General features: G+C 69.9%; 55 protein-coding genes, 1 tRNA gene and 1 other RNA gene (1 of these 57 only partly in view). 32 read left to right on the plus strand and 25 right to left on the minus strand.

What is annotated here, in order from left to right:
• Positions 1 to 342 (plus strand): VOC family protein (locus VNS22_RS06485; protein ID WP_325730777.1); only part of this gene is annotated, 342 nt, incomplete at its 5' end.
• Between the two features lie 66 nt (positions 343 to 408).
• Entirely contained in the window at positions 409 to 831 is a 423-nt protein-coding gene (locus tag VNS22_RS06490; RefSeq protein WP_325730779.1) for a YciI family protein, read from the plus strand.
• Between the two features lie 39 nt (positions 832 to 870).
• Here the strand turns inward: VNS22_RS06490 and VNS22_RS06495 are convergent, their stop codons facing one another.
• Positions 871 to 1,959: a BMP family ABC transporter substrate-binding protein gene (locus tag VNS22_RS06495; RefSeq protein WP_325730781.1), complete on the minus strand. Its 1,089-nt coding sequence runs from the start codon at positions 1,957 to 1,959 to the stop codon at positions 871 to 873.
• A gap of 763 nt (positions 1,960 to 2,722) precedes the next feature.
• On the opposite strand from VNS22_RS06495, the gene VNS22_RS06500 reads away from it, so the two are divergent.
• Positions 2,723 to 3,520 carry an OBAP family protein gene (locus VNS22_RS06500; protein WP_325730783.1) on the plus strand — a complete coding sequence of 266 codons (798 nt, stop codon included), beginning with the start codon at positions 2,723 to 2,725 and terminating at the stop codon, positions 3,518 to 3,520.
• A 39-nt stretch (positions 3,521 to 3,559) separates the two neighbouring features.
• Here the strand turns inward: VNS22_RS06500 and VNS22_RS06505 are convergent, their stop codons facing one another.
• The 11 genes from VNS22_RS06505 to tatA all read right to left on the minus strand — a co-directional run bounded on the left by VNS22_RS06505 (position 3,560) and on the right by tatA (position 16,565).
• Positions 3,560 to 4,093, minus strand: coding sequence for a hypothetical protein (locus tag VNS22_RS06505; RefSeq protein ID WP_325730784.1), 534 nt, complete (start codon positions 4,091 to 4,093; stop codon positions 3,560 to 3,562).
• 264 nt (positions 4,094 to 4,357) lie between these two features.
• A complete protein-coding gene (locus VNS22_RS06510; protein WP_325730786.1) occupies positions 4,358 to 5,953 on the minus strand; it encodes an ABC transporter ATP-binding protein in 1,596 nt (531 codons plus the stop codon).
• A 4-nt stretch (positions 5,954 to 5,957) separates the two neighbouring features.
• The gene (locus VNS22_RS06515) at positions 5,958 to 6,791 is read right to left on the minus strand and encodes an ABC transporter permease (RefSeq protein WP_325730788.1); all 834 of its coding nucleotides are present in this window, start codon (positions 6,789 to 6,791) and stop codon (positions 5,958 to 5,960) included.
• Complete coding sequence (locus tag VNS22_RS06520; RefSeq protein ID WP_325730789.1) at positions 6,788 to 7,744, minus strand: ABC transporter permease; 957 nt, start codon at positions 7,742 to 7,744, stop codon at positions 6,788 to 6,790. Before VNS22_RS06520 ends, VNS22_RS06515 begins: the two co-directional genes overlap by 4 nt.
• Positions 7,737 to 9,320, minus strand: coding sequence for an ABC transporter substrate-binding protein (locus VNS22_RS06525; RefSeq protein ID WP_325730790.1), 1,584 nt, complete (start codon positions 9,318 to 9,320; stop codon positions 7,737 to 7,739). The genes VNS22_RS06520 and VNS22_RS06525 overlap by 8 nt, the downstream gene beginning before the upstream one ends.
• A 74-nt stretch (positions 9,321 to 9,394) precedes the next feature.
• Positions 9,395 to 10,978: an ABC transporter substrate-binding protein gene (locus VNS22_RS06530; RefSeq protein ID WP_325730792.1), complete on the minus strand. Its 1,584-nt coding sequence runs from the start codon at positions 10,976 to 10,978 to the stop codon at positions 9,395 to 9,397.
• A gap of 38 nt (positions 10,979 to 11,016) precedes the next feature.
• Positions 11,017 to 11,781 carry a class II aldolase/adducin family protein gene (locus tag VNS22_RS06535; RefSeq protein WP_325730794.1) on the minus strand — a complete coding sequence of 255 codons (765 nt, stop codon included), beginning with the start codon at positions 11,779 to 11,781 and terminating at the stop codon, positions 11,017 to 11,019.
• Between the two features lie 156 nt (positions 11,782 to 11,937).
• Positions 11,938 to 12,993: an ABC transporter ATP-binding protein gene (locus tag VNS22_RS06540; RefSeq protein WP_325730796.1), complete on the minus strand. Its 1,056-nt coding sequence runs from the start codon at positions 12,991 to 12,993 to the stop codon at positions 11,938 to 11,940.
• Positions 12,990 to 15,182, minus strand: coding sequence for an iron ABC transporter permease (locus VNS22_RS06545; protein ID WP_325730798.1), 2,193 nt, complete (start codon positions 15,180 to 15,182; stop codon positions 12,990 to 12,992). Before VNS22_RS06545 ends, VNS22_RS06540 begins: the two co-directional genes overlap by 4 nt.
• Positions 15,183 to 15,189: 7 nt before the next feature.
• Positions 15,190 to 16,218 carry an ABC transporter substrate-binding protein gene (locus VNS22_RS06550; RefSeq protein WP_325730800.1) on the minus strand — a complete coding sequence of 343 codons (1,029 nt, stop codon included), beginning with the start codon at positions 16,216 to 16,218 and terminating at the stop codon, positions 15,190 to 15,192.
• A 116-nt stretch (positions 16,219 to 16,334) separates the two neighbouring features.
• Positions 16,335 to 16,565 (minus strand): twin-arginine translocase TatA/TatE family subunit, encoded by a 231-nt coding sequence (gene tatA, locus VNS22_RS06555; protein WP_325730802.1) that lies wholly within the window; start codon positions 16,563 to 16,565, stop codon positions 16,335 to 16,337.
• A gap of 137 nt (positions 16,566 to 16,702) precedes the next feature.
• Here tatA and VNS22_RS06560 point away from each other — a divergent pair, with 137 nt between their 5' ends.
• On the plus strand, positions 16,703 to 18,241 hold the full coding sequence (locus VNS22_RS06560) for a trimethylamine methyltransferase family protein (RefSeq protein ID WP_325730804.1): 1,539 nt from the start codon (positions 16,703 to 16,705) through the stop codon (positions 18,239 to 18,241).
• Positions 18,242 to 18,308: 67 nt separating this feature from the next.
• Positions 18,309 to 20,321, plus strand: coding sequence for a CocE/NonD family hydrolase (locus VNS22_RS06565; protein ID WP_325730806.1), 2,013 nt, complete (start codon positions 18,309 to 18,311; stop codon positions 20,319 to 20,321).
• A 43-nt stretch (positions 20,322 to 20,364) separates the two neighbouring features.
• On the opposite strand, the gene VNS22_RS06570 is transcribed toward VNS22_RS06565, so the two are convergent.
• The 3 genes from VNS22_RS06570 to VNS22_RS06580 form a co-directional block, all read right to left on the minus strand.
• On the minus strand, positions 20,365 to 21,270 hold the full coding sequence (locus VNS22_RS06570; RefSeq protein ID WP_325730808.1) for an OmpA family protein: 906 nt from the start codon (positions 21,268 to 21,270) through the stop codon (positions 20,365 to 20,367).
• A 220-nt stretch (positions 21,271 to 21,490) separates the two neighbouring features.
• Positions 21,491 to 22,177: an Hpt domain-containing protein gene (locus tag VNS22_RS06575; protein WP_325730810.1), complete on the minus strand. Its 687-nt coding sequence runs from the start codon at positions 22,175 to 22,177 to the stop codon at positions 21,491 to 21,493.
• A 121-nt stretch (positions 22,178 to 22,298) separates the two neighbouring features.
• A complete protein-coding gene (locus tag VNS22_RS06580; protein WP_325730812.1) occupies positions 22,299 to 23,216 on the minus strand; it encodes a pseudouridine-5'-phosphate glycosidase in 918 nt (305 codons plus the stop codon).
• 86 nt (positions 23,217 to 23,302) lie between these two features.
• Here VNS22_RS06580 and VNS22_RS06585 point away from each other — a divergent pair, with 86 nt between their 5' ends.
• The 3 genes from VNS22_RS06585 to VNS22_RS06595 all read left to right on the plus strand — a co-directional run bounded on the left by VNS22_RS06585 (position 23,303) and on the right by VNS22_RS06595 (position 28,266).
• On the plus strand, positions 23,303 to 23,719 hold the full coding sequence (locus VNS22_RS06585) for a tellurite resistance TerB family protein (protein WP_325730814.1): 417 nt from the start codon (positions 23,303 to 23,305) through the stop codon (positions 23,717 to 23,719).
• A gap of 12 nt (positions 23,720 to 23,731) precedes the next feature.
• The gene (locus tag VNS22_RS06590; protein ID WP_325730816.1) at positions 23,732 to 25,240 is read left to right on the plus strand and encodes an NAD(P)H-hydrate dehydratase; all 1,509 of its coding nucleotides are present in this window, start codon (positions 23,732 to 23,734) and stop codon (positions 25,238 to 25,240) included.
• A gap of 209 nt (positions 25,241 to 25,449) precedes the next feature.
• Positions 25,450 to 28,266 (plus strand): putative bifunctional diguanylate cyclase/phosphodiesterase, encoded by a 2,817-nt coding sequence (locus VNS22_RS06595; RefSeq protein WP_325730818.1) that lies wholly within the window; start codon positions 25,450 to 25,452, stop codon positions 28,264 to 28,266.
• 12 nt (positions 28,267 to 28,278) lie between these two features.
• Here the strand turns inward: VNS22_RS06595 and VNS22_RS06600 are convergent, their stop codons facing one another.
• On the minus strand, positions 28,279 to 28,812 hold the full coding sequence (locus VNS22_RS06600) for a pentapeptide repeat-containing protein (protein ID WP_325730820.1): 534 nt from the start codon (positions 28,810 to 28,812) through the stop codon (positions 28,279 to 28,281).
• Positions 28,809 to 29,543: a lipoyl(octanoyl) transferase LipB gene (lipB, locus tag VNS22_RS06605; protein WP_325730905.1), complete on the minus strand. Its 735-nt coding sequence runs from the start codon at positions 29,541 to 29,543 to the stop codon at positions 28,809 to 28,811. Before lipB ends, VNS22_RS06600 begins: the two co-directional genes overlap by 4 nt.
• 91 nt (positions 29,544 to 29,634) lie before the next feature.
• Between lipB and VNS22_RS06610 the strand changes: the two genes are divergently transcribed.
• The 5 genes from VNS22_RS06610 to wrbA all read left to right on the plus strand — a co-directional run bounded on the left by VNS22_RS06610 (position 29,635) and on the right by wrbA (position 33,796).
• Positions 29,635 to 29,721: transfer RNA gene (locus VNS22_RS06610), tRNA-Leu, on the plus strand.
• 120 nt (positions 29,722 to 29,841) lie between these two features.
• Complete coding sequence (larA, locus tag VNS22_RS06615) at positions 29,842 to 31,140, plus strand: nickel-dependent lactate racemase (RefSeq protein WP_325730822.1); 1,299 nt, start codon at positions 29,842 to 29,844, stop codon at positions 31,138 to 31,140.
• Complete coding sequence (locus tag VNS22_RS06620; RefSeq protein ID WP_325730824.1) at positions 31,124 to 32,296, plus strand: LarC family nickel insertion protein; 1,173 nt, start codon at positions 31,124 to 31,126, stop codon at positions 32,294 to 32,296. The genes larA and VNS22_RS06620 overlap by 17 nt, the downstream gene beginning before the upstream one ends.
• Positions 32,293 to 33,078 (plus strand): hypothetical protein, encoded by a 786-nt coding sequence (locus tag VNS22_RS06625; protein ID WP_325730825.1) that lies wholly within the window; start codon positions 32,293 to 32,295, stop codon positions 33,076 to 33,078. The genes VNS22_RS06620 and VNS22_RS06625 overlap by 4 nt, the downstream gene beginning before the upstream one ends.
• Positions 33,079 to 33,193: 115 nt before the next feature.
• On the plus strand, positions 33,194 to 33,796 hold the full coding sequence (gene wrbA / locus VNS22_RS06630; protein ID WP_325730827.1) for an NAD(P)H:quinone oxidoreductase: 603 nt from the start codon (positions 33,194 to 33,196) through the stop codon (positions 33,794 to 33,796).
• A gap of 6 nt (positions 33,797 to 33,802) precedes the next feature.
• Here the strand turns inward: wrbA and VNS22_RS06635 are convergent, their stop codons facing one another.
• A complete protein-coding gene (locus VNS22_RS06635) occupies positions 33,803 to 34,027 on the minus strand; it encodes a hypothetical protein (RefSeq protein ID WP_325730829.1) in 225 nt (74 codons plus the stop codon).
• 97 nt (positions 34,028 to 34,124) lie between these two features.
• Here VNS22_RS06635 and VNS22_RS06640 point away from each other — a divergent pair, with 97 nt between their 5' ends.
• The 7 genes from VNS22_RS06640 (at position 34,125) to VNS22_RS06670 (ending at position 40,472) form a co-directional block, all read left to right on the plus strand.
• A complete protein-coding gene (locus VNS22_RS06640; protein ID WP_325730831.1) occupies positions 34,125 to 35,105 on the plus strand; it encodes an ABC transporter substrate-binding protein in 981 nt (326 codons plus the stop codon).
• 92 nt (positions 35,106 to 35,197) lie between these two features.
• Positions 35,198 to 36,226, plus strand: a complete 1,029-nt coding sequence (locus VNS22_RS06645) for an ABC transporter permease subunit (protein WP_325730833.1) — start codon at positions 35,198 to 35,200, stop codon at positions 36,224 to 36,226.
• On the plus strand, positions 36,219 to 36,965 hold the full coding sequence (locus tag VNS22_RS06650; protein WP_325730835.1) for an ATP-binding cassette domain-containing protein: 747 nt from the start codon (positions 36,219 to 36,221) through the stop codon (positions 36,963 to 36,965). Before VNS22_RS06645 ends, VNS22_RS06650 begins: the two co-directional genes overlap by 8 nt.
• On the plus strand, positions 36,962 to 37,834 hold the full coding sequence (locus VNS22_RS06655; RefSeq protein WP_325730837.1) for a DMT family transporter: 873 nt from the start codon (positions 36,962 to 36,964) through the stop codon (positions 37,832 to 37,834). Before VNS22_RS06650 ends, VNS22_RS06655 begins: the two co-directional genes overlap by 4 nt.
• Before the next feature lie 143 nt (positions 37,835 to 37,977).
• Positions 37,978 to 38,673: a histidine phosphatase family protein gene (locus VNS22_RS06660; protein ID WP_325730839.1), complete on the plus strand. Its 696-nt coding sequence runs from the start codon at positions 37,978 to 37,980 to the stop codon at positions 38,671 to 38,673.
• Complete coding sequence (cobA, locus tag VNS22_RS06665) at positions 38,670 to 39,473, plus strand: uroporphyrinogen-III C-methyltransferase (RefSeq protein WP_325730841.1); 804 nt, start codon at positions 38,670 to 38,672, stop codon at positions 39,471 to 39,473. The genes VNS22_RS06660 and cobA overlap by 4 nt, the downstream gene beginning before the upstream one ends.
• Positions 39,474 to 39,605: 132 nt before the next feature.
• Entirely contained in the window at positions 39,606 to 40,472 is an 867-nt protein-coding gene (locus VNS22_RS06670; protein ID WP_325730843.1) for a formate/nitrite transporter family protein, read from the plus strand.
• A 13-nt stretch (positions 40,473 to 40,485) separates the two neighbouring features.
• Here VNS22_RS06670 and VNS22_RS06675 read toward each other — a convergent pair whose 3' ends face one another.
• Genes VNS22_RS06675 through VNS22_RS06695 form a run of 5 tightly spaced genes read right to left on the minus strand, consistent with a single transcriptional unit; the run spans position 40,486 to position 44,833 of the window.
• The gene (locus VNS22_RS06675; protein WP_325730845.1) at positions 40,486 to 41,610 is read right to left on the minus strand and encodes an anhydro-N-acetylmuramic acid kinase; all 1,125 of its coding nucleotides are present in this window, start codon (positions 41,608 to 41,610) and stop codon (positions 40,486 to 40,488) included.
• A complete protein-coding gene (locus VNS22_RS06680) occupies positions 41,607 to 42,386 on the minus strand; it encodes an SDR family oxidoreductase (protein WP_325730847.1) in 780 nt (259 codons plus the stop codon). Before VNS22_RS06680 ends, VNS22_RS06675 begins: the two co-directional genes overlap by 4 nt.
• The gene (locus tag VNS22_RS06685; RefSeq protein ID WP_325730849.1) at positions 42,386 to 43,114 is read right to left on the minus strand and encodes an HdaA/DnaA family protein; all 729 of its coding nucleotides are present in this window, start codon (positions 43,112 to 43,114) and stop codon (positions 42,386 to 42,388) included. Before VNS22_RS06685 ends, VNS22_RS06680 begins: the two co-directional genes overlap by 1 nt.
• A gap of 13 nt (positions 43,115 to 43,127) precedes the next feature.
• Complete coding sequence (locus VNS22_RS06690; protein ID WP_325730851.1) at positions 43,128 to 43,775, minus strand: CDP-alcohol phosphatidyltransferase family protein; 648 nt, start codon at positions 43,773 to 43,775, stop codon at positions 43,128 to 43,130.
• Positions 43,724 to 44,833, minus strand: a complete 1,110-nt coding sequence (locus tag VNS22_RS06695) for a DUF2066 domain-containing protein (protein ID WP_325730853.1) — start codon at positions 44,831 to 44,833, stop codon at positions 43,724 to 43,726. Before VNS22_RS06695 ends, VNS22_RS06690 begins: the two co-directional genes overlap by 52 nt.
• Positions 44,834 to 44,980: 147 nt before the next feature.
• Here VNS22_RS06695 and purM point away from each other — a divergent pair, with 147 nt between their 5' ends.
• Both purM and purN read left to right on the plus strand, forming a co-directional pair.
• The gene (purM, locus tag VNS22_RS06700; RefSeq protein WP_325730855.1) at positions 44,981 to 46,117 is read left to right on the plus strand and encodes a phosphoribosylformylglycinamidine cyclo-ligase; all 1,137 of its coding nucleotides are present in this window, start codon (positions 44,981 to 44,983) and stop codon (positions 46,115 to 46,117) included.
• Complete coding sequence (gene purN / locus VNS22_RS06705) at positions 46,093 to 46,740, plus strand: phosphoribosylglycinamide formyltransferase (RefSeq protein WP_325730857.1); 648 nt, start codon at positions 46,093 to 46,095, stop codon at positions 46,738 to 46,740. Before purM ends, purN begins: the two co-directional genes overlap by 25 nt.
• 22 nt (positions 46,741 to 46,762) lie before the next feature.
• Here purN and VNS22_RS06710 read toward each other — a convergent pair whose 3' ends face one another.
• Positions 46,763 to 47,899 (minus strand): tetratricopeptide repeat protein, encoded by a 1,137-nt coding sequence (locus VNS22_RS06710; protein ID WP_325730859.1) that lies wholly within the window; start codon positions 47,897 to 47,899, stop codon positions 46,763 to 46,765.
• Positions 47,900 to 48,057: 158 nt separating this feature from the next.
• Positions 48,058 to 48,951, minus strand: coding sequence for an NAD(+) diphosphatase (nudC, locus tag VNS22_RS06715; protein WP_325730861.1), 894 nt, complete (start codon positions 48,949 to 48,951; stop codon positions 48,058 to 48,060).
• Between the two features lie 79 nt (positions 48,952 to 49,030).
• Between nudC and ffs the strand changes: the two genes are divergently transcribed.
• From ffs to VNS22_RS06765, 10 genes are all read left to right on the plus strand, one after another.
• An RNA gene (gene ffs / locus VNS22_RS06720) (signal recognition particle sRNA small type) lies at positions 49,031 to 49,127 on the plus strand.
• 2 nt (positions 49,128 to 49,129) lie between these two features.
• Positions 49,130 to 50,920: a DNA polymerase III subunit gamma/tau gene (locus VNS22_RS06725; RefSeq protein WP_325730906.1), complete on the plus strand. Its 1,791-nt coding sequence runs from the start codon at positions 49,130 to 49,132 to the stop codon at positions 50,918 to 50,920.
• Positions 50,917 to 51,240: a YbaB/EbfC family nucleoid-associated protein gene (locus VNS22_RS06730; RefSeq protein WP_191062209.1), complete on the plus strand. Its 324-nt coding sequence runs from the start codon at positions 50,917 to 50,919 to the stop codon at positions 51,238 to 51,240. Before VNS22_RS06725 ends, VNS22_RS06730 begins: the two co-directional genes overlap by 4 nt.
• 40 nt (positions 51,241 to 51,280) lie before the next feature.
• Complete coding sequence (gene recR, locus VNS22_RS06735) at positions 51,281 to 51,862, plus strand: recombination mediator RecR (protein WP_325730908.1); 582 nt, start codon at positions 51,281 to 51,283, stop codon at positions 51,860 to 51,862.
• A gap of 101 nt (positions 51,863 to 51,963) precedes the next feature.
• Positions 51,964 to 52,167, plus strand: coding sequence for a hypothetical protein (locus VNS22_RS06740; protein WP_325730865.1), 204 nt, complete (start codon positions 51,964 to 51,966; stop codon positions 52,165 to 52,167).
• Positions 52,168 to 52,298: 131 nt separating this feature from the next.
• Positions 52,299 to 52,814 carry a peptide deformylase gene (gene def, locus VNS22_RS06745; RefSeq protein WP_325730867.1) on the plus strand — a complete coding sequence of 172 codons (516 nt, stop codon included), beginning with the start codon at positions 52,299 to 52,301 and terminating at the stop codon, positions 52,812 to 52,814.
• Between the two features lie 13 nt (positions 52,815 to 52,827).
• Positions 52,828 to 53,778, plus strand: coding sequence for a methionyl-tRNA formyltransferase (gene fmt / locus VNS22_RS06750; protein ID WP_325730869.1), 951 nt, complete (start codon positions 52,828 to 52,830; stop codon positions 53,776 to 53,778).
• The gene (gene truA, locus VNS22_RS06755; protein ID WP_325730871.1) at positions 53,778 to 54,542 is read left to right on the plus strand and encodes a tRNA pseudouridine(38-40) synthase TruA; all 765 of its coding nucleotides are present in this window, start codon (positions 53,778 to 53,780) and stop codon (positions 54,540 to 54,542) included. Before fmt ends, truA begins: the two co-directional genes overlap by 1 nt.
• Positions 54,543 to 54,610: 68 nt before the next feature.
• Positions 54,611 to 55,075 carry a preQ(1) synthase gene (queF, locus tag VNS22_RS06760; protein WP_325730873.1) on the plus strand — a complete coding sequence of 155 codons (465 nt, stop codon included), beginning with the start codon at positions 54,611 to 54,613 and terminating at the stop codon, positions 55,073 to 55,075.
• 108 nt (positions 55,076 to 55,183) lie between these two features.
• Positions 55,184 to 55,509, plus strand: the beginning of a protein-coding gene (locus VNS22_RS06765; RefSeq protein WP_325730875.1) for a hypothetical protein. 436 nt of this gene lie beyond the right edge of the window; only the first 326 of its 762 coding nucleotides appear in the window; its start codon is at positions 55,184 to 55,186; its stop codon lies off the right edge, out of view.

Genomic DNA, 55,509 nt, shown 5'->3' on the forward strand with positions numbered 1-55,509 from the left:
AAGGTCGAGATGCTGATGCGTTTCAAGGAAAGCCCCGAACCGCCACCGCCCGGCGTCGACGCGGCCGAGCTCGCCGAGAAGGTCATGCATGCCAGCCTGATCGTGGGCGACACCCGGATCATGGCCTCCGATGGCTGCGGCACCGGCACTACCAGCTTCACGGGCGTGTCGCTCTCGCTCCAGATGCCGAACGTCGCCGAGGCCGAGCGTGTGTTCGCGGCACTCGGCGAAGGCGGGAGCGTGCAGATGCCGCTCACCCCGACCTTCTTCTCCGCCGGGTTCGGCATGGTCGCCGACCGGTTCGGGGTCAACTGGATGGTGGTCGCCGACCCGGTCGACTGACCGGGGCTCCCTTCACCTGCCAGCACATATCGGGCCTGCCGGGCTGGCCTTGCCTGGAGACATGCCATGCGCTTCATGATGCTGATGATCCCGAAGGGCTACGAGACCGCCCAGCCCGGTGAGATGCCGAGCGCGGACGCCGTGGCGGCGATGATGCGCTACAACGCCGAACTGCAGGAGGCCGGCATCCTGCGCGGCCTGGAGGGGCTGCACCCGCCGTCCGCCGGCGCACGCGTCACCTTCGCCGGCGGCAGCCCCGCGGTGATCGACGGGCCGGACATCGCCAGCAGCGAGACGCTGGGCGGCTACTGGATGATCGAGGTCCCGTCCAAGGACGAGGCGATCGCCTGGGCCAAGCGCTGTCCGGCCGGGGAGAACGAGGTGATCGAGATCCGCCAGATCCAGGAAATGGAAGACTTTCCCGCGGACGTGCAAGCGGCGGCAGCGGGCTTCACCGAGATGCAGGCAGCAGCCCAGGCCGGCCGATGAGCTGGGACGGGCGCCAGCTGGCGCCCGTCCGGTTCCGGATCAGCCGGGCAGCGTGCTGTCCACGCCCTGGACGAAATACATCATCTTCAGGAGGTCGGCGTCGCTGATCACGGTGCCTTCCGGGACCACCACCTCGCCGGCCTGGTTCTTGACCTCGCCCTGGAAGGGATGCGTGGTCTTGTTCTTGATCTCGCTGACCAGCTGGTCGAGTTCCGCCTGGACGTCGGCCGGCACCGCCTTGTTCCAAGGGGTCAGCACCACCGATTCCTCGGCGAGCCCGCCCCAGTAGTCTTCCGACTGCCAGGAGCCATCCATGACGCGCTGAGCGGTCTTGATGTAGTAGGACGCCCAGTCGTCGACCACCGAGGTCAGGCAGCGCTCCGGGCCGAACCGGCCCATGTCGGAGGCTTGGCCGATGCACCATACGCCACGCTTCTCGGCCGCCTGCACCGGTGCCGGGCTGTCCGTGTGCTGAACGATGAAGTCACAGCCCTGGTCCATCAGCGCGTTGGCGGCCTCGGCCTCCTTGCCCGGGTCGTACCAGCTGTTGACCCAGACCACCTTGGTGGTGACGTCCGGGATCACCCGCTGGGCGCCCAGCGTGAAGGCGTTGATGCCCATGATGTTCTCGGGGATCGGGAACGAGCCGATATAGCCGATGGTCTTCTTCTGACTCATCCGCCCGGCCAGATGGCCCGACACGTAGCGGCCCTCGTAGAAGCGGGCATTGTAGATGCCGACGTTCTTCGCGGTCTGGAAGCCGGTCGCGTGCTCGAAGATCGTGTCGGGGAACTGCTTGGCGACGTTGATCACCGCCTGCATGAAGCCGAAGCTGGTGGCGAAGATCAGCTTGTTGCCGGCCTGGGCCATCTGGCGCAGCACCCGCTCGGCATCGGCCCCTTCCGGCACGCTCTCCACATAGGAGGTCTGCACCTTGTCGCCGAACTCCCGCTCGACGGCGAGGCGGCCCTGGTCGTGCTGGTAGGACCAGCCGAGGTCGCCGATCGGACCCACATACATGAAGGCGATCTTGAGCGGCCCCCCGTCCTGGGCGCGGGCACCCTTCAGGCCACCGAGAAGAAACGGCGCGGCCAGCCCGCCGCCCACCAACGTTCGACGATCGATCATGCTGCACTCCATTGCGGCCCGGCGATACGCAGGCCCCATCCCACCCCTGCGGCGACGTCACAACGGAATTGGCAGGCGGTCAACCTCGTACGATGATGCTTCGTCCACGCCCCCGCCAGCCGCGATGGTGAAGCCTGGGGCATCGCCCGGACCTACAGCTAGTCTCCACCTCCGCCACTGTCGCCGCTGAAATCGTCCCAGCACCATTCGCCGGAGCCTGCCGAGCCATTCCTGGCGCAGGCCCGGGGTCGCTTGCCGAACCTCTTCCGGCCGCAGGTGGTGCACCTGACGGCAGGGATGAACTCGTTGTTGCGCCAGCGGGAAGCATCCCTCCAGGCATGCTTGCAGAAGTAGGGCCGCAGGAAGGAAGGCAAGGAGAAGGACATGAGGCCTCCTTGTCTGGACGAAACCATCCTACCAGCACCTAAAGGAACACCACCATCCAGACGCTCGAGAAGACGACCGCCCGGGTATCAGTGTCTCCAGAGAACGACAGGAGCCGCGCATGAGCACCGGCCCTGGACCCGCCAGACAGGCGGCCATGGATGCACTCGACGCTCCCCAGACCAACGTGGTGGCGGCCTGTTCCGACGCCTAGCCCGACTTCGAGGTCTGGGCGGTGGGCACGCTGCGGGCCGGGCTTTGCCATCGCCAACATCTGGGCAGCGGGCTGACGCGGCCCGAGCCGGTCCGACCGGAACGGCGCAACCTCCGGCCGGTGCGGCGGTTGCGGGGACATGGCCCAACTTCCTGGATGCCGCTCATGAACTGGTCGATGCCACGTTTCGGCCGCCGCCGCCTGGCCTCCGTGGCCGGAACCGCTGCCGCCTTCGTCGCCTGCGCCTGCGGCCGCTCCCACGCGATGCAGCCCGCAGCGGAGGGCCAGCCGGTGACCGGGGAGGAGGTGACGCCCGGCACCGGCATGCTAGCCACCGGCGCCGACCTCCTGCAGAGCAAGGGGCCGGTGAACGACATCGACATGTACCTGAACGGGTTCCATTTCTATGCCGACGACCTGGGCCGGCAGATCGAGGCGCATCACTACTGCACGCACGTCACGGAAGACTTCATTCAGTGCCTGATCTATGACGGCAACCGCTCCGGTGCCCGTCTGATCGGCATCGAGTACATCGTCAGCGAGCGCGTGTTCCTGACCCTGCCGGAGGAGGAGAAGCGCCTCTGGCACAGCCATCGCCACGAGACGCTCTCGGGCACGCTGGTGATGCCGAGCATCCCGGAAACGGTTGAGAACATGGCCATCGCCAAGCTGGTCACGACCTATGGCAAGACCTGGCACACCTGGCAGATCGATCGCGATTCCGAACTGCCGCTGGGCATTCCGCAGCTCATGATGGCCTTCACGGCGGACGGCCAGCTCCGCAGGGAGATGGTCGAGGCGCGCGACCGGGCACTGGAGATCAGCACGGCGGAAACCAGGGCCGGCCGTGAAGAGATGGCAAAGGACGCCCCGCCGGTCCGGCCCGGCGCCGATGCCTGGCAGGGCGGCCAGACCGTGCAGCTGGAGCTCGGCCAGAAGCCGGTCCAGAACCTGCCCGGCTGAGCGGCGGAGCGCGCGCCGGGCAGGTGCCAGATAGGCAGTCTAGCAGGCCTGAGCGGTCGGCTTGGTCTCGATCTTCACCCCGAGAAAGTCGAGGTTGAAGGTCACCGAGGTCACCAGGACATAGTAGAAGGAGTTGCTGTTGTTGATGGTCGCTTGGCTGATCGAGGTCGACGAGGCGATCCGCACGGCATCGACCACCCCGGACGCGCTGGTGACCTTGGCCATGACCACCGGAGCGCTGAACGGGTTGCTGCCGCTCGCATAGGTCTTGCGCACGAGCCGTGCCTCGATGGCGTCGCTGGCATTGACGTCACGATAGACCAGGCTCAGCCGGCACACCTTCACGCCGCTCGGAAACGATACGGGCGCGAAGAAGCGCGAGTTGGGCATGATCGTCTTGAGCGTACCGGCCTGCTCCTCCTCCAGATAGCCGCCGGGCGCCGGGCAGGGACAATGGGTGCCAAAGCCCATGGCCGAGATGGCGATGGTCTCCGCCTGTGCCGCGGGCGGTGCGGCTGCAGACAGTACCAGTCCGACCATCAGGGCGAGCAGACCAAGACCGAGGCGCTTCATGACGGGTTCCTTTCCTGTCGCGGGGGCCGTGCCGACCGTCGGTCGGCCGGGCTGCGCCGGTTCTGGCCGGCCGCCGGCCAAGGGCTGGCGGCGCGCGCGACGGCGGCCCGGAGCACGACCGTCGGCAACGGAGCGATTGCTCCGGCCGCCGGTCGCCGCCCTGGTCTCGCAGGCGCGATGGCATATCGGGGTGCAGCAGGATCTTCTTGCAGCGATTTGTGCCGGGCGTCTGTGCTCCAGATCACCCGGAAAACGCGGGTCGCCTCACACCCGGCCGGCCAGGACCTCGTCCAGCCAGTCGGTACGCATCTCCGGGACCGAGCGGATCAGCTTGCCGGTATAGTCGTGGAAGGGCGGCGCCATCACCTGGTCCTTCCCGCCGCTGTCGACCACCCTGCCCCGCTGCATCACCACGACCTCATGCGCGATCGCCCGCACCGTCGCCAGGTCATGGGTGATGAACAGATAGGAGAGGCCGCTTTCCTCCTGCAGGCGCAGGAGCAGGTTCAGGATCTCGTCCGCGACCAGCGGGTCCAGGGCGGAGGTGACCTCGTCGCAGATGATCAGCTCGGGCTCGGCCGCGAGTGCGCGGGCGATGCAGATGCGCTGCTTCTGCCCGCCCGACAGTTCACCTGGGAACCGGTCGGCAAAATGGGCGGGCAGCTCGATCCGGGCCAGCAGTTCCTTGACCCGGCGGCGCAGCGCATCGCCGTGCATGCCGAGATAGAAGGCGAGCGGCCGGCCGATGATCTCCCGCACGGTCTGGCGCGGATTCACCGCGACGTCCGGCATCTGGTAGATGAGCTGCAGCCGGCGGCGATGGTCCTTGCTCCGGCCGGCCAGATCGTTGCTCAGCACCTCGCCGCCGAAGCGGACCTGGCCGCTGCGTGGCGGCAGGAGGCCGGTGATCACCCGGGCGAGCGTGCTCTTGCCGCTGCCGCTCTCGCCGACCACCGCCACGGTCGCGGCGCGCTCGACCCGCAGCGACACGTCGAACAGGACCTGCTGCGCGCCATAGGCGGCATCGACCCGGTCCACCGCCAGCACCACCGACCGCTCATGGCCACCGTGGCGCTCGTGCGCGCCGCGGCGCACGCTCACCAGCGCCCTGGTATAGTCCTGTCGAGGCTGCTCCAGGATCTGCCGGGTCTCGCCCAGTTCCACCGCAGCACCATGGCGCAGCACGAGGATCCGGTCGGCCATCTGTGCCACCACGGCCAGGTCGTGGGTCACGTAGAGGGCGGCGGCGCCCTGCTCGCGGATCGCACGGCGCATCGCCGCCAGCACCTCGATCTGGGTGGTGACGTCCAGCGCGGTGGTCGGCTCGTCGAATACCACGAGGTCGGGCCGGGTGATCAGCGCCATCACGGTCATGGCGCGCTGGAGCTGACCACCCGAGACCTGGTGCGGGTAGCGCTGGCCGAAGCGCTCCGGGTCCGGCAGGCCCAGCTTGCCGAACAGCTCGACCGCGAACCGCTCCGCTTCGGCACGTGGGCCCAGGCCATGGCGGCGATGGACCTCGCAGATCTGGTCGAGCAGCCGGTGCGCGGGGTTGAAGGCGGCAGCCGCGCTCTGGGCGACATAGGCGACCCGGCGGCCACGGATGTCGAGCAGCTGCCCGACCGGCGCGCCCACCAGTTCCTGCCCGTCCAGCCGGACGCTGCCGCCGGCGAAGTGGCAGCCGGGGCGGACATAGCCCAGAGCCGCCAGACCGATGGTGGACTTGCCGGCACCGGATTCGCCGATCAGGCCCAGCACCTGGCCGCGGTCCACCTCCAGGGACACGCCCTTGACGATCTCGACGCTGTTGCCGTCGACATCGGTGCCATCGATCCGGAGATCCTCGATCTGCAGCAGCATGGCGTCAGCCCCGGCGAGAGCGGCGGGAGGCCTGGTCGAGCAGGAAGTCGACCACGAGGTTCACCGAGATGGTGAGCAGCGCGATGCAGCCGGCCGGCAGGAGCGGTGCCGGCAGGCCGAAGGCGATCGCCTGGGCGTTGTCCTTCACCATCCCGCCCCAGTCGGCGGCCGGCGGCTGGATGCCCAGGCCCAGGAAGGAGAGCGCGCTGATGAGCAGGAAGGAGAAGCAGAAGCGCACGCCGAACTCAGCGAGCAGCATGGGCAGGGCATTGGGCAGGATCTCCTTGCGTGCGATCCACCAGATCCCCTCGCCGCGCAGCTTGGCCGCCTCGACGAACTCCATGACGTTCAGGTCGACCGCCACCGCTCGGGCCAGGCGGAACACCCTGGTCCCGTCGATGAAGGCCAGGGTCAGCACCAGCACCGGCAGGGAACTGCCCATCACCGAGAGCACCAGTAGTGCGAGGATCAGGGCCGGGAACGACATGAACACGTCGACGACCCGCGAGGCCGCCTGGTCGGCCCAGCCGCCGGCGATGGCTGCCAGAAAGCCGCAGACGGAGCCCACGGTGAAGGACAGGACCGTGATCACCAGCGCCAGGCCGATCGAGCGCTGGGCGCCGTAGAGCAGCCGGCTCAGCATGTCGCGACCCAGCGTGTCGGTGCCGAGCGGAAAGCCCACAGTCCCGATCGGCTGCCAGACATCGGCCACCGGCTCGGCCTCCGGATAGGGCGCCAGCCAAGGGCCGAATGCCGCCAGGAAGGCGAACAGGAACACCAGCAGGAGACCCAGCCGGGTGATCCACGGCATCCGCCGCAGCAGCAGCGCGACGCTCATCGCGGATGCCGCAGGCGCGGGTTGGCCAGGATCGAGACGATGTCCGCCAGCATGTTCAGCCCGACATAGGTGATCGCGAACACGATGGCGCAGGCCTGGATCAGCGGGATGTCGCGCTTGGACACGGCATCCACCATGAGCTGGCCCATGCCGGGGTAGACGAACACCACCTCGACCAGGATCACGCCGACCACCAGGAAGGCCAGGTTCAGCACCACGACATTGGCGATCGGGCCGATCGCGTTGGGCAAAGCGTGGCGGAAGATGATCGCGCGGCGCGGCGTGCCCTTCAGCTCGGCCATCTCGATATACGGGGCAGAGAGTACCTGCACGACCGCCGCCCGGGTCATGCGCATCATGTGGCCGGTCGTCACCAGCGTGAGCGTGAGGGCCGGCAAGGCGATCGCCCAGAGCTTCTGGCCGAAGCCGGCGCTGGGCGAGATGCGCGAGATCGCCGGGAACCAGCCGAGCTGCACGGCGAAGACATAGACCAGCAGGTAGCCGATGAAGAATTCCGGCATGGAGATCGCGGCCAGCGTGGCGGCGGAGGTGGTCTTGTCGAAGGTCCGGTCGCGCCAAAGGGCCGAGAGCAGGCCCAGCCCGATCGCCAGCGGCACCGCGATCACCGCGGCGGTCGCGGCCAGGAACAGGGTGGCCTGCAGCCGCGGCAAGAGGACGGTGACGATCGGCCGGCCGGAGGCCAGTGAATTGCCGAAGTCGCCCACCAGCACGCCGCTGAACCAGCGCCAATAACGGACGATCGCCGGGTCGCCCAGGTTCAGCTTGGCGCGAATCGCCGCCACCGCTTCCGGGGTAGCGCTCTGTCCCAGGATCACCTCGGCCAGGTCGCCCGGCAGGAGCTCGGTGCCGATGAACACCAGCACCGAGACCGCGAACAGGGTGAGGAGGCCCAGGAGCAGCCGCTTGCCGATCAGGCGCCAGAGATCAGCCATCGAGCCAGACGCGCTCGGGTGCCCGCATGCCGCACAGGCCGAGCTGCGGGGTCAGCTCGAAATTCTGCACCCCGGCGGTGGTGGCATCGACGAAGTCGTTGAACATCGGGATGAGCTCGCCGCCATCCTCGTTGATCATCCGCTGGAGCTCGGCATACATCTGCGCACGCTTTGGCCGGTCGAGCTCGGCGCGGGCCTGGACCAGCAACTTGTCGAATTCCGGCCGGAACCAGTAGGACTCGTTCCATGCCGCCTTCGAATGGTAGGCGATGCTCATCATCATATCGGCGGTGGGCCGCCCGCCCCAGAAGGTGAAGCAGAACGGCTTCTTCATCCAGACATCGTTCCAGTAGCCATCGGCCGGCTCGCGGATGACGTCGATGTTGATGCCGGCCGCGGCCGCGTGCTGCTGGTAGAGGACGGCTGCATCCACCGCCCCGGCGAACGGCGCATCGGAGGTCGAGAACGGGATCTTCTCGCCGCCATAGCCGGCCTTCTTCATGTGGAACTTCGCCTTGTCCGGATCATAGGTCCGCTGCGGCAGGTCGGTGGCGAAGAAGGGATCGGTCACCGGGATCGGCTGGTCGTTGCCGACCCGGCCCAGGCCCCGCAGGATCTTGGCCAGGATGTCCTCGCGGTTGGCGGCGTATTTCAGCCCCAGCCGAAAGTCGTTGTTGTCGAACGGGGCCGTGTCGCAGCGCATCACCATGGAATAATGGCCGCCGCCGGCAGCGCGGTGGATGGTGACGCCGGGCATCTTGCTCAGCAGGTCGACCGTCTTCGGGTCGACCCGCTCCATGATCTGGATCTGCCCGGTCTGCAGGGCGGCCGTGCGCGCGGCCGGATCGGCGATGCCGACGATCTCCACGCTGTCGAGGTTGGCGCGGCCGGTCTTGAAATAGTTCTCGTTGCGCTCGCCGAAGATCCGCACGCCCGGGTCGAACTCGGTGATCTTGTAGCCACCGGTGCCGATGCCGGACGCCGGGTCGGAATCCTTCTGCATGATGACGAGGTGGTAGTCGGTCATGAGATAGGGCAGGTCCGCGTTGCCCTCCTCGAGTTCCACCACGACCACGTGCTTGCCGTCGGCCCGGAGGTCCTTCACCTGGGTCATGATGCCAGCGGCACCGGACTGGCTGTCCTCGCCGCGGCTCTGGTTCAGGGTCCAGATGACGTCCTCGGCATCCAGCTCCTTGCCGTCGTGGAAAGTGACGCCCTTGCGCAGGTTGAAGCGCCAGGTCTTCGCGTCCGGCGACGGCTCCCAGCTCTCGGCCAGCTCCGGCACGGCCGAGCCGTCCGTGCCGTACTCGACCAGGCAGTTGCCCCACATGAAGCTGGTGAGCTGGTGGATCGAGGCGGTCGCCAGCAGCGGGTTCAGCGTATCGGTGGTGGCCCCGCCGGTGGCACCGATCGCGACCGTGCCGCCCTTCTTCGGCTCGCCCTGCGCACGCGCCATGCCGGGCAGCATGGCACCGATGGCGGCACCGGCCCCCAGCATCGCCGTAAGCTTGCCGAAGCCGCGCCGGTCCAGCCCGCCCCGCCGCAAAGCCCGGTCATACCCGCTGAAGGCACTCATTCTCGTTTCCCCCTCATCCGAGCGCCCGGCGGCGCGATATTCATTCTCAGTAATGGACTGTCCCCGGCGGCAGGTCAGCCTTCCATCCAGACGCGCTCGGGTGCCCGCATGCCGGCAAGACCGTATTGCGGGCTCAGTTCGAAATTCTTCACCTGCTCCGTGGCGGCATCCACGAAGTCATTGAACATCGGGATGAGCGCGCCGCCATCGTCGCGGATCATCGACTGGAGCTCGGCATACATCTCGGTGCGCTTGGCCGGGTCGAGCTCGGCACGGGCCTCCAGCAGGATCTTGTCGAAGTCCGGGCGGCGCCAGAACGTGTCGTTCCAGGCCGCGTCCGACTTGTAGGCCACCGTCAGCATCAGGTCGGCGGTGGGCCGCCCGCCCCAGTAGGATACGGAAAACGGCTTCTTCATCCAGACATCGTTCCAGTAGCCGTCCGAGGGCTCGCGGATCACGTCGATGGTGATGCCGGCCTTGGCCGCGTGCTGCTGGTAGAGGACCGCCGTGTCGACCGCGCCGGAGAAGGCGGCGTCCGAGGTCGAGAGCGGGATCGCCTCGCCGCCATAGCCGGCCTTCTTCATGTGGAACTTCGCCTTGTCCGGGTCGTAGACCCGCTGCTCCAGGTTCTTGGCGAAGAAGGGATCGCCGGACGGGATCGGGTGGTCGTTGCCGACCTTGCCCAGGCCACGCAGCACCTTGTCGACGATGTCCGCACGGTCGGCCGCGTATTTCAGACCCAGGCGGAAATCGACATTGTCGAAGGGTGCCGTGTCGCAGCGCATCAGCAAGGGATAATGGCCGCCGCCGGCGGCGCGATGGATGGCGACGCCGGGAGCGCGGCTGAGCAGTTCCACCGTCTTCGGGTCGACCCGCTCCATCACGTTGATCTGGCCGGTCTGCAATGCTGCGGTGCGCGCTGCCGGATCGTTGATGGCCACCAGCTCCACGGTGGCGCAGTTGCCGCGCCCGGGCTTGAAATAGTTCTCGTTGAGCTCGCCGAAGACCCGCACCCCCGGATCATATTCCGTGATCTTGTAGGGGCCGGTGCCGATGCCTGCGGTCAGCTCCGAATCCTTGGGCATGATCAGCAGGTGATAGTCGGTCAGCAGATAAGGCAGGTCGGCATTGCCGGAATCGAGCGTGATGATCACTGCGTGGCTGCCGTCCGCCTTCAGGTCGGTGACGGAGGTCATGTAGCCGGCAGCACCCGATTCGGTGTTCTCGCCCCGGTGCAGGTTGAGCGACCAGACCACGTCCTCGGCGGTCAGTTCCTTGCCGTCGTGAAAGGTGACACCCTTGCGGATGTTGAACTTCCAGGTCTTCGCGTCCGACGACGGCTCCCAGCTCTCGGCCAGTTCCGGCACGGCCGAGCCATCGGAGCCGTACTCGACCAGGCAGTTGCCCCACATGAAGTTGGTGGCGGCATGGAGCGAGGAGGTCGAGGGCAGCGGGTTCAGCGTGTCGGTGGTGGCCCCGCCAGTGATGCCGATGGCGAGATCCCCGCCCTTCTTCGGCTCCTCCTGCGCCCGTGCCATGCTGGGCAACAGGGCACCCAGCGAAGCGCCGGCCCCCAGCATCGCGGCGAGCCTGCCGAAGCCCCGCCGGTCGAGCGCACCCTGGCGGAGAAGGCGGTCATAGCTGTCGAAGCGGCTCATCTCATTCTCCCCGGGGGCGCACTATGGTTGGCGGGCGGTTAGCGCAGTTCGCGATACTCCGGCTGCTCCTTGTCCAGCATCGCCATCAGGGCGGCGAAATGCCGGTCGTGGTGGCCGACGTCGCCGTCCCAGGCGGCCTGGGTCACCTGGACGACCTCGTCGGACAGGAGCTTCAACTTCTGGTTGCGGCCTTCCGCCAGGACCTGCAGTTCGGCGGCCCGCTCCAAATAATAGAGCCAGGAGAAGGCCTGGCCGATGGAGGTGCCGGTCACGATCGGCCCGTGGCTGGCGAGCAGGGCCACTGGCCGGCCGGCCATGACCGAAGCGATCCGGTCGCCTTCCTGGGCATGGTTGCCCATGCCGTTATAGTTCTCGTCGTAGCCGATCCGGTCGTGGAACAGGCAGTAGGTCTGGCTGATCGGCAGGAGCCGACCGCCCTCGCAGCAGGCGATCGCGGTCGTGTAGGGCATGTGGGTGTGCATCACCGCCCGGGCATGGGCGTAGCGGCGGTGCACGGCGCGGTGGATGTGGAAGGCGGTCGCCTCGACCACGCCCTCCCCGTCCAGGACATTGCCGTCACCATCGATCAGCAGCACGTCGGCAGCGGTCAGCATCGACCAGTGCTTGCCGTAGCCGTTGATCAGGAAGCGGTCGTCGTCCAGCGCGAAGCTGAAATGATTGTCGATCGCCTCGTTGAAGCCGAACTTCGCGGCGAGCCGGAGGGCTGCGGCCAGCTCGATCCGGTGCCTGCGGACGTCCGCCGCGTCACCGAGCTGCGCGACCTTGCGGTTTTCGGCCGGCACCGGCGTCTCCTCCTCGCTGGATCATTTCTAGTGACCTTACGGGTTTTGAACGCCCGATCAATTGCGATGCGGACAGGCGCCATCGTCAAGGCGACATTGTCGGCCTACAAGCCAAGCTTGATGATCGGACCGGGCTGTCCACCCGCCAGCCGCCGCTCAGCCCGGCACCAACGCCACGGAGCGTTCGTCGAAGGTCACCCAGGCCTCGGCACCCTGGGGGATCATCGTCCCTCCGGCCGGCACCGTCGCGAACAGATGCCCGACCGGGCCGTCCAGCTCGTATTCCAGATGGCTGCCCAGATAGATCGCGTGGCTGACGCTCATCCGGTTGGCCGCCTCGACCGGCTCCGGATGGACCCGGATCGCGTGCGGGCGCACCGCAAGGGTGGCGGCACCCGGCGGCAGGGCGCGGCCCGGCAACTCCAGCGTCGAGCTCCCGACCCGGACCGTGGCGCGGCCCCCATCGATCCGGGCGATCTCCGCGGCCAGGAGGTTGGCATCGCCGATGAAGTCGGCGACGAAGCGCGAGGCAGGTTCCTCGTACAGTTCGCGCGGCGTGCCGGCCTGGGCGATTACCGCCTGGTTCATGACGATGATCCGGTCGGAGACGGCCAGGGCCTCCTCCTGGTCATGGGTGACATAAATCGAGGTGATGCCCAGGCGCTGCTGCAGGTCGCGCAACTCCTCGCGAACCTTGCGGCGCAGCTTGGTGTCGAGATTGGACAGGGGCTCGTCGAACAGGAGCACCTGGGGCTCCAGCACGATGGCACGCGCCACCGCGACCCGCTGCTGCTGGCCGCCGGAAAGCTCGGCCGGCAGGCGCTCGCCATAGCCGGCGAGGCCCACCGTGGCGAGCGCCGCCTCGGCACGCTCGCGCACCTCAGCCTTGGGCCGCCGCGTCACCGACAGGCCGTAGCCGACATTCTCCAGTACGGTCATGTGCGGGAACAGGGCGTAGGACTGGAACACCATGGCGACGTCCCGGGCGGTCGCCGGCAGGTGGGTGACATCCTGGTCCTCGATGAAGATCCGCCCGCCGGTGGCCAGCTCCAGGCCGGCGATCATGCGCAGCGTCGTGGTCTTGCCGCAACCCGACGGGCCCAGGAGGGTCACCAGCGTGCCGGCCTCGACCGCGAAGCTGACGTCGCGCACGGCGACCACCTTGCCGTAGGCCTTGGTGACGTTCTCGAACCGGACGCTGGCGACGCTCACGAAGCTGCTCCCACGGGTGCTGCCACCGGCACGGCGCTGCGGCGGCCGAGCCGCCGCTGGCCGACCAGAAGCTGGAAGATGCCGATCACCACCAGCATGACCAGGATCAGGACCGAGCTGTAGGCCACGGCGATGCCGTACTCGCCGTTCTCGACCCGGCCCAGGATGTAGGTGGTGGCCATCTCGTAATTGGCGGAAACCAGGAACACGACGGCACTGATCGCGGTCATGGCGCGCACGAAGCTGTAGACCAGTGCCGCTAGGATGGCCGGGCGGAGCAGCGGCAGGACGATCCGGCGCATGGTGGTGAAGCTGGACGCGCGCAGCGTCAGGGACGCCTCGTCCAGGCTCTTGTCGAGCTGGCTCATCGACGCGATTCCGGCGCGCACGCCCACCGGCATGTTCCGGAACACGAACGAGATCACCAGGATGATGCCGGTGCCGGTGATCTCGATGGGCGGCACGTTGAACGCCAGGATGTAGGCGATGCCAATCACCGTGCCGGGAATGGCGAAGCTCAGCATGGTGCCGAATTCGAAGGCCCGCTTGAAGCCGAACTCCTGGCGCACCAGCAGCCAGGCGGTGAGCAGGCCGATGGCGGCCGTCGGCACCGCCGCGGTCAGGGCGATGGCAATCGTGGTGGAGAAACTGTTCCAGGCGGTGCCGGACCAGACGATGCCGTGCTCGCCCGTCGTGACGCCGAAGGCGGCGATCATGTGGCGCAGGGTCGGCGTGTAGTCGCGCCCCCAGAACTCGACCAGCCCACCCACCAGGATCAGCGCGTAGAGCGCAATGGTGAGCACCGCCCACGGGATCGTCACCGCGTAGAGGGTGTAGCGCAGGCCCGGGACCAGCTGGAGCGGGACGCCGGAATCGCCCTTGCCGGTGACGGTCGTGTAGTTGCGCCGGCCCAGCCAGCGCTGCTGCGCCCAGAAGGCCAGGAGCGTGAAGGCCAAGAGGATCAGCGCCATCAGCGCGGCGCGCGACGGCTCGTGCTGGGCGCCCACCATGGCGAAGAAGATCTCGGTGGCGAGCACGTCGAAGTCGCCGCTGAGCACCAAGGGGTTGCCGAAATCGGCCAGGCTCTCGATGAACCCGAGCAGGAAGGCATTGGCCAGGCCCGGGCGCATCAGCGGCAGCGACACCGTCTTGAACGTGGTCCAGCCATCGGCGCGCAGCGTCTGCGCAGCCTCCTCCATGGACGGGCTCACCCCCTCGACCACACCGATCAGCACCAGGAAGGCGATGGGGGTGAAGGCCAGCGTCTGGGCGAACCAGACGCCGGGCAGGCCATAGATCCAGCGCCCGGGCTCGATGCCGAACATGGTGGCCACGAACTGGGTCACCGTGCCGTTGCGGCCGAACAGCAGGATGATGGCGAGGCCGATCACGAAGGGCGGGGTGATGATCGGCAGCACCGTCAGCACCCGGAGCGAGCGCTTGAACGGGAACGGCGTGCGGGTCGCGATCAGGGCGAAGGCTAGGCCCAGTAGCGTCGTGGACAGGCCGGTCAGGACCGCCAGCAGCAGCGAGTTCCAGGCGACCCCGCAGCGCACGGTCGAATAGGTGCAGGCCAGCCCCCAGATCCGGGCGTCGAAGAACTGGTCGGCGAACTGGTCCGGCACGAAGGCCCGGGCCAGGATCATGCCGACCGGCACGAACACGAACAGGCCGACGACGGCGACCACCAAGCCGATCGAACCGGCGACGAACCGGTCGCCCTTGACCAGACCGCGCCCCGCCAGCCCGTTGGTCAGGGTGAACAGGAAGGACAATGCCACCAGCACCGCCCCTGCCCCCATCCCGTACTGGCGGGAGCGGTCCGGGACGAACGGCGCCAGCCAGGCGGCCGGGCCGCGATGGTTGACCGCGAGCCCCTGGATCGCGAGCCAAGCGATCCCGAGCAAACCTGCCAGCACCAGGAGATTGGCGCGGCGTGCCGGGTCCATCCCCTGCCGCAGCGCCAGCAGCGGCAGGAGCAGCGGGACGAGCAGCGGCAGGAGCCAGACCCGGCCGAGCCACAGCCCCTGGGCCAGGCCCGACGCATAGTCCCGGTCGGTGAACAGCCCGGCATTCAGCCAGGCGAACGAGAAGAAGCCGTCGTCCTGGGCATACCAGGGCAGCAGGACGAAGCCGCACCAGCCAACCAGAAGCCAGGCGACGAGGGGTCGGTCGTGGTGCGGCTGCATGGATTCGTCAGCGGGGCAGTGACGAGACTTCGTCGTCCCACCGCTTGAGGAGACGGGCCCGCTCCTCTGAGCTGCCATACTTGGCGAAGTCGTAGTCGATCAGCTTGATCTCGGACAGCTTCGGGCTCTCCGGGGGCGGCTCGGCATTCTTGTTGGACGGAACCTGGTAGGACTTCGCCAGGCGGGCCTTCTCCTGCACGTCCGGCCGGAGCGCGAAGTCGTAGAACTGCTCCGCCTCCTCGATGTTGCGGGCACCGGCGATGATGCTCATCGAGCCGATCTCGTAGCCGGTGCCTTCGCAGGGGCTGACCACCTCGATCGGCGCGCCCGTGGCCTTCATGGTCACCGCGTCGTGCTGGAACACGATGCCGACCATGGTCTCGCCTTGCGCTGCCGCCTTGATCGGCGCGGAGCCGGACTTGGTGTACTGGTTGATGTTGGCATGCAGGGCCTTGAGATAGTCGAAGCCCTCCTCCTCGCCCATCAGCTGCACGAAGGTGGCGAGTGCCGTATAGGCCGTGCCCGAGCTGTTCGGGTTGGCCATCTGGATCTCGCCCTTGAACTCGGGCTTGATCAGGTCGGCCCAGCACTTGGGGGCTTCCAGGCCCTTCTGGGCGAGCAGCTCGGTGTTGTAGCCAAAGCCCAGCGCACCGGCATAGATGCCGACGGTCCGCCCGCCCGATGCCTGGTACTGGGCGAGCGCCCAATCCTGCAGGTCGGCGTTGGCCGGGGATTCATAGACCTCGGTCAGCCCCTCCTCGGCGGCCTGGAGATGCGGATCACCGGTGCCGCCCCACCACACGTCGCCCTTGGGATTGTCCGCCTCGCTCTTGACCTGCGCATAGGTCTCGCCGGAGCTCTTGCGGGTCATCGCCACGGAGATCCCGGTCTCCTTCTCGAACTCCGTCGTCATGAGCTGGCACCAGGCCTCGTCGACGACGCAGTAGAGGGTGAGCCTGCCGGCAGCGCCGGCCGGCAACGTCCAGGCGCCGATCAGCGCTGCGGCACAGCTGGCGGTCAACAACGCGCTACGCATTTCCCGAGCCTCCCGCGGGCCCGGTTCTGCCGGCCGGCCCGTCACGTTCCAATGCTGGGCATGACAGTTTCGTGACGAGCCGTTTCCGTCAAGCCGGAGCACACCAGCCTAGGCATTCAAACCTGCGGCCGGTCCCGGTCGGCGGCGACCTTCTCGGCGGTGAGCAGCGCCGGATCCTTGGCCGGCGGCTGGGCCGGGGCCACCGGCTCGTCCTCGTCCTTCATGTTGCGCTTGAACGCCTTGATCCCCTGGGCAACGTCACCCGCCACCTTGGGCAGCTTGCCGGCGCCGAAGATCAGCACGACGATCACCAGCAGCACCAGCATTTCCCAGATACCCAGGCTCAAGGCCCACACTCCCCGCTCTATGGCTGCCCTCCTATATGGCCGGGCCGGAGGCAGAGCCAAGACTGATCCTGTTCGCCGCTGCCGAAGTCGCGCTAGGGTCGGGCCGACGGTTCGGCATCCTTGCAAGGAGCGGGGCGATGGAACGGACAGGACGCCGGGGACGCACCAGGGAGCCGCGCCAGGAGCACGTGGCCGCCGGCACGGCCAGCCAGCTCCGCCGTATCCTGCCGCCGATCGAGCCCTGGCCTGCCGATCGGGTCGCCGCCGTGCACGAGGCGGCGCTGCGGCTGCTTGAGGATGCCGGGATCGAGTTCCTGAGCCCGGCCGCGCGCAGCCGCTGGCGGGCGGCACGCGCCACGGTCGACGAGGCCAGTGCGGTGGTGCGCATCCCGCGCGAGCTGGTCATGGACGCCCTGGCGTCGGCCCCTTCCAGTTACCGTCTGCATGGACGCAATCCTGCGCGGAACCTGGTGATCGGCGAGAACGCGGTGGCGTTCGGCCTGGTCTCCGGCCCGCCCACCGTGGAGGACCGGGTCCACGGGCGCCGACCCGGCAACCTCGCCGACTACCGGCTGCTGGTGCGGCTCGCCCAGAGCTTTTCGATCGTCAACTATCTGGGCAACCAGCCGGTACCGCCCACCGAGCTGCCGGCCGAGAGCCGGCACCTGGACGCCTGTCTCGCCAACATCCAGGAGGGCGACAAGCCCTGGGGCTGCAGCGCCATCGGCGCGGAACGGGCCAGGGATTCGGTGGCGATGGCAGCGATTGCCCGGGGGCTCAGCCTGGACGAGGCGATGACGGCACCCGGCTGCAGCACGGTCGTCAACGCCAACAGCCCCAGGCGCTTCGACGGGCCGATGTGCGACGGGCTGATGGCGATGGCCGAGCTGGCCCATCCGGTGGTGGTGACACCCTTCACCCTGATGGGGGCGATGGCGCCGGTCAGCCTGACCGCGGCGCTGATCCAGCAGCATGCCGAGGCTCTGGCGGGGCTCACCCTGGTCCAGCTCACCCGCAAGGGCGCACCCATGGCCTATGGCGCCTTCACCTCCAATGTCGACCTGAAGAGCGGTGCCCCGGCGTTCGGCACGCCGGAGAACGTCAAGGCAACGCTGATCGCCGGCCAGCTCGCTCGCCATGTCGGCCTGCCCTACCGAGCCTCCAATGCCTCGGCCTCGGTGGCGCTCGACGCGCAGGCGGCCTACGAATCGCTATTCTCCCTGTTCGCCGCGGTCATGGGCGGGGCCAACATGGTCTACCATGCGGTCGGTTGGATGGAGGGCGGGCTGGTCGCCTCGTTCGAGAAGATCGTGCTGGACTGCGAGCTGGTCCAGGGCATCGCCGAGATCGCCGCGGGCGTGGAGGAAGAGGATGTCGAGGCGGCACTGGCCGCCATCCTGGAGACCCCGGCGGGCGGCCATTTCTTCGGCACGGAAACCACCATGGCCCGCTACCAGCGCGCCTTCTACCTGCCGATCCTGTCCGACTGGCGCAACTTCCAGCAGTGGAGTGCGGCCGGTGCACCCGACGCGGCGGCGCGTGCCACCCGGATCTGGCAGGAGCGCTTGGCCGGCTTCGAGCCGCCGCCCCTGGACCAGGCAATCGCCGAGGCGCTCGACGAGTTCGTTCAGCGCCGCAAGGCCGAGATCGCCCAGGGCGTGCTGCGCCCGGCCTGAAGCCCTGCCGGCGCTTCGGCAAACCCGCTAGAACGCCCGGGCACGGACCCGCAGCCAGGAGGACGCCATGCGCCGGGTGGACGCGTTTGCCCGCGAGGTCGAGGAGTGGGAGAACATCTTCATCCCGCTCGAGGACGGCACCAGGCTGGCTGCCCGGGTCTGGCTGCCGAAGGACGCGGCGGCAGCGCCGGTACCGGCGATCCTGGAGTACCTGCCCTACCGCAAGCGCGACGGGACGGTGCATCGCGATGCCCTCACCCATCCCTATCTGGCCGGGCACGGCTATGCCTGCCTGCGGGTGGACATGCGCGGCAATGGCGACAGTGACGGCATCATGGAGGGTGAATACCTTCCTCAGGAGCAGGACGACGCGCTGGAGGTGATCGCCTGGATCCGCCAGCAGCCCTGGTGCACCGGCCGGGTCGGGATGATCGGGATCTCCTGGGGCGGGTTCAATGGGCTGCAGGTCGCCTGGCACCAGCCGGAGGGGCTGGATGCGGTGATCTCGCTCTGCTCCACCGACGACCGCTATGCCGACGACATCCACTTCAAGGGTGGCTGCCTGCTCTGCGAGCAGCTGGGCTGGTCCTCGACCATGCTGGCCTACAGCTCGCGGTCAGCGGACCCGGCCATCGTCGGTGAGCAGTGGCGCGTGCAGTGGCTGGAGCGGCTGGAGCGGGAGCCTCATCTTGCGTCGGTCTGGATGGAGCACCTGACCCGCGACGCGTTCTGGAAGCACGGCTCGATCTGCGAGGACTACGGCCGGATCCGGACTGCGGTCATGCTCGTAGGCGCCTGGGCGGACAGCTATCACGACCCGGTGCCACGCATGCTCACCCACCTGAAGGCGCCCAGGCAGGCGATCATCGGGCCGTGGGTGCACAAATACCCCCATTTCGCGGTTCCGGGTCCGCGGATCGGCTTCCTCCAGGAGGCAGTGCGCTTCTACGACCGCTACCTGAAGGACGTGGACAACGGTGCCGACCAGGCGCCGGCACTGCGCGCCTATCTGATGGACGGCGTGCCACCGGCGACCCAATACGAGCATCGTCCGGGGCGCTGGGTGGCGGAACCAGACTGGCCCTCGCCGAGGATCACGACCGTGCCCCTGCATCTGGGACGGGGCCGGCTCACTGACGCGCCGGAACCGGTGGAGCCAATGTCGATCTGCTCCCCCCACACGGTGGGCCAGGCGGCCGGCGAGTACTGCCCGATCTGGCTGGGCCCAGAACTGCCTGGTGACCAGCGCATCGACGATGGCGGCTCGCTCCTGTTCGACGGCCAGATCCTGGCCGACGACCTCACGATCCTGGGCGGGCCGGTGCTGGAGGTAACTTTCCAGAGCGACCGGCCGCAGGCCAACCTCGCCGTACGCCTGTGCGATGTGGCCCCGAACGGCGCCTCGGCGCGGGTGACCTATGGCGTCCTCAACCTCTGCCACCACACGAGCCACGAGCACCCGGAGAAGCTGGTGCCCCGGCAGCGTTACCGGGCCCGGATCGAGCTGGACGAGGTCGGCTACCGCTTTTCGGCCGGGCACCGGCTGCGGCTCGCGGTCTCGACCGCCTACTGGCCGCTGATCTGGCCGTCACCCGAGAACGCCACCGTCACGTTAGAGCTTGAGGAGTGCCGCCTGCTACTGCCGGTCCGGCCGCCGTGCGCCCACGACCCGGCACCCTCCTTCGCCGAGCCGGAGGCGGCGGCACCGCTGGAGGAGATCGTCCACCGTCCGGCCACCAACCGCCGCCTGACCACGATCGATGCCGGCACCGGAATCCAGCGCCTGGAGATCCTGGACGATTTCGGCGAGTTCGAGATCGTGGCGCACGGGCTGGTCACCGGCAGCGTCGGCCGGGAATGGTACGAGATCCACCCCGACGACCCGCTCTCCGCCAAGATGCGTACGCACTGGACCGAGACCTCCCGGCGCGGCGACTGGTCCGTACGCACCGAGAGCTTCGCCAGCATGCATGCCGACCAGACCCATTTCCACCTGACCGCCCGGGTGGAAGCCTATGAGGGCGATCGGCTGGTGTTCGAAAAGGACTGGACGACCAGCCACGAGCGCGGCTGCGTCTGACGCCGGCCCCCAAGGACAGGGGGCCGGCTGGGCCGGCTTCCGGTCAGTCGGCCGGCAGGGTGAACTCGACGCGGCGGTTCTGCGGCTCGCGCACCCCGTCCTCGGTCGGGACGCGCGGCCGGGTCTCGCCATACCAGGTGACGTCCATGGCCTCGGCAGGCACGCCCATGGTGGTCAGGAGCGCCGCGGCGTTCTTCGCCCGCCGCTCGGAGAGCTGCAGGTTGTAGGCCTCGGTGCCCGACCGGTCGGCATGGCCGGCCAGCACGATCCGGGGCGACTGGCCGCTGCGGTAGGCCGCCGCGACCTCCTCCAGCACGGTCTGGCCGACCGGCGTGATCGTGGCATCGTCCCAGGCGAAGAACACGATGAAGGCCTGTTCCTCGTCGCCGTCCAGCGCGGCGTCGACCCTGTCCATCGCGTCCTCGAAGCGCTTGCGGCACTCCGCGACCTGGTCGAGCCGCCCGGCCTCGGCACCCTCGAACCAACAGTCCCAGGCGACCTGGGCGCTGGCGGCATCCAGCGGCGCCAGCTTGCGCGCGTTTCTCCCAAAGGCGTCGAGCAACCGGGCACGGCCGGTGGCCAGTGCACCATCGGCATCTGTGCCGGCGGCACGGTACTCCAGCCCGTCCGGCATCACGACCTGATCCGGCACCTGCGCCAGCCCCTTGGCCGAGGCCACCGCCTTGCGCAGGAAATGGTCCTCGTCGCCCCCATCGCCCCGGCCGCCGATGGTGTCGGCGAGCTCCAGATAGCCCACCCTGAGCTGGTCGTTGAAGGCCGGCCCCTGCGGGACCATCCGGCGCACGGCCTCGATGTCGTATTGCTTGAGGTAGTAGTCATCGATGCCGGCAGGGTTGAGCGTGCCGAAATGGGGAGCCGGCGCCTGGGTGCAGCCCACGGCGACCAGGCCCAGGCTCGTTGCCACCAACAGACGCGCGCCATTCAGCATCGTGCACCTCTTCCAGTTACCACCCTGCCGGCGGCGGGTTCGAAAAACGCTGCTTGCCGCAGGCGACGCCCGGAAATGGTTGTCGCGCGGGGCATGGCTGCCGCATGGCGCCATCATTGCCGCGCGGGCGACAACAGGACAGGCGCGCGATGGCATCAAGACTTTCCACCATTGCGCGGGGACGGCGAAACCCACGGTGTTGCAGCAGAGCCGCGCGCCGTCATCCCCGACGCCGCAATGCTGCCAGATGCGTGGTCATGAAGGCTTGCGCCCGGTCGAGTGCAACAGCCAGCGCCGCGACCCGCTCCGGCGTAACAGCCTGGGCTTCCGCATCCAGTGCCAGCACCGCCACCTCCCGGGCACCGAAACTGGCGGACGCGCCTTTCAGGGAATGGGCAATGCGGCTGGCATCGGCGCCGTCCCGGGCAGCTCTGCCCATCTCGGCCAGATAGTGGCGCGCGGTGGCGAAGTAGAGGACCGACAACTCCTCGGACAGGTCCGGGTCGTCGCCGACGAACTCGCGGAGCCGGGTCAGGTCGACCGGGTCACCGTCCGGGCGAGGATGCGCCGGCTCCGCGTCCAGGACCGCACGCACCGTGGCCAGAAACGTACCGAACTCCAGGGGCTCGAGGAGGCAGGCGCGCACCTCCGGCCGGTCGGGCGGTGCCGTGGCGACTCCCACCAGGATGGTCGGCACCGTCCCCTCGCCGGCACCAGGCGGCTGCTCGGCGCGGCGGGCACGGGTACCGGCGATGACCAGCAGATAGGCGGCCGCACCGGGCGCCACGTCATCGGCGGCCTCGTCCACCTGGTAGCCCAGGCTCTGGAGGACATGACGCACCAGCCGGCGGGTCGAGGAAGTCACCCCGGTCATCAGGATCCGGCGCGGCTCGGTAGATGCGTCCATCTTGAACTGGAACCCGTGCGGCCAACCGAGGCCGACGATGGCGGTTGGCGGCGCGGCGGGTCAAGCCGTAATTTCGCGCAATGATTGAATTGCCCACCTGATTATTCGCCATGCATCCGAGCTAGTCGCGGCTGCTCCCGGCGATGCCGCAGCGCCTGGCCAGCCGTGCCGCCAGCCCGGCGTTGGCGACGATCAGTTCGCGGTTGAGTTCCACCGTTCTGCCCTCGGACAGCCGGGCCATGGCGGCGAGCAAGGCCGGGGTCGCGGCCTTGCCGCTGCGCTCGGCCTCCGGCACGGAAGCCCGTGCGTCGGCGACCAGCCGCGCCGCCTCCGCGCCGCTGAGCGCCAGGCCCGCCGGCGGCTGGGCCGCCAGCACCACCCCGGAGCCGAACCCGAGTTCCGCCCAGGCGGAGAGCCAGCGCTGCAGCGTACCCTCGTCCCAGACCGGTGCCACCGGCAGGCCGGTCTCGGCCGTGTAGAAGCCCGGCATCTGCTCGGTCTGCCAGCCCAGCACCGGGATGCCCAGCGTCTCCAGGCGCTCCATGGTACGTGGCAGGTCCAGGATGATCTTGGCGCCGGAGCAGACCACCACCACGCGGGCCCGCCGGATGGCGTCCAGGTCGGCCGACACGTCGTCGCTCTGCTCGACGCCGTAGTGGACTCCCCCGATCCCGCCGCTCGCCATCCAGCCGATCCCGACCCGGGCGGCGACCTCCACCGTGGCGGCGACCGTGGTGGCACCGTTGCCGCCGCAAGCCATCACCAGCGGCAACTCGCGCAATGAGCATTTGGCGAAGCCCTGCTCCTTGGCGAACCGGGCGAGCTCGGGCTGGGTCAGGCCGACGCGCAGCGTCCCGTCCAGCAAGCCGATCACGGCCGGCACCGCGTCCTCCGAGCGGACCGCATCGGCCATCCGGAGCGCGGTCTCGAGATTTTGCGGCCAGGGCAGGCCATGGCTCACCAGCGCGGTTTCCAGTGCTACCACTGGCCGGCCGTTCTGCAGGGCGGCGGTGATCTCGGCGGCGACTTCGATCGGCATGGTTGCGAGCCTCTCCCGACATCCGCATATCTGCCGCGGCCGGCAGGCCCAGATGGGCATCCGGGTCAATTCCAAGGGGCATGCCGATGTCGTCGTTCGCTCGTCAACAAAAAGCACTGGTGACCACCATGGTGCTGATCGCCGCCGCCGAGGGCGAGATGACCGACAGCGAGCTCGGCATGATCGGCCGCCTCGTCGCCACCTTGCCGGTCTTCCGGGACTTCGACCGCGAGAGCATCCCCGAGATCGGCCGGCACGTGGCGCTCGTCCTGCAGAAGGAGCGCGGCGTGAACGAGCTGGTGAAGGAGATCCAGGAAGCGCTGGACCGGCCGATGCGCGAGACCGCTTATCTGCTGGCCTGCGACGTCGCCGCGGCCGACGGGGTGGCGGGCCAGGAGGAGCTCCAGGTGCTGGAGAACCTGCGCGACTGGCTGGAGCTGGACAGCCTGGTGGCCGCGGCGATCGAGCGGGCGGCGGCTGCCCGCTATCGCAACCACCACTGACGGGGCCAGCCCTTGGCCGGCGAACGCGTGCAACCCTGCGGCTCCCGCAGGAGCTTTCCCTGCCCGGCCCCCGCCGATGGCGTGCTGCTCGCCCCTGAGGACGTGGCGCGGCTGGACCGCTTGGCGATCGAAGCCGGCACGCCTGGCAGCGTGCTGATGGAGCGCGCGGGCACCGCGGTCCTGCGCGCGATCCAGGCGCGCTTCGCCCGCCGCCCCGTGGTCGTCCTTTGCGGCCCCGGCAACAATGGCGGCGACGGCTGGGTGGTCGCACGGCTCCTCCAGCAGGCGGGCTGGCCGGTCGAAGCCGTTTCCCTGGTCGACCCTGCATCGCTGCGAGGCGATGCCGCACTGGCGTTCGCTGCCTGGCAGGCGCCGTGGCTCCCGGTCGAGGCAGCGCTGGAGCGCAGGCCGGGCCTGTGGGTGGATGGGCTGTTCGGGGCTGGCCTCGCGCGGGACGTAACCGGCAGGGCCGCACGGCTGATCGAGCATATCCTGGCGCAGGGGACGCCGGTGGTCGCCATCGACATCCCGTCTGGCATCGACGGTACCACCGGGCTGGTGCGAGGCTGCGCGCTGCGCGCAGCCCTCACCGTCACCTTCGTCCGCAAGAAGCCGGGGCTGGTCCTGCTGCCCGGCCGCCTCCATGCCGGCGAGGTCGTCGTCGCGGACATCGGCATCGGTGCCGGCGAGTTGGACCAGGTTGCCGGCACGGTCCGGATCAACCAACCCTCGCTCTGGCGGCACCTGCTGCCGCGCCGCGACGCCCTGTCCCATAAGTACCGGTTCGGCCATGCGGTGGTGGTGGGCGGCCCTGCCGCCGCCACCGGTGCTGCCCGGCTCACCGCGGTGACCGCCCTGCGCATCGGTGCCGGAGTGGTCTCGGTCGCCTGCGATCCGGACGCGCTGCCGCTCTATGCCGGGGAGAGCGCCGACCTGATCACCGTGCCCATGGCGGACGAGTCGGTGCTCGACCGGCTGCTGGCCGACGAGCGGCGCAACGCGGTGGCAATCGGGCCGGCCGCCGGGGTCACCGACCGCACCCGGGCGCGGATCCTGCGGCTGTTCGAATCCGGCCGGCGGCTGGTGCTGGATGCCGATGCGCTCACCGCGATCGCCCCCTGTACCGGCAGGCTGCCGGCCCAGGGCGATGTCGTGCTGACGCCGCATGAAGGCGAGTTCCACCGGCTGTTCCCGGACCTCACCGGCCCGCGGGTCGAGCGTGCCCGGCTGGCCGCCGCCATCTCCGGCGCCGTCCTGGTCCTCAAGGGCGGCGACACGATCGTGGCGGCGCCGGACGGGCGCCTGGCCATCCTCGATCTCGCCGCCCCGGCACTCGCGACCGCAGGTGCGGGCGACGTGCTGGCCGGAGCGATCCTGGGCCTGCTCGCCCAGCACATGCCGGCCTTCGAGGCGGCGGCCGCGGCGGTCCGATTGCATGCCGAGGCCGGCGCCGCACTCGGGCCAGGCATGATCTCGGCGGATCTGCCCAGGACGATCGCCGGCCGACTTGCGCTGCACTGAACACGCTGCACCGGCGAACAGGGTAGCCGGGCCCGCCACCCCCTGGTTGCCGACGATCGCAGGCGTTACGCCGTAGTCGCCGACGACGCGCAGCCGGTCCCGACCGGGCCGACCGACAGCGCGCGGCTCAGGTTCGGGCAGTGCAGGGGGATGAAGTGAGCGAGGCCGGTCGCCCGCCGGGGGGCTTGAGGGCGGATCCGCCGACCACGATGCTGCCGGCTGCCGACCTGCAGGCCATGCTGGACGGCACCGAACGGGCGATGTTGCTGGTGACGCGCCCGGACGAGGTGCAGCCGCATCCGGTGATCGTCTGGGCGAACCGGGCGCTGCGCGAGCTGACCGGGCTTGCCGGCCATGAGCTGGCCGGCGCCCGCCTGCGCCGCCTGCGCGCCGGCGGACCGGACGAACCCGGCTTCGCGGCACTCCTGAACGCGCTGGCCGCGGGCCAAGCCTGGACGGGCGAACTGAACTTGCCGACCAGAACCAGCGGCACGATCGGGCTCATCGCTCGGATCGAGCCCCTGGCCGACGGTTGCCGAGCCCTGGTGACCCTGGAGGTGCTGCCGGCCGGCCGCGGCGGGCCGGGCGAGCCGGACCTGGCCGGTGCTGTGCGGCTGCTGGGCGACCTGATCGGCGGCGGCTTGTACCGCCTGCACGCCGATGTCGATGCCGGGCTGAAGCTGGTATGGGCCGATGCCGCGGTAGAGCGGCTGACTGGCTATGCCCTGCCCGAGCTCCTGGCCCGCGGCGGGCTATCCGGCCTGGTGGTACCCAGGCACCGCGCCCGGCTCCGCCGCCGCAACCTCGACCTCATGAACGGGGTCGCGACCGAGATCTGCTACCGGCTGCGGACCGCCGATGGCCGTGAGATCCGCATGATCGACCGGGCGCGCCCGCTGCGGACCGGCGGCGGCGCAGCTGCCGCCACCGGCCTGCAAGTGGATCGCGCGGTCGGCACGCTGCGGCTCGACCATGCCGGGGAGACTACGGGCCGTGGCAGCGGACCGTCCGCCGAGGCCCAACTGATGGCCGAGCTCCTGGATGGGACCATTCTGATGGTCGATGCCGAGCTGCAACCGCTCTGGGTAGCCTCCGGCCACGACGACGCCCTGTCCCTGGCGCTGGCCGACCTTGATGGCGGGCCGCTCGACGAGGTGCTGGGGGAAGAACTGGCCGAGCAGTGGCGCGATTGGATCGAGCAGGCGCTGGTCACGGGCCGCCGGACCCAGACCGGCTTTCGCTGGCCGGCCTCGGGCCAGGTCTGGCATCTGCTCGCCACACCGATGGGTGCCGACGCCGCGCTCTTGGTGGTGCGGCCGCTGCCGGCTGGCCAGGACGAGCGAATCGGGCAGTCGCCGCGGACCGGGTTCGCCGCCGGGGAGGAGCCGTTCCTGCAGCTGGTGCTGGAGCATGTCGCCGACGGCGTGCTGGTGCTGGGCGAGGACGAGACCGTGCGGCGGGCGTCGCGTGCCGCCGAGCGGATCTTCGGCCTGCCGGCCAGCGCGCTGCACGGGCGCAGCGTCGCCAGCCTGTTCCAGCCGCAGGAGCGGCAGTCGGCGGGCATGGCGGAAGCGCCCGGCCGGTTCGAGGAGCGCACCGCGGTCCGGGCCGCGGGCGAGCTGGTGCCGGTGGAGGTCCTGACCATGCGGCTGCCGGGCGAGCTGCCGGGCGGCGTCCTGATCGTGCGCGACATGACCCTGCGCAAGCAGACCGACGCCACCATCCGCAACCTCGCCTATACCGACCCGCTCACCGGCCTGCCCAACCGCCTCCTGTTCCTCGACCGGCTGGAGCAGGCGATCGAGCGGGCCAGGCGCAACCGGCAGGAGCTGGCGGTGATGGTGGTCGACCTCGACCGCTTCAAGCTGATCAACGAGAGCCTGGGTCTGGACAAGGGCGACCGGGTGCTGCGCGCGGTCGCGATGCGGATCGGCAACTCGCTGCGCAAGTCCGACACCGTAGCCAGGCCCGGCAGCGACGAGTTCCTGGTCCTGGCGCTCGCGACCGACGGTGCGGAGGGTGCCGGCAAGGTCGCGCAGAAGATCCTGGACAGCCTGCAGGCCCCCTTCCAGATCAATGGCGACGAGCCGACCGTGACGGCCTCGGTCGGCATCGCCCTGTTCCCCCATGACGGCGACGACCCGGACCAGCTCCTGCGCAATGCCGGCACCGCCCTGGCGCGGGCCAAGGAGCAGGCCTCGCACAGCTACCAGTTCTACACGACCGACATGAACGCCAAGGCCTACCAGCGCCTGGTGCTGGAGAGCCGGCTGCGCAAGGCGGTCGAGCGGGGCGAGCTGTCGCTCCACTTCCAGCCGCTGGTGGACCTGCAGGAGGAGCGCATCGCCGGGGTGGAGGCGCTGCTGCGCTGGAACAGCCCGGAACTCGGCTTCGTCCCGCCCTCGGACTTCATCTCGATCGCCGAGGAGACCGGGCTGATCCTGCCGATCGGCGAGTGGGTGCTGCGCCAGGCGGTGGCGCAGATGCGCGAATGGCACGGCGACGGACTGGACGGCCTGCGCATCGCGGTGAACATCTCCGCCCGCCAGTTCCAGGCCCGCGACTTCGTGGCCAAGATCCGCCGTCTTCTGGCCGACACCGGCTTTCCCGGCCCGTTCCTGGAGCTGGAGCTCACCGAGAGCTCGATCATGCGCGATGTCGAAGAGACCGTGCATCGGCTGCGCGAGCTGGCCGAGCTGGGCGTGCGGGTCACGGTCGACGATTTCGGCACCGGGTACAGTTCGCTGGCCTATCTCAAGCGCTTCCCGATCGGGGCGCTCAAGATCGACCGCTCCTTCATCGCCGACGTCACCACCGACGCCAACGATGCGGCGATTGCCCGGGCGGTGGTGGCGCTCGCCGAGACCCTGAAGGTCCGGGTGGTCGGCGAGGGCGTGGAGACCCGGCAGCAGTTCGAGTTCCTGCGGGCGCTGGGCTGCAACGAGGCCCAGGGCTACCTGATCGGCCGGCCGATGCCGGCCGCCGACGCGCTGGTCTGGCTGCGCAATGGCGGGCGGCCGGCCTAGCCGCAGGGCCTCTCAGCTGCCGTCGTCGAGCTCCGCAGCGGGTGCGGCGCCAGCGACGCAGCGGCCGATCGAACCTTCCGCGCAGATGGTCGCACCATCGGTCCAGGTGGCTCCGGACAGGTCGGCACGCAGCAGATCGGCTCGGTCCAGCATGGCGCCGGTCAGGTCCGCCCGGCGCAGCTTCGCGTCGTACAGACGCGCATTGCGCAGGTCGGCCTCCACCAGCGACGCCTCGTCCAGCACGGCATTGGTGAAGTCCGCACGCCGCAGATCGGCCCCGTCCAGGTGAACGCCCGTGAGCTCGGCGCTGAGGAACTTCGCCCCGTCCGCGCGTGCCTTCTTCAGGTCGGCTCCGCTCAGGTCCGCCCGGTTGAACAGCGCGCTGCGGAGGTCGGCACCGACGAGATTCACCCCGTGCAGATCCTCCCCGCCCAGCATGCAGCGGCGCCACTCCACGCCCGGAGCAGCGGCATCGGCGCAGCCGGCACTGGCAGCGGAGGGCAGCAGCACGACAGTAGCGAGCAGGAGCAGAGCCGAGGGTTTCATGTCATGGACATGGTGACAGTCTGAACGTCGATCAATCGCTCAGCCGGTGCTGCCTTTGCCGTGACGGGCTCGAAGATCGGTCCGAAGCTGTCCCGCAATGCGCGGTCGACGGCGGCGAAGTCGGCCTTGATGCCGAGGGCCGCCAGCGAGGTGACGCCGTGCTCCGCGATCCCGCAGGGCACGATCCCGCCAAAATGGCTGAGGTCGGGGGACACGTTCAGCGCGATGCCATGATAGGTGACCCAGCGGCGCACCCGCACGCCGATCGCCCCGATCTTGTCCTCGCGGCCGTCCGGATGGGCCACCCAGATGCCGACCCGGCCCTCGCGCCGCTCGCCACGCACGCCGAACCGCGCCAGGGTGGTGATCGCCCACTCCTCCAGCCGCGCCACATGGGCGCGCAGGTCGACGCCGCGCCGTTGCAGGTCGAGCATCACATAGGCGACCCGCTGGCCCGGGCCATGATAGGTCCAGCGCCCGCCGCGGCCGGTCTGGTAGGTGGGGAAGCGCTCCGGGTCGAGCAGTTCGTCCGGTGCCGCCGAGGTGCCGGCAGTATAGAGCGGCGGATGCTCGACCAGCCAGACCAGCTCGTCTGCCCCCTGTTCGCGGATGGCGCGGACCCGCTCCTCCATCGTCGCCACCGCGTCGGGATAGCTCACCAGTCCGGGTGCCACCCGCCATTCGAGCGTCAAGGCCCTCTCCTTTTCCGCATCTTCGCCCGCTTGCCAGATTTCGCTGCTCGCCGTGTCTTGCGGGCCCGGTCGTGACCGACTATACCGCGCGGCGCCGGCAGCCGATAGGTTACGGCTTCCCCAGCGATGTGCGGTCGTGGCGGAATTGGTAGACGCGCAGCGTTGAGGGCGCTGTGCCCGAAAGGGCGTGGAAGTTCGAGTCTTCTCGACCGCACCATCTCTCCCCACCTTCATGGTCGGTTCTTGGCATGCATCCGGGCCTTCGGGCTTGAGTGCCGGGCGCGGTTGCGCTTTGTCCGCCAGCCGAGGACGTGGCGAGCAACCAGGGAGAGTGCCGGTGACCGCTCAGAAGATCGAGATCGCGTTCGGGCGCTCGCACCTGAACCTTCGCCTGCCGCCCGGTGCCGAGCCCCATGTCATCCGCAAGGCGGCGATGCCCAAGCTGCCGGATCCGCGCCAGGCCGTGCGGGACGCGCTGGCGCACCCGGTAGGCGCGCCGCCGCTGGCGGAGCTGGCCCGCGGCAAGGCCAGCGCCTGCATCCTGATCTGCGACATCACCCGCCCGGTGCCGAACCGGCTGTTCCTGCGCCCGATGATCGAGACGATCCACGCGGCGGGCGTGCCCATGGACCAGATCACCGTCCTGGTCGCGACCGGGCTGCACCGGCCGAACGAGGGCGAGGAGCTGGCCGAGCTGGTGGGCGATCCCTGGGTGCTGGAGAACGTCCGGGTCGAGAACCACTTCGCCCGCGACGACGCGATGCATGTCGACCTTGGCTTCACCGTGAAGCGCCGGGTGCCGATCCGGATCGACCGGCGCCTGGTCGAGGCCGAGCTCAAGATCGCGACCGGCCTGGTCGAGCCGCACTTCATGGCCGGCTGGTCGGGCGGGCGGAAGGTGGTGGCACCCGGCGTGGCACACCACACCACGATCCGCACCTTCCATTCCGCCCGGTTCATGGAGGATCCGCTCGCGGTGCAGTGCAACCTCGTGGGCAACCCGCTGCACGAGGAACAGCTCGACATCGTGCGCAAGCTGGGTCCGGTCTATGCGCTCAACACCGTGCTGGACGAGGAGCGCGACCTCGCCTTCGTCAATTTCGGCGAGGTGATCGAGAGCCATCTGGCGACGGTGGCGTTCGTCGAGGACATCAACCAGGTCAAGGTCCCGCGCCGGTTCAAGACGATCGTGACTTCCTCGGCCGGCTATCCGCTGGACAAGACCTACTACCAGACCGTGAAGGGCATGGTGACGCCGATCGACATCCTGGAGCCGGGCGGCACGCTGATCATGGCGTCGGAGTGCTCGGAGGGATTCGGCTCGGCCGAGTTCGCGGAAGCCCAGGCAAGGCTGGTGGAACTGGGGCCGGAGCGCTTCCTGCAGACGCTCACGGCGAAGTCGCTGGCCGAAATCGACGAGTGGCAGACCGAGATGCAGCTCAAGCCCATGCGTCTCGGCACCATCCAGATGTTCACGACCGGCCTCACCCCGGAGGAGCGCCGGATCACCGGGGTGGAGATCGTGCCCTCGCTCGATGACGCGGTGGCGGCAGCGATGGCGAAGCACGGCGACAGCGCAGTCGCGGTGATCCCGGAGGGGCCCTACGTGATCCCGGTCCATGCCCCGGCCGGCTGAGGGCGGCCGGCACATCCACCTGGACGCGGCGGGCGGGCTGGCCGGCGACATGTTCGCAGCCGCCCTCCTGGATGCCCTGCCGGAGCTGCAGGATCGGGTCCTGGCGGACTGCCGGGCGGTGCTGCCGGAAGGTGCCGGCCTGCCCTTCCTGGACGAGGGCACCAGCGGCTCGGTCCGCTGCCGGCGCTTCGGCCTGGGTGATTCCGGAGCCGAGGCCAGCCACGAAGAAAGCCATTTTCGGGATATGGTCCGGCGGATCGAAGAGGCTCGGCTGGCACCGGGCACGGCCGGCCATGCCGTGGCGATCCTGCGCATCCTGGCCGAGGCGGAAGCCGCCATGCACGGCGTGGCGGTGGACCAGGTCCATTTTCACGAGATCGGCGACTGGGATTCGCTGATGGACGTGGTGGCGGCCGGCAGCATCATGGCGGCACTGGCCGATGCCAGCTGGTCGGTTTCCCCTCTGCCGCTGGGCGGCGGCCTGGTGCGCACCCGCCATGGCCTGCTGCCGGTGCCTGCTCCCGCCACCGCCGCGATCCTGACCGGGTTCGCGTGGCGCGACGACGGGGTCGGCGGCGAGCGGGTCACGCCCACCGGGGCGGCGATCCTGCGCCATCTGGCACCGGGCCGGCGGCCGGCCGTGCTGCGGCTGGAGGCGGTGGGCTCCGGGGCCGGCACCCGCGAGCTGGAGGGGATGCCGAACATCCTGCGTGCCACTGTCTCCCGAGCGACGGGCGGGCCACGCACCGAGCAGGTGACGGTGCTGAGCTTCGAGATCGACGACATGACCGGCGAGGAGATCGGCCAGGCGGCCGACCGGCTGCGCGCCCTGCCGGGCGTGCTCGACCTCTCGACCGTGACCCGGCACGGCAAGAAGGGCCGGCCGCTGGAATCCTTCCGGCTCCTGGTCCGGCCGGACGCGCTGGACACGGTGCGTGATGCCTGTTTGACCGAGACCTCGACGATCGGCCTGCGCTGGCATCTCGAGGACCGGCTCTGCCTGCCGCGCCACGAGGACAGCATCGAGGGGATCCGTCGCAAGCGGGTCGAGCGGCCGGACGGCAGCGTGACGATCAAGGCAGAGAGCGACGATCTTTCCGGCGGCAGCCTGGCCGAGCGGCGGCGGCGCAAGGCGGCGAGCGAGGTCCAGCCATGAGCGACCAGCAGGCCGAGCTGCTCCAGGCGATCGACCGGCATGCCGAGCTGGCGATCGCGGTGAGCGGCGGGGTCGACAGCATGACTCTGGCCTATCTGGCGCACCGGTTCGCCAAGGCTCGGGTGCGAATGGTCCATGCGGTCTCGCCCGCCGTGCCGCCGCTGGCGACTGCCCGGGTGAAGGCCCATGCCGCTCGCCATGGCTGGCAGCTCAAGGTGGTGGGTGCCGGGGAGTTCGACGATCCGGCCTATCGGGCCAACCCGGCCAACCGCTGCTATTTCTGCAAGACCAACCTCTATGCCCGGATCCGCGGCCTGACCTCAGGCACGATCGCGTCTGGCGCCAACCTGGATGATCTCGCCGACTACCGGCCGGGCCTGACCGCCGCTGCCGAGCATGGCGTGGTCCACCCCTTCGTCGAGGCCGGCATCGCCAAGGCCGGGATCCGCCGGCTTGCCGCCCGGCATGGTCTGGACGACCTGGCAGAGCTGCCGGCCCAGCCCTGCCTGGCCAGCCGCATCGAGACCGGAATCGCGATCGATGCCGAGGATCTCGCCTTCGTCGACCGGGTGGAGCGCGACTTGGCGGACCTCCTGCCCGCGGGCACGACGATCCGCTGCCGGATCACTCATGAGGGTGCTCTGATCGAGCTGGGCGCGCTCGATCCGGCAGGCGAACCCGCGGCACGGGCCCTGGCCCATGCCACCGAACTCGCCAAGGCGGCCGGGCGGCAGCTGCTCGGCCTCAGGCCCTATCGCCAGGGATCGGCGTTCCTGCGCTGAGCCGGCGGCGGATTATCCCCGTTCGGGAAACGATCCAGTCCGTCCGACGCCGGTTGGCAGCCTGCCTGCTCTGCCACATCTGTTCTGCGATGCGACCGTGCAAGGAGAACATGCGATGGCGAAGATCCTGGTGCTCTATTACTCGAGCTGGGGTCATGTGGAGCAGTTGGCCTATGCCGCCGCCGAGGGCGCCGGGTCGGTGGCGGGCGTCGAGGTGGTAGTGAAGCGTGTCCCGGATCTCGTACCCGAGGATGTGCAGAAGCAGTTCCACTACAAAACCGACCAGAAGGCGCCGTTCGCCCAGCCGGGCGAGCTCGGCGACTACGATGCGATCATCTTCGGCACGCCGACCCGCTACGGCAACATGGCAGCCCAGATGAAGCAGTTCCTCGACCAGACCGGCGGCCTGTGGGCGCAGGGCAAGCTGGTCGGCAAGGTCGGCAGCGTATTCACCAGCACGGCCAGCCAGCATGGCGGCCAGGAGACCACCATCACCTCGTTCCATACCGTGCTGCTCCACCACGGCATGGTGATCGTAGGCCTGCCCTACAGCTTTGCCGGCCTGAATGGCGTCAGCGAGGTCATGGGCGGCACGCCCTATGGCGCCAGCACGATCGCGAATGCCGATGGCTCGAGGCAGCCCTCCGCGGTGGAGCTGGAAGGCGCCAGATTCCAGGGCCGCCACGTCGCCGAGATCACGAAGAAGCTGCACGGCTGAGCAGGCCTACGCACCGGGATCGGCCCCGCTCCCGGCCTGGGGAGCGGGGCCCTTGCGGCGGTACTTGTCGGAGATGAAGAACTCGAACACCGCGTAGACGGTGACGCCCAGGAACATCCAGAACCAGATCGAGTTCGGTTCGTGCCAGGCCTCGAACGCTGTCCAGGCCAAGCAGACCAATAAAAGGCCGATGCGGACGGAAAGCGGCTTCAGCATCGGATGGGGGTCCAAGATCCGGCTCCTCTTGTCGCGGCTTGTGCCGGTGTAGCGCCACGGCTAGCGTCCGGCCACGTCCCGCATGACGGGGCGATGATCGGGAGAGGTTGACATGGATCGTCGCCAGTTCGCCGGTGCGCTCGCACTGGCAACGGCGGCCGGGGCGCTGGTCCGCCCTGCTGCCGCACAGGACAAGAAGTTCACGGTCGCCCTCATTCCGGGGCTCACCACCGACGCGTTCTACATCACCATGCACAAAGGGGCCCAGGCCGCGGCCGATGCGCTGGGCGTGGAGCTTCTGTTCCAAGGTGCGCCGGAGTTCAACCCGACCCTGCAGGTGCCGGTCCTCCAGGCGATGATCGCGCGCCAGCCCGATGCCCTCCTGATTGCCCCCACCGACAAGCAGCAGCTGATCGCCCCGCTCCGCCAGGCCCACGATGCCGGCATCAAGGTGATCACGGTCGATACCTTCATCGACGACGGCAAGTACCAGGACGGCTCCGGCGAGGGCGACTTTCCCCTCTCCTACGTCGCTTCGGACAATGTGATGGGTGGCCGGATGGCCGCGCGTGCCCTGGCCCAGGCGATCGGGGAAAAGGGCAAGGTCTATGTCAGCAACGTGAAGCCAGGCATCTCGACCACCGACCAGCGCGAGCAGGGCTTCAAGGAGGGCATGGCGGAGTTCGCGAACATCGAGGTGCTGGAAACCCAGTTCAACGACAACGACGCCAACAAGGCCTCCTCCCAGCTCCAGGCGGTGTTCGCCCGCAACCAAGACTTGGCCGGGGTGTTCGGCGCCAACCTGTTCTCGGCCTTCGGTGCCGCCGACGGCGTGAAGGCGGCGGGCAAGACCGGCGAGATCAAGGTGGTGGCCTTCGACACGCCCACCCGGATCATCGACGACCTGAAGGGCGGTGCGGTGGACTTCGCCATTGCCCAGCACCCGGCCGAGATCGGCTTCTACGGGGTGGTCACCGCGTTCGCGGCACTCACTGACCAGTCGGTGCCCACCTCCATCGGCACCGGTTTCACCGTCATGGACCGGGAGAACATCGAGAAGCCCGAGATCCAGCGCTTCGTCTATTCCGACTAGCCGGCGCAACCCCGGGGCGAGCGGATCGCCCCGGGAGCCACGTCGTCCCGGAGCCTGCGACTGGCCCGATTCCTCCGACTGGATTGCCGATCTTGGCCACTGCCGCCGCGCCGAATGCGCCCGCCGAACGCCACCCGCTGCTCGCCTTCGTGGCGATCGCCTGGTCCTGGCTGTTCCTCCTGCTGCTGGTCCTGTTCTTCGAGTTCTGGGCCCGTATCCAGTACGGCTCGACCTTCGTCCTGAACCCCTACAACCTGCAGAGCATCGCACTCGCGGCCTCCATGCCGCTCCTGCTGGCCCTGGGCCAAACGCTGGTGATCATCGCGGGCGGCATCGACCTGTCGGTGGGCTTCGTCATGGGCCTGGCCTCGGTGGTGATGGCGACGGTGATGCAGGCCACGGCCGGGCTGCATCCCGGCCTGTCGCTGCTGGTCGGCATCGCGGCGGCCCTGCTGGTGAGCGTCGTCCCGGGCTTCATCAGCGGCACGCTGATCGCGCGGCTGGCGATCCCCGCCTTCATCGGCACGCTCGGCATGTACGGTGTCTGCCGGGGCGTGGGCTTCCTCACCGCCAGCGGCACCACCGTTCCGGTCAACAATCCCTGGCTGTTCCAGCTGGGCAACGCGAAGATCCTGCAGGTCCCGGTACCGGTGATCCTGACCGCGATCGTGGTGCTGGTGATGCATTGGGTGCTGCGCGAGGGCCGGTTCGGCCGCTACACCTATGCGATCGGCGGCAGCAAGCCAGCGGCGATTCGGGCCGGCATCAACGTGCCCCGGCACACCGTCATGCTCTACATGCTCTCGGCCTTCTGCGCCGGGATCGCGGGCGTGGTCTATACCGCGCGCTTCTCCGCCGGTGCCGCCCAGGGCGGCGAGCCCCTGCTGCTCGACAGCATCGCCGCGGTGGTGATCGGCGGCGCCTCCCTGTTCGGCGGCTCCGGCACGATCGTCGGCACCGTGATCGGCGCCTTCATCATCGCCGTGATCCAGTACGGCCTGGTGTTCATCGACGTGGCGCCGTTCTGGCAGTTCGTGGCGGTCGGCGTGGTGATCATCGTCTCGGTGCTGATCGACCAGTCGCGCGAGCGGCTGACCGGCGGGGGGCGGCGCGATGAGTGAGCCACTCCTCCAGATCAGCGGGCTGACCAAGCGCTTTGGCGGCGTCACCGCCCTATCGGACGTCGGATTGACCGTGGCGCGCGGCGAGGTGCTGGCGCTGGCCGGCGACAACGGGGCCGGCAAGTCGACCCTGATCAAGGCGATCGCCGGGGTGCACAGCCGCGACGAGGGCGAGATCCGCTTCAAGGGCCGGCCGGTCGACTTCGCCACGCCCTCGGACGCGCGCGCCGCCGGGATCGAGACGATCTACCAGGACCTAGCGCTCGCGGACAATCTGGACGTCGGCGCCAACGTGTTCCTCGGCCGCGAGCGGTTCACCAAGTTCCTGGGCTTCCTGCCGCGGCTGGACCGCGAGACCATGCGCCGGGAGTCCGAGAAGGTCCTGGAGCAGCTCGAGATCGACATCGAGACCCGCAAGCTCACCCAGCCGGTGCGCAACCTCTCGGGCGGCCAGCGCCAAGCGGTGGCGATCGGCCGGGCGATCTACTGGAAGGCCGAGCTCCTGATCATGGATGAGCCGACCGCGGCGCTGGGCGTGCCGGAGCAGCGCAAGGTCATGGAGCTGATCCAGCGCCTCAAGGCCCAGGGCGTCGCGATCATCTTCATCAGCCACAACCTCCACGACATCTTCGCCGTGTCCGACCGGATCCTGGTGCTGCGCCGGGGGCGCAATGCCGGCGAGCGGGCGATCGGCGCCACCAACGGCGACGAGGTGGTGAAGATGATGGTGGGCGGTTGAGGGATTCCCGGCCTCTGCTCCTGTTGGTCGTGGTCGGCAGCCTGCTGGGGCTCACCGCCAACATCGTGAAGCTGGCGCTCCAGGCGGGCTGGCCCGCCCTCGCCTTCTTGTGCTGCTCGGCCCTGGGTGCCGGTTTCGTGCTGCTGGTCCTGGCGGCCGCCACCGGCAACCGGCCCGGGCTCGGCCGGCAGGAACTGGCCTATTATCTCTGGTCCGGCCTGCTCAGCATCGCCCTGCCCAATGCCCTGTTCTTCCTGGCGATTCCGCATGTGGGTGCCGCCTTCGTGGCACTCTGCCTGGCCTTCCCGCCGCTCGCCACCTATCTCCTGGCCCTCCTGTTCCGCATGGAACGGCCTCGGGCAGTGCGCGCCGCCGGGGTGGCCACTGGCCTGGTCGGTGCCCTGGTGCTGGCGTTTGGCCGCAGCGGCGGCGGTTCGGCCGCGTCCTTCTGGGCGGCCATGGCCCTGGCAGGGCCGCTGGTGATCGCGGCCGGCAACATCTACCGCACCCTGCGCTGGCCGGAAGGTGCTAGCGCCCTGTCACTGGCACCCGGCATGCTGCTGGGTGGTGCGGTCCTGCTGGTCCCGTTCCTGCTGCTGCCGGGCAGCGCGCCGACCTTCGGCCAGCCGCTGGCCGTGCTGCTGGTGATGGCGCAGGTCGCCGTGTTTACTGCGACCTATGCCCTCTACTTCATCCTGCAGAAGATCGCGGGGCCGGTCTATCTCAGCCAGATCGGCTCGGTGGGCGCGGTGGTCGGCGCATCGCTCGCCGTGCTGGCGCTCGGCGAACCGGCCGGTCCCGCCTTGCTGCTGGCGGGGCTGCTGGTCTTGCTGGGCGTGTTCCTGGTGAACCGCAGCAGGGTGACCTGAGGCTGCAACTCATTGAAATAGCTGTCGATTTAGCTGGTCTCGGGTTCGTTTGGTAATTTTCTGAATCGCGTTGGCCCTGATCCCGACGCATGGTGCCGCGCGGGCAAGATCGGACAGGATAGCATGGCCGGTTCCATCTTCCCATGACGGCGAACAAAGGCTGGTGCCTCCTGCGGCATGCGCCGACGGAGGGCCCCTTCGGGCGGTTCGTCGGCCGGTCGGACCGGGCGATCCTTCCTCCTGCCGCGGACGACGCCACGGCACTGATCGAGCAGATCGGTGCGATCGACGTCGCGGTGGTTACGCCTGCCCGGCGCAGCCGCGAGACCCTGGCGTGGCTGGAAGCGGCCGGGTTGCAGGTGCCCCTGCGGCGGACCGAGCGCGATCTGCTCGAGCAGGATTTCGGGCGATGGGAGGAACAGGCCTATGACCGGTTGGCGCAGGGCGATCCGGCCTACTGGCCGTTCTGGGACGATCCGGTCCGGCGGGTGCCGCCGGGTGGCGAGAGCTTCCAGCAGGTCTTCGACCGCGCCGTGGCGGCATTCGAGCGCCTGGACCGCGCGCTCGCCGGGGCCAGGGTGCTCCATGTCGGCCATGCCGGCCCGATCCGGGCGCTGCTGACATGGGCGGAGCACGGCACGGCCGACGCGGCGCTGCGGCTGACAGTGGCGCATCTGTCGCCGGTGAGCCTGCGGCACCCCGATCCGGGCGAGTCGGACCGGCCAGCGCTGGCCGTGTCCTCCTCCGGCATGATAGGGAGCCCACCGCAACCCGGCCGCGGCACCGAATTGGCGGCAGCGCCGCCACCTGCCACGGCAGCTGGATCGGGAACGACGTGAGCGAGCCTGCGGGCAAAGTCTATCTGGTGGGTGCGGGGCCGGGCGATCCCGAACTCCTGACACTGAAGGCGCTGCGTGTCCTGCAGGACTGCGACGTGGTGGTGCATGACCGGCTGATCGCCCCGGAACTGCTGGACCTGGTGCCCGAGGGCGTGGAGCGGATCTTCGCCGGCAAGCGGCGCGACCACCACCACCTGCCGCAGGGCGACATCAACCGGGTGCTGGTCGAGCAGGCGCGGGCCGGCCGCCGGGTCGTGCGGCTGAAAGGCGGCGACCCGTTCGTGTTCGGCCGCGGCGGCGAGGAACTGGAGGCCCTGGTCGAAGCCGGCATTCCGTTCGAGGTGGTGCCCGGCGTGTCCGCGGCGAACGGCGTTGGCGCCTATGCCGGCATCCCGCTGACCCACCGCGACCACGCGCAGTCGGTGCTGTTCGTCACCGGCCATACCAAGAACGGCGAGCCGGACCTGAACTGGACCGCGATCTGCCAGCCGCGGCAGACCATCGTGATCTATATGGGGCTGAAACCGATCCGGGCGCTGTGCGAGCGGCTGATCCGTCACGGGCTGCCGGCCCATCTGCCGGCGGCGGCGATCGAGAACGGCACGCTGCCGGAGCAGCGGGTCGCCAGCGGCACCCTCGCCTCGCTGCCGGATCTCCTGGCAGAGATGGCGCCGGACGGACCCGTGCTCGTGATCGTGGGCTCGGTGGTGAGCCTCCGCCAGGAACTCTCCTGGTTCGAGCGGCAAGAGCCGCGACTTCTCCCAACCGGCCTGGAAGCCAGGGGGCGCCGGGATCACTGAGGGCCGGGATCGCGCCTTGCACTGCCTGCGGAAAAACCGCGTCGTCGCATCACGACAAAGCAACCTCGGCCTGGTCAGACCTCCTTAGTCGTCAGAATCGGGCGACTCCGTCCGGACGGGAGCTGATCAGGCATGCAGACCGCAAGACCGGACGAGGGCGCCGTCGAGGCCGCGATCGAGCACAAGGGCAGATCGCTGACCGAGGACGAGCAGCAGGATGTCCACGAGCATCGCAAGCTGCGTCCGCTGGCCGTCTACGAGGTCATCCGCCGCGAGGGCGTCGAGGAACTGGCCAGGCCGACTGCCAGCCTGTGGTGGTCGGGCCTGGCGGCCGGCCTCTCCATCGGCTTCTCCGTGGTTACCGAGGGTGCCCTGCACATAGCGCTGCCCGACACGGCGTGGCGCCCGCTGGTCGAGAACCTGGGCTACGCGGTGGGCTTCCTGATCGTGATCCTGTCGCGCCAGCAGCTGTTCACCGAGATCACGCTGACCGCGGTGCTGCCGGTGATCTACCGGCCGAGCCGCCGCAAGCTCATGGCCCTGGCGCGGCTGTGGAGCGTGGTGTTCCTCGCCAACATGCTGGGCACGGCACTGTTCGCCGCCGCCTGCCTGTCCGGCGTCCTGCTGCCGGAGCACATCCTGGAGGGGATGACCGCGATCGCGCGGGAACTCGCCGAGCTGTCGCCTGGGCAGGCCTTCTGGCGCGGCATCCTGGCTGGCTGGATGATCGCGACGCTGGTCTGGATGCTGCCATCGGCCGAGACCGGCCGCAGCGCCATCATCCTGCTGCTCACCTACCTCATCGCCCTGTTCGAGCTGGCACATGTGGTGGCCGGGTCGATGGAGGTGTTCCTGCTCCTGCTGGACGGCGAGATCGGGTTCGGCCACGGGATCGGCGGCCTGATCCTGCCGATGCTGGCCGGCAACGTGATCGGTGGCTCCGCCCTGTTCGCGCTGCTCGCCTATGGGCAGGTGCGCGACGAGATCGAAGCCGAATAGCGGGCCCGGCCGGTCACATCTCGCAGATGCGGCCGAGCAGGACCGGCCGCGATGCGCCGGTGACGGCCGGCAGGTTGGCCGGAATCCGGTCGATGCGCAGGGAGGCCAGGAGCGCGAAGGCGATCGCTTCCTTGGCATCCGGATCGATTCCGGCCGCGGCCGAGGTGACGAGGCTGGCATCGCCCAATGCCTGGTCCAACCGCGCCATCAGATGGGCATTGCGGACCCCACCGCCGCTGGCCACGATCTTGACCGCACCCGGGGCATGGCGGGCGATCGCCTGGGCGATGGTCTGTGCGGTGAGCTCGGTGAGCGTGGCCAGCAGGTCGGCCTCGGCGAGACCCGAGCGATGCAGCAACCTTTCGGCCATGGCGGCGCCGAATTCTTCCGGGCCGGTCGAGCGCGGCGGCGGCATGGCGAAGAACGGGTGGGCCAGGAGCTCGGCGAGCAGGCCCTGGTCGATCCGGCCGCGCGCGGCCCAGGCGCCGTCGGCGTCATGAGTCAGGCGGCCCTGCGTGGCCGCGCGTACCGTGGCGTCCAGGAGGCTGTTGGCGGGGCCGGTGTCGAAGCCGGTCACGCTGCCGTCGCCGGCAAGGATCGTGACGTTGGCGATGCCGCCGAGGTTGAGCGCCACCACGGTATGGCCCGGCTCGGCCAGGAGCAGCTGGTCGATGAAAGGCACCAGGGGCGCGCCCGAGCCGCCGAGCGCCACATCCGCGGAGCGGAAATCGCTCACGACCGGGCAGTGCAGCGCTTCGGCCAGAAAATGGGGATCGCCCAACTGGAGCGTGGTGACGCCGTGCTCGTGGTAGACGGTCTGGCCGTGCAGCCCGACCAGGTCCGGGGAAAGACCCAGCCCGCCGCAAAAAGCGCTGGCCGCCTCGGCGTAGAAGCGGCCGAGTGCCGTGTGCAGCCGGGCGAGCCCGGCCGTGTCCAGCGCCAGCACCTGGCGCGGCACCAGGGCCAGGCTGTCAGGCTGGGGCACGGTGCGGTGCGCCAGCGTGGCGAGGCGGGGCTTCGGTCCGGCGCTCACCCGCACCAGCGCCAGGTCCAGCCCGTCCATCGAGGTGCCGGACATCATGCCCAGCACCAGCCGGTCGGGCTTGGCCGCGACCTCGGTCGCAGCCAGCTGGTTCACAGCATCCCCGGATAGGCGCCACCATCCAGCATCAGCGACTGGCCGGTGAAGAAGCCGGCATGAGCCGAGCACAGGAAGGCGCAGAAGGCGCCGAGCTCGGCCGGGTCGCCGAAGCGGCCGGCAGGCGTGGCGGCCACGGCACCCGCCTCGATCTGGGCCAGCGGCGTGCCGGTGCGCTCGGCGCGGACCCTCATGTTGTCGTTCAGCCGCGCGGTCTTGAACGGCCCGGGCATCAGGCTATTCACCGTCACGTTGCGCGCGGCGTATTCCTTGCAGACCCCGGCCAGGGCCGAGGTCAGGCCGGCGCGTGCCGCCGAGGACAGCGCCAGTTCGGCGCGCGGCGACTTCACCACCGAGGAGGTGATGTTGACGATCCGGCCGAAGCCACGCTCGGCCATGCCGTCCACCGTGGCGCGGATCAGCATGAGCGGGGTAAGCATCACGCTGTCCACCGCCTGGTGCCAGGCCTCCTCCGGAAAGCTGCGCCAGTCGCCCATGGGCGGCCCACCCGTGTTGGTCACCAGGATGTCCGGCTCCGGGCAGGCCTCCAGCAGGCGGGCCCGGCCATCGGCGGTGGTCACGTCGACCGCGACCGGGGTGACGGTGACGCCGTACTTCTTGGCCAGGCCGTCGGCCGCGGCCTTCAGGTCGGCTTCGCCGCGCGCGCAGATGGTGAGATGCACCCCGGCGGCGGCCAGCGCTTCGGCGCAGGCGTGACCCAACCCCTTGCTGGCGCCGCCCACGATCGCCCGGCGTCCAGCGATACCGAGATCCATCAGCCATTCTCCTCCGTTGGTTCGGCGACATCCTCGCCGCCCCGCCCCGCCAGGTCCACCAGGACGCTGCGGGCCAGCACAGTCGTGACAGGGCGGCGGGCGCGCAAGGAAGCGCGGTCCAGCTCGCCCACGATCCGGCGCACCGCGGCAAAGCTGCGCGGCCCATGCGCCAGCAGCCACTCGACCGCCCCCTTGTCCGGCCGCAGGCCGCGGTCGGCCAGCTGCTTGACATAAAGGGCCGCCAGCAGCGCGTCGTCGGGCGGGCCGATCTCCACCAGGCTGGCGAGCGCCAGGCGCGAGCGCAGGTCCGGCAGCGCCAGGCGCCAGCCGGCCGGCGGCAGGGTCGCGGTCAGCAGCAGGCTGCCGCGCCGCTCGGTCACCAGGTTGAACAGATGGAACAGGACCTGCTCGTCCCAGACCAGATCGGCCTCGTCGATGGCGAGGCAGCTGGCGGGTGCGGGGAACAGGTCGCGGGGCGGCAGGAGCCAGGGGCCGGCACTTTCCAGCCAGACCGCATGGGCGCGGGCTGCCCAGATCCGGGCCAGATGGGTCTTGCCCGAGCCTTCCGGGCCGAACAGCACCGTCACCGGCGTGGGCCAGTCCGGCCAGCGGTTCAGATGCGCCAGCGCTGCCGCGTTGGACGAGGACGGCAGGAAATCCTGCTCCTCGCTGCGCTCGGTGTGCGGCAGGTCGAGGGCGAGCTGCTGGTGCGGGGCAAAGTGGGTCAAGGGGCTCCCCGGATCAGCTGCGTGCGGCACGGCCGGGCAGCCGGCGCAGGGCCATGGCCAGGTAGGCGGCGGCCGAGACGAGCGTGAGCAGCACCAAGAGCGGCAGGAGCCAGGCCGCCAGCAGATTCATGATCGGGAGGAACTCCGCGGCATCCACCAGCACGGCACCGACATAGGACAGCTGGACCGCGGTGGCCGCCTTGCCCAGGAGCGAGGGCATCACGGCGAACCCGGAAACACCCATCTGCAGCGCCAGCGCGCCGACTGCCACCAGCACGTCCCTGGCCAGCACCAGCGCCACCAGCCAGACCGGCACCAGTTCCTGCCAGGTGAGCGTCAGCAGCGCGCCGGTCATCAGCAGCTTGTCGGCCAGCGGGTCCAGCACGGCTCCCAGCCTGGTGGCGAGCCCCAGCCGCCTGGCGAGCAGGCCGTCCAGCGCATCGGTCAGGGCGGCCAGGGCGAACAAGGCAGCCGCCCAGCCATAGGCCCGCCCCAGCAGCAGGAGCAGGATCGGGACGACCAGGACGATGCGCAGGGCCGAGAGCAGGTTGGCGAGATTCAGGTCGGACGCGGGGCGCCCACCGCCCGCCCTGCCGTCCGGCGCGGCGCTCACCCGCCGATGGTCGACATCGGCCGGTCGCCCACGCGCCCCAACCGCCATCCTTCGATCTCCTGGCTCAGTGCCAGGCCGCGCCGCTGCAAGGCGGCCTGCAACCCTTCCACACTACCCACATACCCGAGCACGATCCTGGCCTCCCTGCGGGTCAGCCGCTCGATCCTGGTCGAGCGGATCTCCGGGGTGTCCGCAAGCGCGCGCCTTATTTGAACCCAGCTGGAAAGGTCGGCAAGCGGGACGCTGGCGGAGAGCAATTCCACTGCCGCGTCGCTGCGCACGCTGGCTTGGCCGATCTGCCGGTCCAATGCCGCCAGCAGGGCCGTGGCCGCCGCCGGATAGTCGGCCTGCCCGTCGGGCCCGGGCGGCACGCCCAGCGCCGGGACGGCCTGCACCAGCCCGTCGCGGTCCAGATATTGCCCGCTCACCACCAGGCCCTGGCTGCCGTCGGTCGCAGGTGCGGCATGTGCCACCAGCACGGCATCGGCACCATAGCGCTCGGCCATCGGCTGAAGCGTCCCGGCATCGCCGGCCAGCGCCTGGGCCTCGCCGACCGCCAGATCCTGCGCATCGCCCAAGGGGAGGATCGGCTCGACCGCCACCGACTGGCCGGCGGCCTCCAGCACCGCACTGCGCCAGGGGTCGCCGTCCAAATACGGGTCGCCGCCCGGGGAATAGGCCAGCACCACGGTCGGCAGGGTCGGCACCAGCGCATAGGAGAGGCCGTTGCGGCTCAGGAGTTCCTGGACCGGCTCCTGGCGGAAATCCACGGTGAGGCGGGCCGAGTAGGAGCGTGCACCTACCTGCTCCTGCTGGATCTCGAAGCTGCGCACGTAGCGGTCGATCTGCCCTGGCGCGACCTCGGGCAGGCTCGCCGGGTCGCGGCCGGACAGCCGCGCCATCAGACGCTGCAATGCCGCCACCTGACCTTCCTGCAACGCCTGGCTGCGCGCCTGGACCGCGTCGTCCGCCTCGGCCTGGACGGGGACGTCGCGCTCGATGAACTGGCGCTGCTGGACGGCCTGGCCAGCGGCCTGGCCCGGCTGGCCCAGCAGGAGAAGCGCGCCCAGCACCAGCAACGCTATCGACGGACGGCGCGCGGCCATGGCAGATCACCCCGACGCGAGGACGAGCGGAAAGCGCATCGCACCGATTTCGGTGGTCGCGCCGGGCGGAAGGGACCACGGGAACCGCGGGCTGGCAAGCCTCCGCCGGCATCCTCGCATGGGGCAACGCTGGGCCGGGGTGCCCTGATGCGCAACGCCAAGGAGCAACGGGTGGCAAAGGGGCAGACTGGCGGGCAGGCCGGGGCGCAGCCCGGCGGCAGGTATGCGGAGGCCGGGGTCGACATCGAGGCCGGCAACGAACTGGTCCGCCGCATCGACGGGCTCACCCGCGCCACCGCGCGGCCAGGTGCGAGCGGTGCGCTCGGCGGGTTCGGCGCGTTGTTCGACCTGAAGGAGGCGGGCTATCGCGACCCGCTCCTGGTTTCCTCGACCGACGGGGTCGGCACCAAGATCCTGCTGGCAGCGAAGACCGGGCAGGTCGAGGGCATCGGCATCGATCTCGTCGCCATGTGCGTGAACGATCTGGTGGTCCAGGGGGCCGAGCCCCTGTTCTTCCTCGATTATTTCGCGACCGGCCGGCTGGAGGCCGAGGCCGGGACCCGGATCGTGGCGGGCATCGCGGAAGGCTGCCGGCAGGCGGGCTGCGCGCTGATCGGCGGCGAGACCGCCGAGATGCCACAGATGTACGCGCCCGGCCATTTCGACCTGGCCGGCTTTGCCGTGGGTGCGGTCGAGCGCGACGCCTTGCTGCCCCGCCCGGATGTCCAGGCTGGCGACGTGCTGCTGGGCCTGGCCTCGTCGGGCGTGCACAGCAACGGCTTCTCGCTGGTGCGGCTGGTGCTGGAGGAAAGTGGCGCCGACCTGGCGGCCCCTGCCCCGTTCGCGCCGGAGCAGAGCCTGGGCGACGCGCTGCTGACGCCTACCCGCATCTATGTGCAGAGCTGCCTGGCGGCGATCCGGGCGGGCGGGGTCAAGGCGCTGGCGCACATCACCGGCGGCGGGCTGGAGGAGAACCTGCCGCGGGTGCTGCCCGAGGGTGCCCAGGCGGTGCTGGACACGGCCGCCTGGGAGCTGCCCGGCGTGTTCCGCTGGCTGGCCCTGCAGGGCCGCCTGCCCCAGGCCGACCTGCGCCGCACCTTCAATGCCGGCATCGGCATGGTGCTGGCGGTGGCGCCAGAACGGGCCGATGCGCTGCACCGCCTCCTGACGGAAGCAGGCGAGACCGTCCACCGGATCGGCCGGATCGCTCCGCGCGCCGCGGGCGTACCGGCCGTCGTCTTCGAGCACGCCGAGAGCGCATGGCCCGCCCCGTCACCGTCCTGATCTCGGGCAGCGGCTCCAACCTCCAGGCGCTGATCGATCGCCAGGCGGGCAGCAGCTACGAGATCGTCCAGGTCATCAGCAATGTCGCGGGCGTGGGCGGCCTGGCGCGGGCGGCCGCGGCCGGCATCCCCACCAGGGTGATCGAGCACCGGGCGTTCGCCAGCCGCGCCCTGTTCGACGCGGCTCTCGGCCAGGCCCTGGCCGAGAGCGGCGCCGAGATCGTCTGCCTGGCCGGCTTCATGCGCATCCTGGGGCCGGAGCTGGTGCAGGCCTGGAGTGGACGGATGCTGAACATTCACCCGGCCCTCCTCCCCTCGTTCAAGGGCCTGCACACCCATGAGCGGGCGCTGGCGGCGGGCGTGCGCGTCCATGGCTGCACGGTGCATGTGGTCCGCCCGGCGCTGGACGACGGGCCGGTGGTGGTCCAAGGCGTCGTGCCGGTGCTGCCCGGCGACGATCCCGCCATGCTGGCAGCACGGGTCCTGGAGGTCGAGCACCAGGCCTATCCGCTGGCGCTGGAACTGGTCGCGTCCGGCCGGGCACGAGTAGGCGACGCGACGGTCGAGCTGGCACCCGGCCAGCCCGGCCTCGTCGTCCATCCGACCCTGGCCGGCGCCGGATGAGCGATCGCAGGCGCTCCGCCGGTCAGTTGACCGGCGTCAGCCAGCGGCGGAACACCCAGCCCTGCGGCTCGTCGTTCTGCGACACTCGGTACCAGCCCTCCTCCTGCTGGTCGACCACCACGATCTCGCCGCCGCTGAACGCGCCCTGGCGCTCGAACCGGGTGCCCGGGCCGGCCCGGACGCTCACGGCGGCCACCACGCGGAAGCGCTCGCCCATGGCCTGATCGGCAGCAGGCTCCGCGGCGGGTGACTCTGCGGCGGCGACGGGCTCGGGCGGCGGGGCGGGCATGGTCGCCGGAGCCGGTGCTATGTCGGCAGAAGCGGTCGCACGCTGGCCGGCCGGGAGGGCTGTGGGCTCCGCGGCGGCCGGAGGCGCTGCCTGGGGCCCGGACGGCGCTGGTGCTGCCTGCGCCGGCAGATCCGGATCGAGTGCCGCGGATGGCGGCGCTTCCCCTCCTGTCCGCGTGATCGGCACCACGACCGAGCGCAGGGCCGGCGTTGCCTGGACAGGTGCGGACACGGGTTCGCCGGCGGATGCCGGTGCGGCGGGTGCGGCTGCCGGCGTCGTGCCCCCATCGGCCGGGGCCGCAGGTGCTCCGGCGGACGAGCTTCCGTCCAGCGCCTCGAGCATCGACGCCAGCTCGGCATTGCCCGGCTCGACCAGCAGGCCATGGCGCAGGTCGGTGCTCGCCCCGGTCAGGTCGCCGGCCGCCATGCGTAGCTGCGCGCGTCCGCGCAACGCCCGGACATCGTCGGGCGAGATCAGGAGCGCCTGGTCGAAATCGGCCTGCGCCTCCCCGTGCTGGCCAGCCCCGGCACGGGCATTGCCGCGCTGGACGAAGGCGAAGACCAGGTTGCGCCGGAGCATGGGCGTGTCCGGGTTCAGCCGCTCCGCCTTACGATATTCCGCGATGGCGGCGTCCTGGTCGCCGAGCCGGGACAGCGCGGCGCCCAGATTGTTGTGGGCGACCGCAATGTCGGCCGGCGCCAGTTCGCCGGAAACCAGCACCGTGCGAAAGGCATCCGCCGCCTCGGCAAACCGGCCGGCTGCATAGGCGTTCACGCCCGCCCGCACCTGATCGCTGAGCTGGGCAGACGCGCCCGTTGCCGACAAGGTCAGCAGGCCGGCGCCGACCAGCGCGGCTAGCCGCATTCGCATGGGTTCCTCCGAAAGTTTGGCGGAAGTTTCCACCATGTCGCAGGGAGGACAACCACGCGGGGGCGAGTTTCGCCGGAAAAATCCGGGTATCGATTGTCGCAACCTCGGCCAGATCCGGGGCCAGCCAGATCCGGGCCGAGCCGGATCCGAGCTTGTCCTCAGGCTTCCGCCAGCCACTCCTCGATCAGGAACCGGGCGATGCTGTCCTCGCGCGGCAGGAGCACCGGGCTGCGTTCCGGATCGGCCAGGATCTGGCGCGGGATCCACAAGGCGTCCTCCAGCTCGTCCTGGTCGATCCGCAGCTGCGCGGTTTCCGCCTCCGCACGGAAGCCCAGCATCAGCGACTGGGGAAACGGCCAGGGCTGCGAGGAACGGTACTGGATGGTGCGCAGCCGGATACCCGCCTCCTCCTCGATCTCCCGCTCCACCGCCTGCTCCAGGCTCTCGCCCGGCTCCACGAAGCCCGCCAGGGTCGAGTACATGCCGGGCGGGAAGCGCGGCGAGCGGCCGAGCAGCGCCTGGTCGCCATGGGTGACCAGCACGATGACGGCGGGGTCGGTGCGCGGGAAATGCTCGCGGCCGCACTGGGGACAGGTCCGGGCATGGCCGCCCTGGGCCGGCAGGGTCGCACTCCCGCAGCTGCCGCAGAACCGGTGGGTGCTGTGCCAGTGCAGCAGCGCCCTGGCCGAGGCCAGGAGCCCAGCCTCGTGGGGCGGCAGCACCGGCCCGACGCTGCGCAGGTCGACCAGCGGCAAGGTCGCCTGGACCGGATCGTCCAGTTCGGCGGCGAAATAGGCGACACCGTCGATCACGCCCAGGAACAGGGCACTCTCGTCGAGCTCGCGACCGAGATCGGCCACGGTGAGGAAGCCGGCATGGGGGCCGTCCTCGGCCTCCAGGATCGCGAGGTTCAGCCCGTGCGCCAGAACCACCCGCGTGGTCCGGTCGGCCCGGCGGCTGGCGAGCCAGGCGAGGTCCTTGCGATAGGCGGCGGCGCGGTCGAAGCCCACGGAGGAATAGACATGCGGCGGCGGTCGGAACGGGCGGGGCAAGCGGTCGATCTCCCTTGAAGCCGATTGTTCGGCGGCTGCCATCTTGCACGCGCGCGCCCGAGCGTCGATATAGCGTCTCGGAAGGTCGGCGCGGACGGGCTCCTCGCCAAATCGGTCAGGTCCGGAAGGAAGCAGCCGCAACGAGTTCCGGTCCGGGTCGTGTCCGGCCTTCCACCTCCTGGGGTCAGCCCCGTCGCACAGGCCGGTCTGCCGCACGAACGAGTCGAACGGGCGCATGCGAGACGATACCACCGCGTCCGGCTACAAGGTCCTGGCGAGAGCCTATCGGCCGCAGCGCCTCTCCGAACTGGTCGGCCAGGACGCGCTGGTGCGCACGCTGACCAATGCCTTCGCCTCCGGGCGGCTGGCCCACGCCTTCCTGCTGACCGGCATCCGCGGCGTCGGCAAGACCACGACCGCCCGGATCATCGCCAAGGCCCTGAACTGCGAGGGCCCGGACGGCACGGGCGGGCCTACGCCGGAACCCTGCGGCGTTTGCGGCCCCTGCCGGTCGATCGAGGCGCAGAACGCCATCGACGTGGTCGAGCTGGACGCCGCGACCCATACCGGCGTCGACAACATGCGCGACCTGCTTGCCAGCGTCCGCTACGGGCCCACGGCGCTTAGGACCAAGGTCTATATCGTCGACGAGGTCCACATGCTCTCGGCCAGTGCGTTCGCCGCACTGCTGAAGACGCTGGAGGAGCCGCCGGCCCACACCAAGTTCGTGTTCGCCACCACCGAGCAGCGCAAGGTGCCGGTGACCATCATGTCGCGCTGCCAGCGCTTCGACCTGAAGCGCGTGCCGCCCGACCTGCTGGCCGGCCATCTGGCCGCCATCTGCCAGAAGGAGGGGGTCGAGGCCGAGCCGGATGCGCTGGCCCTGATCGCCCGGATCGCCGAGGGCTCCGTGCGCGACAGCCTGTCGCTGCTCGACCAGTCGATCGCACTGGGCGACGGCAAGGTGGTCGCCAGCCAGGTCGCCGACATGCTGGGCCTGGCCGACCGCGCCCGGCTGCTCGACCTGCTGGAGCCGCTGCTCACCGGCCAGCCGCAGGCAGCGCTGGAAGTGTTCGCCGAATTGCATGCGCGCGGCGCCGATCCGGTCGCCGTGGTCCAGGACCTCTTGGGCGCCTGCCACTGGATCTCGCGGCTCAAGCTGGACGGCCGCGCCGACCCCGGCTGGCATACCGGCCAGGACGGCCATGCACGCGGCGTGGCGCTGGCCGGCCGGGTGGGCCTGCCGGCGGCGGCCCGGGCCTGGCAGGTGCTGCTGCGCGGCCTGGACGAGGTGAAGAACGCGCCGGACGGGGCCATGGCCGCCGAGATGCTGCTGTTGCGCCTGGCCTGCCTGAGCGAATTGCCGCCGCCGGCCGAGCTGCTGCGCCGGCTGGAACGGCTGGGCCAGGACGGTGCCCCTGCCCCGCCGCGCGGGCAGCCGGCCATGGCGACGGTTCCGGCCGCGCCCGTCGCCCGCCGGCCCGAGCAGCTGCCGGAGCGGCGTGCTCTGCCCGAGCCACCGCCGGCACCGCCCGCACCACCTGGAGCCGGCCAGGCCGAGCCAGCCGACTTCGCAGGCCTGGTGGACTTCCTGCACCGGAACGGCGAGCCGATGCTGGCCTCCATGCTGGAGACCGGCGTCCATCTCGTGCGCATGGCGCCCCAGCGCCTGGAGATCCGCCCGGCCCCGGGCACCAGGCCGGACCTCGCCAACCTCCTGCAGGACGCGCTGCACGCCCGCACCGGCCGGCGCTGGATGGTCGCGATCGTCAACGAGCGCGGCCAGCCCACCTTGAGCGAGCAGCGCGCCCAGGAGCGCAGCCGGCTGATCGAGGCGCTGTCCGTCGATCCGGCGATCCGCCGGATCCTGGATGCCTATCCGGGAGCCCGGATCGAGGATGTCCGTCCCGTTTCCGCCGCCCCTGAGCAACCCGACGACCAGAACGAGAAGAGGATCGAGCGCGCATGAAGAATCTCGGCAACATGCTCAAAGAAGCCCAGAAGATGCAGGCCCGCATGGGCGAGATGCAGCAGAAGCTGGCGGAGATGGAGATCGAGGGCGGGGCCGGCGCCGGCCTGGTCGCGGTGGTGCTGAACGGCAAGGGCGAGATGCGGAAGATCAAGATCGACCCGTCCTTGCTGGTGCCAGACGACGTCGAGATCCTGGAGGACCTGATCGTGGCGGCGGTCAACGACGCCAAGACCAAGATCGAGCAGCACATGCAGACCGAGATGCAGAAGCTGACCGGCGGGCTGCAGCTGCCGCCCGGCATGAAGCTGCCCTTCTGAGCCGGGGCCGGCCCTGACCAGGCAGCACGCACCCGGTGCGATCGACGAGCTGATCAGGCGCCTGGCCCGCCTGCCGGGCCTGGGGCCCCGCTCGGCGCGCCGTGCCGCCCTGGCGCTGCTCAAGCGCCAGGACACGCTGCTCGACCCATTGATCCGCACGCTGGAGACCTGCCGGGCCCAGGTCCGCCGCTGCAGCGTGTGCGGCAACCTCGACGCCACCGACCCCTGCGCGATCTGCAGCGATGGCAGCCGCGACCCGGCCAGCCTGTGCGTGGTCGAGGAGGTCGAGGACCTCTGGGCGGTCGAGCGGGCCGGCTTCTTTCGCGGCCGCTACCATGTGCTGGGCGGCCGCCTCTCGGCCCTGGACGGGATCGGCCCGGACGAGCTGCGGGTTGGCGAGATGCTGACGCGGGTGCAGGCCGAAGGCGTGCAGGAGGTGGTGCTGGGCCTGGGGGCCACCGTCGAGGGCCAGACCACTGCGCACTACCTGGCCGAGCGGCTCCAGGGCCTGGGCGTCGCCGTGACCGGATTCGGCCGGGGCGTGCCGGTGGGCGGTGAACTGAACTTCCTGGACGAAGGCACGCTCGCCGCGGCTTATCGCGCCCGCCGCCCCTTCGCCTGAAACCGCCCGCGCTCCAAGCGGACGAAGAAAACGCCGGCAGCTTCACCGCCCGTTAACCGGCTGTGCCGCAAGATGAGCGCGGTGGACTGGCGAGGTGGGTGATGACGGAGCTTGTTCCGGGCGTGCGGATAGCATTTCTTCTGCTGCTCGTCCCGCTGGTGATGGCGGCCCGGGCAGTCGTGCGGGGGCAGCCCCCTGTACGGCAGGAGCCGCAGATTGCTCTCGACGAGGCGGCGCTGCTCGGCCAGTGCGACCCGCGGCTGCGATCGGCCCGCGCTGGCGCTGGCGGCGCGCCACCCGGGTGACGGAGCGAGCGGATGAGCTGCCGGACTGCGAGGCCGGGCCTGCGGCCTCGGTCGGTGGTCGGTTGACCAGGGCTGCACCACTGCCTACCTGACCAGCCGGTCATCCTCTTCTCTGTCCGAAACGGTTCCGCATGGCCTTGCTGCCCATTCTGGAAGTTCCCGATCCACGGCTGCGCCAAAAGGCGGCACCGGTCCGGGACATCGATCCCGAGGTGACGGCCCTGCTCGAGGACATGCTGGAGACGATGTACGCGGCGCCGGGCATCGGACTGGCGGCACCCCAGATCGGCATCAGCCGGCGGATCGTCGTGCTGGACGTGAGCCCCAAGGAGGAGGAGCGCCGGCCGCTCAGGCTGATCAATCCGGAAGTGGTCGAGACCGGCGGCGAGGTGGTGGAGGCGGAGGAAGGCTGCCTCAGCCTGCCCAACCAGTACGCGCCGGTGAAGCGGCCGGAACGGGTGCGCGTTCGCTACCTGGACGAGCAGGGCGAGGAACGGGAGATCGATGCCGACGGGCTGCTGGCACGTTGCCTGCAGCACGAGATCGACCATCTGGACGGGGTGCTGTTCACCGACCATCTGAGCCGGCTCAAGCGCGAGATGCTCCTGAAGAAGCTCGACAAGCAGCGGCGGCAGCGTGCCGGCTGAGCGGGCGGCGGACGTGCCGGCGAGACCTCTGCGCGTGGTGGCGATGGGCTCGACCGGCTTCCTCCTGCCGAGCCTGGAGCGCTTGCTGGCCTCGCCCGGCCACGAGGTGGTGGCGGTCTATACCAGGCCGCCGGCGGCGCGTGGCCGCGGCCAGCGCGAGCGGCGCACCGAGGTGCATGAGCGGGCACTGGAGCTGGGCATCCCGGTGACGACGCCGGCCAGCTTCCGGGAGTCGGGAGCGGTGGAAGGGCTGGCGGCACTGGCCCCGGATGTGGTGGTGACCGCCGCCTATGGCCTGATCCTGCCGCCGGCCGTGCTGGAGGCACCGCGGCTGGGCTGCATCAATCTCCATGCCTCGCTCCTGCCGCGCTGGCGGGGTGCGGCACCGATCGAGCGGGCGATCCTGGCGGGCGACGACGTGACGGGGGTCTGCCTGTTCCGCATGGAGCGGGGCCTCGATACCGGGCCGGTCTATGCGTCCGCGAGCGTGCCGATCGGGCCTACCACTACCGCGCCGGAGCTGCACGATGCGCTGGCCCTGCTGGCAGCCGAGCTCCTGCTGCCGACCCTGGACGGCATCGCCCAAGGCCGCCTCGTGCCCGTCCCGCAGCCGGACGAGGGCGTGACCTATGCGGCCAAGCTGGAACGGGACGAGGGGCGGCTCGACTTTCGCCGCTCCGCCCTGGAGCTCGATCGCCAGGTGCGTGCCCTGGAACCGCGGCCCGGAACCTTCGCCGTCCTGAACGGCGAGCGGATCGCGGTGCGGCAGGCGACGCCTTTGGACCGACCGGCGGACAAAGCGGTTCCGGCGGGCATGGTGGTGGCCGATCCCCTGGTGGTGGCCTGCGGAGAAGGCCTGCTGCGGCTGGACGTGGTGCAGCGGCCGGGCCGCCGGGCACTGCCGGCGCCGGAGCTGCTGCGTGGCTGGCCCGTGCCGGCCGGCACCCGCTTCGATCCGGCCTGATGCCGCGCTACGCCCTGGTCCTGGAATATGACGGCCGGCCGTTCGTCGGCTGGCAGCGCCAGGACAATGGTCCGTCCGTGCAGGCGGCGCTGGCCCTGGCGACCGAGCGGTTCTGCGGCGAAAGCCCCGATCTGGTGGCCGCCGGGCGCACCGATGCCGGGGTCCATGCCAGCGGCCAGGTCGTGCATCTGGACCTGGCGCGCAGCGTGGACCCGGGCAGGATGCGCGATGCCCTGAACCACCACCTGCGCCCGGCACCGATCGCCGTCCTGGAGGCCCGCCGGGTCACCGACGATTTTCATGCCCGGTTCGGCGCCACCGCCCGGGCCTACCGCTACCGGATCCTGACCCGGCGGGCGCCGCCGACCCTGGAGCGCGGCCTGGTCTGGCACCATCCGCACCAGCTGAACGCCGCGCTGATGCACGATGCCGGCCAGCTGCTGGTCGGCCGTCACGACTTCACCAGCTTTCGCGCCACGGCCTGCCAGTCCCGCTCGCCGCTGAAGTCGATCGACCTGCTCCATGTCCGGCGGCAGGGCGAGCATGTCGAGCTGCACATCCGCGCCCGCTCCTTTCTCCATCACCAGGTCCGCAACATCGTGGGCAGCCTGGCACTGGTCGGTGCCGGGCGGCGGCCGCTCGGCTGGATCGCCGAGGTGCTGGCCGCGCGCGACCGCACCGCCGCCGGCCCGACTGCCCCGCCCGACGGGCTCTGCCTCGTGGAGGTCCGCTATCCCGGCTGGAGCAGCACGGCTCAGGACTGAGCGGACCGGCCGCCGGATGTGCGATGATCACACCGGTGCACACTGCCCTACCTGACAGGACGATCGTGATGAGCCACGAGATCTATGCCGGCCTGAGCCAGCTCGGCCAGAACGCCCCGCCGCCGGTCTCGCCCGAGGCAGCGGCGCTGGAAACCGTCGCGAATCCGCACGCCGGAACGCCCTACCTCGTGCGCTTCACCTGCCCGGAATTCACGTCGCTCTGCCCGGTCACCGGCCAGCCGGACTTCGCCCACCTGGTGATCGACTACGTGCCGGACCGGCTGCTGGTCGAGAGCAAGAGCCTGAAGCTCTACCTTCATGCCTTCCGCAACCATCCCGGATTCCACGAGGCCTGCACGGTCGGCATCGGGCGGCGGCTGGTGGAGACGCTGGCACCACTCTGGCTGCGGATCGGCGGCTACTGGTACCCGCGCGGCGGCATCCCGATCGACGTGTTCTTCCAGACGGGGCCGGCACCCGATGGCGTCTGGATTCCCGACCAGGGGGTGCCGAGCTATCGTGGGCGCGGCTGAATCCCTCTGTCGCCTCCCGTCCGGCGCTTGACCTTTACGGCCGAAGCGGCGATGCGGCAGCGGACCCGAGGGATCGGTCCGGCTCAACCGTTGCTGACGGCAGGCATATTGCGTCCGCTTCTGCTGCACATGCATGTTCCCCGCAGTTCTGGCTCCAGCCTGCACGCCTGGTTCGTGGCAGCGCTCGGCACTGCCGGCGTCGCCCAGGCGAGCAGCCCCGACGAGGTGGCGGCGGTCACCAGCGGCGGAGCGGCGCCGGCCGTGGTCAGCGGCCATTACCTGCACGGCGTTCATGCGCGGCTGACCGGCCGGGACCATCGCTATGTCGTGCTGCTGCGCGACCCGGTCGAGCGGGTGCTCTCCCTGTTCCGCTACATCCGGGGCCTGCCGGGCCATTCGCGCCATGCCGACCTGGTGCGGCCGGGCATGACCAT

The sequence above is a fragment of the Geminicoccus sp. genome, assembly GCF_035556675.1.
Taxonomy (GTDB): domain Bacteria; phylum Pseudomonadota; class Alphaproteobacteria; order Geminicoccales; family Geminicoccaceae; genus Geminicoccus.

Excerpts from the sequence above, each read along its gene's own strand:
- VNS22_RS06490 (WP_325730779.1), top strand. The coding sequence starts at position 409 with ATGCGCTTCATGATGCTGATGATCCCGAAGGGCTACGAGACCGCCCAG.
- VNS22_RS06495 (WP_325730781.1), bottom strand. The coding sequence starts at position 1,959 with ATGATCGATCGTCGAACGTTGGTGGGCGGCGGGCTGGCCGCGCCGTTT.
- VNS22_RS06500 (WP_325730783.1), top strand. The coding sequence starts at position 2,723 with ATGAACTGGTCGATGCCACGTTTCGGCCGCCGCCGCCTGGCCTCCGTG.
- VNS22_RS06505 (WP_325730784.1), bottom strand. The coding sequence starts at position 4,093 with ATGAAGCGCCTCGGTCTTGGTCTGCTCGCCCTGATGGTCGGACTGGTA.
- VNS22_RS06510 (WP_325730786.1), bottom strand. The coding sequence starts at position 5,953 with ATGCTGCTGCAGATCGAGGATCTCCGGATCGATGGCACCGATGTCGAC.
- VNS22_RS06515 (WP_325730788.1), bottom strand. The coding sequence starts at position 6,791 with ATGAGCGTCGCGCTGCTGCTGCGGCGGATGCCGTGGATCACCCGGCTG.
- VNS22_RS06520 (WP_325730789.1), bottom strand. The coding sequence starts at position 7,744 with ATGGCTGATCTCTGGCGCCTGATCGGCAAGCGGCTGCTCCTGGGCCTC.
- VNS22_RS06525 (WP_325730790.1), bottom strand. The coding sequence starts at position 9,320 with ATGAGTGCCTTCAGCGGGTATGACCGGGCTTTGCGGCGGGGCGGGCTG.
- VNS22_RS06530 (WP_325730792.1), bottom strand. The coding sequence starts at position 10,978 with ATGAGCCGCTTCGACAGCTATGACCGCCTTCTCCGCCAGGGTGCGCTC.
- VNS22_RS06545 (WP_325730798.1), bottom strand. The coding sequence starts at position 15,182 with ATGCAGCCGCACCACGACCGACCCCTCGTCGCCTGGCTTCTGGTTGGC.
- VNS22_RS06550 (WP_325730800.1), bottom strand. The coding sequence starts at position 16,218 with ATGCGTAGCGCGTTGTTGACCGCCAGCTGTGCCGCAGCGCTGATCGGC.
- VNS22_RS06560 (WP_325730804.1), top strand. The coding sequence starts at position 16,703 with ATGGAACGGACAGGACGCCGGGGACGCACCAGGGAGCCGCGCCAGGAG.
- VNS22_RS06565 (WP_325730806.1), top strand. The coding sequence starts at position 18,309 with ATGCGCCGGGTGGACGCGTTTGCCCGCGAGGTCGAGGAGTGGGAGAAC.
- VNS22_RS06570 (WP_325730808.1), bottom strand. The coding sequence starts at position 21,270 with ATGCTGAATGGCGCGCGTCTGTTGGTGGCAACGAGCCTGGGCCTGGTC.
- VNS22_RS06575 (WP_325730810.1), bottom strand. The coding sequence starts at position 22,177 with ATGGACGCATCTACCGAGCCGCGCCGGATCCTGATGACCGGGGTGACT.
- VNS22_RS06580 (WP_325730812.1), bottom strand. The coding sequence starts at position 23,216 with ATGCCGATCGAAGTCGCCGCCGAGATCACCGCCGCCCTGCAGAACGGC.
- VNS22_RS06585 (WP_325730814.1), top strand. The coding sequence starts at position 23,303 with ATGTCGTCGTTCGCTCGTCAACAAAAAGCACTGGTGACCACCATGGTG.
- VNS22_RS06595 (WP_325730818.1), top strand. The coding sequence starts at position 25,450 with ATGCTGCCGGCTGCCGACCTGCAGGCCATGCTGGACGGCACCGAACGG.
- VNS22_RS06600 (WP_325730820.1), bottom strand. The coding sequence starts at position 28,812 with ATGAAACCCTCGGCTCTGCTCCTGCTCGCTACTGTCGTGCTGCTGCCC.
- VNS22_RS06620 (WP_325730824.1), top strand. The coding sequence starts at position 31,124 with ATGCCCCGGCCGGCTGAGGGCGGCCGGCACATCCACCTGGACGCGGCG.
- VNS22_RS06625 (WP_325730825.1), top strand. The coding sequence starts at position 32,293 with ATGAGCGACCAGCAGGCCGAGCTGCTCCAGGCGATCGACCGGCATGCC.
- wrbA (WP_325730827.1), top strand. The coding sequence starts at position 33,194 with ATGGCGAAGATCCTGGTGCTCTATTACTCGAGCTGGGGTCATGTGGAG.
- VNS22_RS06640 (WP_325730831.1), top strand. The coding sequence starts at position 34,125 with ATGGATCGTCGCCAGTTCGCCGGTGCGCTCGCACTGGCAACGGCGGCC.
- VNS22_RS06650 (WP_325730835.1), top strand. The coding sequence starts at position 36,219 with ATGAGTGAGCCACTCCTCCAGATCAGCGGGCTGACCAAGCGCTTTGGC.
- VNS22_RS06660 (WP_325730839.1), top strand. The coding sequence starts at position 37,978 with ATGACGGCGAACAAAGGCTGGTGCCTCCTGCGGCATGCGCCGACGGAG.
- VNS22_RS06670 (WP_325730843.1), top strand. The coding sequence starts at position 39,606 with ATGCAGACCGCAAGACCGGACGAGGGCGCCGTCGAGGCCGCGATCGAG.
- VNS22_RS06680 (WP_325730847.1), bottom strand. The coding sequence starts at position 42,386 with ATGGATCTCGGTATCGCTGGACGCCGGGCGATCGTGGGCGGCGCCAGC.
- VNS22_RS06690 (WP_325730851.1), bottom strand. The coding sequence starts at position 43,775 with ATGGCGGTTGGGGCGCGTGGGCGACCGGCCGATGTCGACCATCGGCGG.
- VNS22_RS06695 (WP_325730853.1), bottom strand. The coding sequence starts at position 44,833 with ATGGCCGCGCGCCGTCCGTCGATAGCGTTGCTGGTGCTGGGCGCGCTT.
- purM (WP_325730855.1), top strand. The coding sequence starts at position 44,981 with ATGCGCAACGCCAAGGAGCAACGGGTGGCAAAGGGGCAGACTGGCGGG.
- purN (WP_325730857.1), top strand. The coding sequence starts at position 46,093 with ATGGCCCGCCCCGTCACCGTCCTGATCTCGGGCAGCGGCTCCAACCTC.
- VNS22_RS06710 (WP_325730859.1), bottom strand. The coding sequence starts at position 47,899 with ATGCGAATGCGGCTAGCCGCGCTGGTCGGCGCCGGCCTGCTGACCTTG.
- VNS22_RS06730 (WP_191062209.1), top strand. The coding sequence starts at position 50,917 with ATGAAGAATCTCGGCAACATGCTCAAAGAAGCCCAGAAGATGCAGGCC.
- VNS22_RS06740 (WP_325730865.1), top strand. The coding sequence starts at position 51,964 with ATGACGGAGCTTGTTCCGGGCGTGCGGATAGCATTTCTTCTGCTGCTC.
- def (WP_325730867.1), top strand. The coding sequence starts at position 52,299 with ATGGCCTTGCTGCCCATTCTGGAAGTTCCCGATCCACGGCTGCGCCAA.
- truA (WP_325730871.1), top strand. The coding sequence starts at position 53,778 with ATGCCGCGCTACGCCCTGGTCCTGGAATATGACGGCCGGCCGTTCGTC.
- queF (WP_325730873.1), top strand. The coding sequence starts at position 54,611 with ATGAGCCACGAGATCTATGCCGGCCTGAGCCAGCTCGGCCAGAACGCC.